General features: G+C 45.7%; 52 protein-coding genes, 3 rRNA genes and 1 pseudogene (1 of these 56 cut by a window edge). 20 read left to right on the top strand and 36 right to left on the bottom strand.

Features of this window, described 5'->3' with window-relative positions; all coding sequences use genetic code 11:
* From PP175_RS04930 to PP175_RS04920, 3 genes are all read right to left on the bottom strand, one after another.
* A 23S ribosomal RNA gene (locus tag PP175_RS04930) occupies nucleotides 1–916 on the bottom strand (it extends 2098 nt beyond the left edge of the window).
* Nucleotides 917–1294: 378 nt separating this feature from the next.
* Nucleotides 1295–1411, bottom strand: a 5S ribosomal RNA gene (gene rrf / locus PP175_RS04925).
* A 98-nt stretch (nucleotides 1412–1509) separates the two neighbouring features.
* A 16S ribosomal RNA gene (locus PP175_RS04920) occupies nucleotides 1510–3044 on the bottom strand.
* Together the 16S, 23S and 5S rRNA genes form the textbook arrangement of a ribosomal RNA operon.
* A 688-nt stretch (nucleotides 3045–3732) precedes the next feature.
* Between PP175_RS04920 and namA the strand changes: the two genes are divergently transcribed.
* Nucleotides 3733–4758, top strand: a complete 1026-nt coding sequence (namA, locus tag PP175_RS04915) for an NADPH dehydrogenase NamA (protein ID WP_272441714.1) — start codon at nucleotides 3733–3735, stop codon at nucleotides 4756–4758.
* A gap of 72 nt (nucleotides 4759–4830) precedes the next feature.
* Here namA and PP175_RS04910 read toward each other — a convergent pair whose 3' ends face one another.
* Complete coding sequence (locus PP175_RS04910) at nucleotides 4831–5130, bottom strand: hypothetical protein (RefSeq protein WP_272441713.1); 300 nt, start codon at nucleotides 5128–5130, stop codon at nucleotides 4831–4833.
* A 153-nt stretch (nucleotides 5131–5283) separates the two neighbouring features.
* Between PP175_RS04910 and PP175_RS04905 the strand changes: the two genes are divergently transcribed.
* The 5 genes from PP175_RS04905 to PP175_RS04885 all read left to right on the top strand — a co-directional run bounded on the left by PP175_RS04905 (nucleotide 5284) and on the right by PP175_RS04885 (nucleotide 8921).
* Nucleotides 5284–5472, top strand: a complete 189-nt coding sequence (locus PP175_RS04905; RefSeq protein ID WP_272441712.1) for a hypothetical protein — start codon at nucleotides 5284–5286, stop codon at nucleotides 5470–5472.
* A gap of 100 nt (nucleotides 5473–5572) precedes the next feature.
* The gene (gene pssA / locus PP175_RS04900) at nucleotides 5573–6064 is read left to right on the top strand and encodes a CDP-diacylglycerol--serine O-phosphatidyltransferase (RefSeq protein ID WP_272443190.1); all 492 of its coding nucleotides are present in this window, start codon (nucleotides 5573–5575) and stop codon (nucleotides 6062–6064) included.
* A gap of 232 nt (nucleotides 6065–6296) precedes the next feature.
* The gene (locus PP175_RS04895; RefSeq protein WP_272441711.1) at nucleotides 6297–7727 is read left to right on the top strand and encodes an amino acid permease; all 1431 of its coding nucleotides are present in this window, start codon (nucleotides 6297–6299) and stop codon (nucleotides 7725–7727) included.
* Between the two features lie 135 nt (nucleotides 7728–7862).
* Nucleotides 7863–8093, top strand: coding sequence for a DUF1128 domain-containing protein (locus PP175_RS04890; RefSeq protein WP_272441710.1), 231 nt, complete (start codon nucleotides 7863–7865; stop codon nucleotides 8091–8093).
* Nucleotides 8094–8174: 81 nt separating this feature from the next.
* The gene (locus tag PP175_RS04885) at nucleotides 8175–8921 is read left to right on the top strand and encodes a YdcF family protein (protein WP_272441709.1); all 747 of its coding nucleotides are present in this window, start codon (nucleotides 8175–8177) and stop codon (nucleotides 8919–8921) included.
* Between the two features lie 372 nt (nucleotides 8922–9293).
* Here PP175_RS04885 and PP175_RS04880 read toward each other — a convergent pair whose 3' ends face one another.
* From PP175_RS04880 to PP175_RS04870, 3 genes are all read right to left on the bottom strand, one after another.
* Nucleotides 9294–9707: an APC family permease gene (locus tag PP175_RS04880; RefSeq protein ID WP_442870421.1), complete on the bottom strand. Its 414-nt coding sequence runs from the start codon at nucleotides 9705–9707 to the stop codon at nucleotides 9294–9296.
* Nucleotides 9677–9817 carry a hypothetical protein gene (locus PP175_RS29830; RefSeq protein WP_272441707.1) on the bottom strand — a complete coding sequence of 47 codons (141 nt, stop codon included), beginning with the start codon at nucleotides 9815–9817 and terminating at the stop codon, nucleotides 9677–9679. The genes PP175_RS04880 and PP175_RS29830 overlap by 31 nt, the downstream gene beginning before the upstream one ends.
* 259 nt (nucleotides 9818–10076) lie before the next feature.
* On the bottom strand, nucleotides 10077–11525 hold the full coding sequence (locus tag PP175_RS04870) for a pyridoxal phosphate-dependent decarboxylase family protein (RefSeq protein WP_272441706.1): 1449 nt from the start codon (nucleotides 11523–11525) through the stop codon (nucleotides 10077–10079).
* Between the two features lie 181 nt (nucleotides 11526–11706).
* Between PP175_RS04870 and PP175_RS04865 the strand changes: the two genes are divergently transcribed.
* The gene (locus tag PP175_RS04865; protein ID WP_272441705.1) at nucleotides 11707–12261 is read left to right on the top strand and encodes a helix-turn-helix domain-containing protein; all 555 of its coding nucleotides are present in this window, start codon (nucleotides 11707–11709) and stop codon (nucleotides 12259–12261) included.
* A 120-nt stretch (nucleotides 12262–12381) separates the two neighbouring features.
* Here the strand turns inward: PP175_RS04865 and PP175_RS04860 are convergent, their stop codons facing one another.
* From PP175_RS04860 to rlmD, 7 genes are all read right to left on the bottom strand, one after another.
* Nucleotides 12382–13137: a hypothetical protein gene (locus tag PP175_RS04860; RefSeq protein WP_272441704.1), complete on the bottom strand. Its 756-nt coding sequence runs from the start codon at nucleotides 13135–13137 to the stop codon at nucleotides 12382–12384.
* 821 nt (nucleotides 13138–13958) lie between these two features.
* On the bottom strand, nucleotides 13959–14120 hold the full coding sequence (locus PP175_RS04855; RefSeq protein WP_272441703.1) for a hypothetical protein: 162 nt from the start codon (nucleotides 14118–14120) through the stop codon (nucleotides 13959–13961).
* Nucleotides 14121–14291: 171 nt separating this feature from the next.
* A complete protein-coding gene (locus PP175_RS04850; RefSeq protein WP_272441702.1) occupies nucleotides 14292–14813 on the bottom strand; it encodes a DUF1643 domain-containing protein in 522 nt (173 codons plus the stop codon).
* On the bottom strand, nucleotides 14810–15418 hold the full coding sequence (locus tag PP175_RS04845) for a DUF4411 family protein (RefSeq protein WP_272441701.1): 609 nt from the start codon (nucleotides 15416–15418) through the stop codon (nucleotides 14810–14812). The genes PP175_RS04850 and PP175_RS04845 overlap by 4 nt, the downstream gene beginning before the upstream one ends.
* Nucleotides 15415–15675 carry a hypothetical protein gene (locus PP175_RS04840; protein WP_272441700.1) on the bottom strand — a complete coding sequence of 87 codons (261 nt, stop codon included), beginning with the start codon at nucleotides 15673–15675 and terminating at the stop codon, nucleotides 15415–15417. Before PP175_RS04840 ends, PP175_RS04845 begins: the two co-directional genes overlap by 4 nt.
* A 114-nt stretch (nucleotides 15676–15789) precedes the next feature.
* Nucleotides 15790–16119 (bottom strand): ImmA/IrrE family metallo-endopeptidase, encoded by a 330-nt coding sequence (locus PP175_RS04835; protein WP_272441699.1) that lies wholly within the window; start codon nucleotides 16117–16119, stop codon nucleotides 15790–15792.
* A 772-nt stretch (nucleotides 16120–16891) separates the two neighbouring features.
* Nucleotides 16892–18283: a 23S rRNA (uracil(1939)-C(5))-methyltransferase RlmD gene (gene rlmD, locus PP175_RS04830; protein ID WP_272443189.1), complete on the bottom strand. Its 1392-nt coding sequence runs from the start codon at nucleotides 18281–18283 to the stop codon at nucleotides 16892–16894.
* A gap of 205 nt (nucleotides 18284–18488) precedes the next feature.
* Between rlmD and PP175_RS04825 the strand changes: the two genes are divergently transcribed.
* The 5 genes from PP175_RS04825 to PP175_RS04805 all read left to right on the top strand — a co-directional run bounded on the left by PP175_RS04825 (nucleotide 18489) and on the right by PP175_RS04805 (nucleotide 21502).
* On the top strand, nucleotides 18489–18674 hold the full coding sequence (locus tag PP175_RS04825; RefSeq protein WP_272441698.1) for a YlaF family protein: 186 nt from the start codon (nucleotides 18489–18491) through the stop codon (nucleotides 18672–18674).
* Nucleotides 18675–18783: 109 nt separating this feature from the next.
* Complete coding sequence (locus PP175_RS04820) at nucleotides 18784–18939, top strand: lmo0937 family membrane protein (protein ID WP_442870420.1); 156 nt, start codon at nucleotides 18784–18786, stop codon at nucleotides 18937–18939.
* A 270-nt stretch (nucleotides 18940–19209) separates the two neighbouring features.
* Nucleotides 19210–20169, top strand: coding sequence for a cation diffusion facilitator family transporter (locus PP175_RS04815; RefSeq protein WP_272441697.1), 960 nt, complete (start codon nucleotides 19210–19212; stop codon nucleotides 20167–20169).
* Nucleotides 20144–20539, top strand: a complete 396-nt coding sequence (locus PP175_RS04810) for an ArsR/SmtB family transcription factor (protein ID WP_272441696.1) — start codon at nucleotides 20144–20146, stop codon at nucleotides 20537–20539. Before PP175_RS04815 ends, PP175_RS04810 begins: the two co-directional genes overlap by 26 nt.
* A gap of 171 nt (nucleotides 20540–20710) precedes the next feature.
* Nucleotides 20711–21502, top strand: a complete 792-nt coding sequence (locus PP175_RS04805) for an alpha/beta fold hydrolase (protein WP_272441695.1) — start codon at nucleotides 20711–20713, stop codon at nucleotides 21500–21502.
* A 65-nt stretch (nucleotides 21503–21567) separates the two neighbouring features.
* On the opposite strand, the gene PP175_RS04800 is transcribed toward PP175_RS04805, so the two are convergent.
* The 3 genes from PP175_RS04800 to PP175_RS04790 all read right to left on the bottom strand — a co-directional run bounded on the left by PP175_RS04800 (nucleotide 21568) and on the right by PP175_RS04790 (nucleotide 27809).
* Entirely contained in the window at nucleotides 21568–24669 is a 3102-nt protein-coding gene (locus PP175_RS04800) for an efflux RND transporter permease subunit (RefSeq protein WP_272441694.1), read from the bottom strand.
* Nucleotides 24656–26008 (bottom strand): efflux RND transporter periplasmic adaptor subunit, encoded by a 1353-nt coding sequence (locus PP175_RS04795; protein WP_272441693.1) that lies wholly within the window; start codon nucleotides 26006–26008, stop codon nucleotides 24656–24658. Before PP175_RS04795 ends, PP175_RS04800 begins: the two co-directional genes overlap by 14 nt.
* A gap of 541 nt (nucleotides 26009–26549) precedes the next feature.
* Nucleotides 26550–27809: an MFS transporter gene (locus PP175_RS04790; protein WP_272441692.1), complete on the bottom strand. Its 1260-nt coding sequence runs from the start codon at nucleotides 27807–27809 to the stop codon at nucleotides 26550–26552.
* A gap of 352 nt (nucleotides 27810–28161) precedes the next feature.
* Here PP175_RS04790 and lhgO point away from each other — a divergent pair, with 352 nt between their 5' ends.
* The 3 genes from lhgO (at nucleotide 28162) to bacA (ending at nucleotide 31322) form a co-directional block, all read left to right on the top strand.
* Complete coding sequence (gene lhgO, locus PP175_RS04785; protein WP_272443187.1) at nucleotides 28162–29373, top strand: L-2-hydroxyglutarate oxidase; 1212 nt, start codon at nucleotides 28162–28164, stop codon at nucleotides 29371–29373.
* A 20-nt stretch (nucleotides 29374–29393) separates the two neighbouring features.
* Entirely contained in the window at nucleotides 29394–30092 is a 699-nt protein-coding gene (locus PP175_RS04780) for a FadR/GntR family transcriptional regulator (RefSeq protein ID WP_272441691.1), read from the top strand.
* Nucleotides 30093–30524: 432 nt separating this feature from the next.
* Nucleotides 30525–31322, top strand: coding sequence for an undecaprenyl-diphosphate phosphatase (bacA, locus tag PP175_RS04775; protein ID WP_272441690.1), 798 nt, complete (start codon nucleotides 30525–30527; stop codon nucleotides 31320–31322).
* A gap of 64 nt (nucleotides 31323–31386) precedes the next feature.
* On the opposite strand, the gene PP175_RS04770 is transcribed toward bacA, so the two are convergent.
* From PP175_RS04770 to PP175_RS04730, 9 genes and pseudogenes are all read right to left on the bottom strand, one after another.
* On the bottom strand, nucleotides 31387–31695 hold the full coding sequence (locus PP175_RS04770; protein ID WP_272441689.1) for a rhodanese-like domain-containing protein: 309 nt from the start codon (nucleotides 31693–31695) through the stop codon (nucleotides 31387–31389).
* A 35-nt stretch (nucleotides 31696–31730) separates the two neighbouring features.
* Nucleotides 31731–32186: a metal-dependent hydrolase gene (locus PP175_RS04765; protein ID WP_272441688.1), complete on the bottom strand. Its 456-nt coding sequence runs from the start codon at nucleotides 32184–32186 to the stop codon at nucleotides 31731–31733.
* 83 nt (nucleotides 32187–32269) lie between these two features.
* Complete coding sequence (locus PP175_RS04760; RefSeq protein WP_272441687.1) at nucleotides 32270–32590, bottom strand: thioredoxin family protein; 321 nt, start codon at nucleotides 32588–32590, stop codon at nucleotides 32270–32272.
* A gap of 221 nt (nucleotides 32591–32811) precedes the next feature.
* Nucleotides 32812–33189, bottom strand: coding sequence for a VOC family protein (locus PP175_RS04755; RefSeq protein WP_272441686.1), 378 nt, complete (start codon nucleotides 33187–33189; stop codon nucleotides 32812–32814).
* A 312-nt stretch (nucleotides 33190–33501) separates the two neighbouring features.
* A pseudogene (locus PP175_RS04750) lies at nucleotides 33502–34618 on the bottom strand (IS4 family transposase).
* A 285-nt stretch (nucleotides 34619–34903) separates the two neighbouring features.
* A complete protein-coding gene (locus PP175_RS04745) occupies nucleotides 34904–36415 on the bottom strand; it encodes a carboxypeptidase M32 (RefSeq protein WP_272441685.1) in 1512 nt (503 codons plus the stop codon).
* Nucleotides 36416–36694: 279 nt separating this feature from the next.
* Nucleotides 36695–37174, bottom strand: coding sequence for a hypothetical protein (locus PP175_RS04740; RefSeq protein WP_272441684.1), 480 nt, complete (start codon nucleotides 37172–37174; stop codon nucleotides 36695–36697).
* Between the two features lie 102 nt (nucleotides 37175–37276).
* Nucleotides 37277–38362 (bottom strand): toxic anion resistance protein, encoded by a 1086-nt coding sequence (locus tag PP175_RS04735; RefSeq protein WP_272441683.1) that lies wholly within the window; start codon nucleotides 38360–38362, stop codon nucleotides 37277–37279.
* A gap of 15 nt (nucleotides 38363–38377) precedes the next feature.
* Nucleotides 38378–39076, bottom strand: a complete 699-nt coding sequence (locus PP175_RS04730; RefSeq protein ID WP_272441682.1) for a UPF0016 family protein — start codon at nucleotides 39074–39076, stop codon at nucleotides 38378–38380.
* Between the two features lie 285 nt (nucleotides 39077–39361).
* Between PP175_RS04730 and fdhF the strand changes: the two genes are divergently transcribed.
* Genes fdhF through PP175_RS04715 form a run of 3 tightly spaced genes read left to right on the top strand, consistent with a single transcriptional unit; the run spans nucleotide 39362 to nucleotide 43009 of the window.
* Entirely contained in the window at nucleotides 39362–42343 is a 2982-nt protein-coding gene (gene fdhF, locus PP175_RS04725) for a formate dehydrogenase subunit alpha (RefSeq protein ID WP_272441681.1), read from the top strand.
* Nucleotides 42318–42863, top strand: a complete 546-nt coding sequence (locus PP175_RS04720; RefSeq protein WP_272441680.1) for a helical membrane plugin domain-containing protein — start codon at nucleotides 42318–42320, stop codon at nucleotides 42861–42863. Before fdhF ends, PP175_RS04720 begins: the two co-directional genes overlap by 26 nt.
* Nucleotides 42860–43009, top strand: coding sequence for a hypothetical protein (locus tag PP175_RS04715; RefSeq protein WP_272441679.1), 150 nt, complete (start codon nucleotides 42860–42862; stop codon nucleotides 43007–43009). The genes PP175_RS04720 and PP175_RS04715 overlap by 4 nt, the downstream gene beginning before the upstream one ends.
* A gap of 174 nt (nucleotides 43010–43183) precedes the next feature.
* Here the strand turns inward: PP175_RS04715 and PP175_RS04710 are convergent, their stop codons facing one another.
* Both PP175_RS04710 and PP175_RS04705 read right to left on the bottom strand, forming a co-directional pair.
* Nucleotides 43184–44122: an extracellular catalytic domain type 1 short-chain-length polyhydroxyalkanoate depolymerase gene (locus PP175_RS04710; RefSeq protein WP_272441678.1), complete on the bottom strand. Its 939-nt coding sequence runs from the start codon at nucleotides 44120–44122 to the stop codon at nucleotides 43184–43186.
* A gap of 486 nt (nucleotides 44123–44608) precedes the next feature.
* Nucleotides 44609–46999 carry a beta-propeller fold lactonase family protein gene (locus PP175_RS04705; RefSeq protein ID WP_272441677.1) on the bottom strand — a complete coding sequence of 797 codons (2391 nt, stop codon included), beginning with the start codon at nucleotides 46997–46999 and terminating at the stop codon, nucleotides 44609–44611.
* 557 nt (nucleotides 47000–47556) lie between these two features.
* Here PP175_RS04705 and PP175_RS04700 point away from each other — a divergent pair.
* The gene (locus PP175_RS04700; RefSeq protein ID WP_272441676.1) at nucleotides 47557–47805 is read left to right on the top strand and encodes a hypothetical protein; all 249 of its coding nucleotides are present in this window, start codon (nucleotides 47557–47559) and stop codon (nucleotides 47803–47805) included.
* Nucleotides 47806–47981: 176 nt separating this feature from the next.
* Complete coding sequence (locus PP175_RS04695; protein WP_272441675.1) at nucleotides 47982–48170, top strand: hypothetical protein; 189 nt, start codon at nucleotides 47982–47984, stop codon at nucleotides 48168–48170.
* Nucleotides 48171–48243: 73 nt separating this feature from the next.
* On the opposite strand, the gene PP175_RS04690 is transcribed toward PP175_RS04695, so the two are convergent.
* From PP175_RS04690 to PP175_RS04655, 8 genes are all read right to left on the bottom strand, one after another.
* A complete protein-coding gene (locus PP175_RS04690) occupies nucleotides 48244–49365 on the bottom strand; it encodes a mandelate racemase/muconate lactonizing enzyme family protein (protein ID WP_272443186.1) in 1122 nt (373 codons plus the stop codon).
* 178 nt (nucleotides 49366–49543) lie between these two features.
* A complete protein-coding gene (gene mctP / locus PP175_RS04685) occupies nucleotides 49544–51070 on the bottom strand; it encodes a monocarboxylate uptake permease MctP (protein ID WP_272441674.1) in 1527 nt (508 codons plus the stop codon).
* Between the two features lie 45 nt (nucleotides 51071–51115).
* Nucleotides 51116–51322, bottom strand: a complete 207-nt coding sequence (locus PP175_RS04680; protein ID WP_272441673.1) for a DUF3311 domain-containing protein — start codon at nucleotides 51320–51322, stop codon at nucleotides 51116–51118.
* A gap of 205 nt (nucleotides 51323–51527) precedes the next feature.
* Complete coding sequence (locus PP175_RS04675; protein WP_272441672.1) at nucleotides 51528–52862, bottom strand: amino acid permease; 1335 nt, start codon at nucleotides 52860–52862, stop codon at nucleotides 51528–51530.
* Nucleotides 52863–53035: 173 nt separating this feature from the next.
* The gene (locus PP175_RS04670) at nucleotides 53036–54946 is read right to left on the bottom strand and encodes a PTS fructose transporter subunit IIABC (protein WP_272441671.1); all 1911 of its coding nucleotides are present in this window, start codon (nucleotides 54944–54946) and stop codon (nucleotides 53036–53038) included.
* Entirely contained in the window at nucleotides 54946–55866 is a 921-nt protein-coding gene (pfkB, locus tag PP175_RS04665) for a 1-phosphofructokinase (protein WP_272441670.1), read from the bottom strand. Before pfkB ends, PP175_RS04670 begins: the two co-directional genes overlap by 1 nt.
* On the bottom strand, nucleotides 55863–56615 hold the full coding sequence (locus PP175_RS04660) for a DeoR/GlpR family DNA-binding transcription regulator (protein ID WP_272443185.1): 753 nt from the start codon (nucleotides 56613–56615) through the stop codon (nucleotides 55863–55865). Before PP175_RS04660 ends, pfkB begins: the two co-directional genes overlap by 4 nt.
* A gap of 422 nt (nucleotides 56616–57037) precedes the next feature.
* The gene (locus PP175_RS04655) at nucleotides 57038–57547 is read right to left on the bottom strand and encodes a PIG-L family deacetylase (RefSeq protein WP_272441669.1); all 510 of its coding nucleotides are present in this window, start codon (nucleotides 57545–57547) and stop codon (nucleotides 57038–57040) included.
* Nucleotides 57548–57671: the final 124 nt, after the last annotated feature.

Here is a 57671-nt window from a genome sequence, read left to right as displayed (position 1 = left end):
AGTGCTCTACCTCCAGTACAGTAAATCCGAGGCTAGCCCTAAAGCTATTTCGGGGAGAACCAGCTATCTCCGAGTTCGATTGGAATTTCTCCGCTACCCACACCTCATCCCCGCACTTTTCAACGTGCGTGGGTTCGGGCCTCCAGTGCGTGTTACCGCACCTTCACCCTGGACATGGGTAGATCACACGGTTTCGGGTCTACGGCTGCGTACTCACTCGCCCTGTTCAGACTCGCTTTCGCTGCGGCTCCGGCTTCTCACCTTAACCTCGCACGCAACCGTAACTCGCCGGTTCATTCTACAAAAGGCACGCCGTCACACAGTTAATGTGCTCCGACTAGTTGTAGGCACACGGTTTCAGGTTCTCTTTCACTCCCCTCCCGGGGTGCTTTTCACCTTTCCCTCACGGTACTGGTTCACTATCGGTCGCCAGGTAGTATTTAGCCTTGGGAGATGGTCCTCCCAGCTTCCCACGAGGTTTCACGTGTCTCGCGGTACTCAGGGTACGTCTCGGAGAGACGGCCATTTCGATTACAGGGTTGTTACCTTCTGTGACGGGCCTTTCCAGGCCGCTTCATCTATGACCGTCTTTTGTAACTCCATGTGAGACGCCCTACAACCCCGGAAGGCGAACCTTCCGGTTTGGGCTTCTCCGCGTTCGCTCGCCGCTACTTACGGAATCACTATTGTTTTCTGTTCCTCAGGGTACTTAGATGTTTCAGTTCCCCTGGTCTGCCTCTACCTGCCCTATGGATTCAGGCAGGAGTACGATCCCATTACGAATCGTGGGTTTCCCCATTCGGACATCTCCGGATTAACGCTTGCTTACAGCTCCCCGGAGCATTTCGCAGTTCGCCACGTCCTTCTTCGGCTCCTGGCGCCAAGGCATCCGCCGTGTGCCCTTCATAGCTTAACCTCTGGTTTCCAATCAAGCGTCCTGATCAACGTCGATCTTCTGCGTTGCGTTGTCCCTGCGCTGCTCACGTATCAAAATCATACGCTCCGCTGCTCGGTCCTGCCGCGCCTTGAATCTCTCGTTTCTCATGCCGCTTTCTTTCATGGAAATCCGGTTTCACCTAAAAGGTTATTACAATTGGATTTTCCTATTGCGCATTGTTTCTTCCATGATTCAGTTTTCAAAGTGCAAAATTGACGCCCACGGATGGGCTAACGTCTACGTTGCAACAGCGACGACCAGGACGGTCTAGCATCGTTAACGTAACAGGACGTTGCGCCTGTTAACGATGGCACGTTGCGCTTTTAGTAGACGATCCTTTTTTCGGCAAGGTTGCCGGCCTGGCAATGTCCTACTCTCCCAGGGCGTTGCCGCCCAAGTACCATCGGCGCTGAAGGACTTAACTTCTGTGTTCGAGATGGGAACAGGTGTGACCCCTTCGCCAATATTGCCAGACTGCAAGATACTTAGTGTATCTGATTTTGTATTCAATTCCAAGAAGAAGTTCCTGGAAAACTGAACAGTGAAAGTGCCAGTGTGCCGATTCTCCATAGAAAGGAGGTGATCCATCCGCACCTTCCGGTACGGATACCTTGTTACGACTTCACCCCAATCATCTGCCCCACCTTCGGCGGCTGGCTCCTTACGGTTACCTCACCGACTTCGGGTGTTGCAAACTCTCGTGGTGTGACGGGCGGTGTGTACAAGACCCGGGAACGTATTCACCGCGGCATGCTGATCCGCGATTACTAGCGATTCCGGCTTCATGCAGGCGAGTTGCAGCCTGCAATCCGAACTGAGAATGGTTTTTAGGGATTGGCATACTCTCGCGAGTTAGCAGCCCGTTGTACCATCCATTGTAGCACGTGTGTAGCCCAGGACATAAGGGGCATGATGATTTGACGTCATCCCCACCTTCCTCCGTCTTGTCGACGGCAGTCTCCCTAGAGTGCCCAACTGAATGCTGGCAACTAAGGACAAGGGTTGCGCTCGTTGCGGGACTTAACCCAACATCTCACGACACGAGCTGACGACAACCATGCACCACCTGTCACCGCTGTCCCGAAGGAAGCCTCTGTCTCCAGAGGGGTCAGCGGGATGTCAAGCCCTGGTAAGGTTCTTCGCGTTGCTTCGAATTAAACCACATGCTCCACCGCTTGTGCGGGTCCCCGTCAATTCCTTTGAGTTTCAGCCTTGCGGCCGTACTCCCCAGGCGGAGTGCTTATTGCGTTAGCTGCGGCACTGAGGATTGGAGTCCCCAACACCTAGCACTCATCGTTTACGGCGTGGACTACCAGGGTATCTAATCCTGTTTGCTCCCCACGCTTTCGCGCCTCAGCGTCAGTTACAGACCAGAGAGTCGCCTTCGCCACTGGTGTTCCTCCACATCTCTACGCATTTCACCGCTACACGTGGAATTCCACTCTCCTCTTCTGCACTCAAGCCTCCCAGTTTCAGGTGGCCCTCCACGGTTGAGCCGTGGGCTTTCACACCTGACTTAAGAAACCGCCTGCGCGCGCTTTACGCCCAATAATTCCGGACAACGCTTGCCCCCTACGTATTACCGCGGCTGCTGGCACGTAGTTAGCCGGGGCTTTCTCGTCAGGTACCGTCAGACCGAGAGGTCATCCCGGCGGTTCTTCCCTGACAACAGAGCTTTACGATCCGAAAACCTTCATCGCTCACGCGGCGTTGCTCCGTCAGACTTTCGTCCATTGCGGAAGATTCCCTACTGCTGCCTCCCGTAGGAGTCTGGGCCGTGTCTCAGTCCCAGTGTGGCCGATCACCCTCTCAGGTCGGCTACGCATCGTCGCCTTGGTAGGCCACTACCCCACCAACTAGCTAATGCGCCGCGGGCCCATCTGTAAGTGTCCGAAAACTTTCCATCCAGAACCATGCGGTTCTGAATCCTATCCGGTATTAGCTTCGGTTTCCCGAAGTTATCCCAGGCTTACAGGCAGGTTGCCCACGTGTTACTCACCCGTCCGCCGCTAACTTTGAAAAGCAAGCTTCTCAAAGTCCGCTCGACTTGCATGTATTAGGCACGCCGCCAGCGTTCGTCCTGAGCCAGGATCAAACTCTCCAAAAAGGGTTGATGCTGTTCGCTCATACGAGCTGGTCTTACTTAATAAAAATCCAGAATTGAATTCTGGGTCAATCGCACATTTGGCATTTCACTGTTCAGTTTTCAAGGAACTTTCTCAGTCAGCCACTCAATTAGTGGAAACTTATACATTATATCATGCAACATTTTTTAAAGCAAGACTTTTTTCTTGTAGTGAGTCGCTGTGTTGCGGCGACAAGTAATAATTTATCATAACAGCACCAGTTAAAACAATATATAAATATTGGTAATTAGTCTCCACATACCGCCCTTTCCCCTTATTCGCAAAATAAAGAAAAAGCGGCGACTGTATGTCCGCCAACTTCCGAAAACACATATTTAAGTTTAAATTAAGGAAGCCCGAGGTAAATTGACTTATCGAAAAAAGTCGATATATAATATATATTACGGAGCAGTTAGAAATAGTTAAAGCCCGATTCAATAGAAAAAAGGGCTGACCCAATCCACCGTTTCATAAGCATTTACGTATGCTCCAGAAAGCCGGTTTGGTGGGCGGTGACACCTGTTGGCCAAAGGACGTATTACAAAAGAAACGAGGATAATATCACACGCATTGCAGATTTTATTAAAGAGCTCTAACTCAATTTTTCGATACATATCGATTAATTGGTGTTCTCTACTTACATAAATATAAAAAAGGAGTGGGTATTCAGTGAGGACTTCAAAGTTATTTTCCCCCTATACCATTAAAGATGTCACGCTAAAAAACAGAATTGCCATGTCTCCAATGTGCATGTACTCTTGCTTTAAAAGAGACGGAAAAGTAACAAACTGGCACCTGACACACTATACAAGCCGTGCTGTAGGGCAGGTAGGCCTGATCATTCTCGAATCAAATGCCATAGCGGCAGATGGACGCATTTCGTATCAGGATTTGGGAATTTGGAGCAATGAGCATATTCCTGGCTTAAAGCAACTCGTTGGCCTCATCCATGAGCATGGTGCAAAGGCGGGCATTCAACTTAACCATGCAGGACGGAAGGCAGACTTAGAAGAAACGATTCTCGCTCCATCCGCTATTCCTTTTGATAACATGAAAACGCCAAAGGAAGCAACAAAAGAAGATATCCAACAGGTAGTTCAAGACTTTAAGCAGGCTGCACGCAGAGCAAAGGAAGCAGGATTCGATATTATTGAACTGCACGCAGCACACGGTTATTTGATTAATCAATTCCTTTCCCCACTTTCCAATCACAGGGAAGATGAGTACGGCGGAACACCGGAAAAACGCTATCGTCTGCTAGGAGAAGTCATCGATGCTGTAAAAGAGGAGTGGCAGGGGCCTCTGTTTGTCCGTATCTCCGCACATGATTGGCATGAAGGAGGATATACACCTGAAGATTATGTACCTTATGCGAAAAGAATGAAGGAACAGGGTGTAGATTTAATAGACTGCAGCTCAGGCGCGGTCGTTCCACCTGCTACAATCGACATTTATCCGGGATACCAAGTCCCATTTGCAGATAAAATACGCAACGAGGCACAAATCGCGACGGGCGCAGTGGGGCTTATCACAAGCGGAAATCAGGCGGAAGAAATACTCAGGAGCAACCGCGCGGATCTGGTATTTCTCGCCCGTGAACTGTTACGCAATCCATACTGGCCGCGAACTGCCGCAGCTGAATTAAAAGTACCTATTGAATCTCCAGCCCAGTATGAGCGAGCCTGGAACTATTAAGCAGCAGGCCTCCACACTATAAAAACGTTCTGCCTAGCAGAGTCCAGGCAGAACGCATTTGTGTGGATAACTTTATTTTGCCCTTTTGTCATACTGTTGGACGACTTCTGCCAGCGATTCATTGTCAAACGCGAGGAGCACCGACAGCAGCGTATCAGTTGGAATCTCACCTGCTTCTTCTTTCGGAACTGTAATGGCCATCATTTGTTCTAAAGAAGAGGGGATCTTTTGATGGGGATATGCCTGCTGGTACAAAGATGCTGCATCCAATTGATGATTGACGCACCATTGGGCAAATACCAGAATCATGGCAGCTGTATCACGCTCGTATGTCTGCTTAACTAATTTTGTAAATTCTTCTCTTTCGTCCATAATCATTACTCCTTAACTCCTGGCATCAAAAACTTCTCACATGATCATACACTATCTCTTATTGCATTTTGTTAAAAAACTTTAACTAAAAAACAATTGAAAAATTCTGTTTAATATGTTAAAGTTATATTTATATAACTAAAGGAGGGATGTATGATGATGTACGTATGCCTTTCCTGCTGTCAGTTGAAGCATGGCGACCATGAGCGTATCGACTTGAACATCTGTGAAGACTGTGCGCCTGATACAGACGAAGACCGTCTAACTTCCACGATGTCTACTGTACCCCTTTATGTTATAAAAGAGTATTCGACCCCAGACGGTGCTGAACCGGTTTGTTAACAGGCAACCGCCTTCCTTCGGCCAGAAGGAAGGCGGTATTTTTATTTTCTTCCTAATATGGTACAATCTCATAAAAAAGTCCTAATAACAAATGAGGTGCATAATGGGATCCCTTCTACGTTCGATTCCCAATGCGTTTACCCTGGGTAACCTGGTATGCGGCATTTTTTCTATAACGTTTGCAATGAACGGCTTTTACAAAATTGCGGCTGCTTTAATTATGCTCGCCGCTGTTTGTGATGTATTTGACGGCAAGCTGGCGAGGATGCTGAAAGTTGACAGCCCAATGGGTGTAGAACTCGATTCACTCGCCGATATTGTAAGTTTTGGTGTCGCCCCCGCGATACTGTCCCATTCCATGCTTCACCATTCGCCACTGCTTACCATCGCATTTATTGCATTTCCGATTGCGGGAGCATGGCGGCTTGGCCGGTTTAACGTTAGCCCAACAAAAGGATATTACACAGGCGTTCCCATTACGCTCGCAGGGTTGATCACCGCCGTTCTCGCCTTTTTCTCTTTCGCCAGCCCCTGGTTAATGATTATACTTGCGATTTTAATGGTGAGTCCGCTCCGAATTCCGAAACTATAAAAAAAAACGGTTCCTTTCAACAGAGAGGGCCGTTTTTTTGTTGCCTAAGTAGTTGTTTAATATTACAAAGTGATTTACAATCATTTGTAGATATCAACAAATGATTGTAATTATAATTATGATTATACTGTAGGTAAGCGATTATAGGCTAAATATTTTAATAATTGTGATCAAAGTTATTTTTTGTATCATGCAATTTATTTAATTACTAATGTAGGGAGTGAGGATTTATATGAAACGGAATGGGAATCTTGATACACAACTTCACCGCGGGCTGGAAGAGCGGCACATTACCCTGATGTCGCTCGGAGCTGCCATTGGGGTTGGCCTCTTTCTGGGATCCGCATCCGCTATCAAACTTGCAGGTCCCGCAATTCTCCTAGCTTACGCCATTGGAGGAGCCGCAATGTTTATCATCATGCGAGCACTCGGTGAAATGGCGATCGAAAATCCTGTGGCCGGTTCCTTTAGCCGCTATGCACGGCAACATTTAGGGCCTCTTGCCGGATACTTAACCGGATGGAATTATTGGTTCCTGTGGGTGGCCACCTGCATGGCTGAAATAACAGCTGTAGGCGTGTATATGGACTTCTGGATTCCTGGAATTCCACGCTGGATTTGGGCTCTAGCAGCACTGCTCATCATGACTATGGTCAACCTCATCGCCGTTAAAGCATACGGAGAACTTGAATTCTGGTTTGCCCTTATCAAAATCATCACGATAGTAGCTATGATCATCCTGGGCGCCTGCATGATTTTCTTTGGTCTCGGCAACGGCGGCGTAGCAACCGGCATCAGCAACCTCTGGCACCATGGCGGTTTTGCCCCTAATGGCATCAAGGGAATTTTGATGGCCATGCAGATGGTGATGTTTGCCTACCTCGGCATAGAAATGATCGGGGTAACCGCAGGTGAAGTTAAAAACCCAAAGAAAAACCTGGCCAAGGCTATCGACAGCGTATTCTGGCGCATCTTAATTTTTTATGTGGGAGCACTTTTTGTTATCCTATCTATTTATCCCTGGAATGAACTTGACCCTACAAAGGGAAGCCCTTTTGTAATGACCTTCGATAAAATCGGCATACCTTATGCAGCAGGCATTATCAACTTCGTTGTGTTAACAGCTGCATTATCTTCCTGCAACAGCGGGATTTTCAGTACAGGCCGGATGCTGTTTAACCTGGCAGAACAGGGTGAAGCCCCGGGTGGACTGGGCAAATTATCAAAATCGGGTGTTCCAGGGAAAGCCGTTCTTGTTTCAGCTGCAGCCCTGCTTGCAGGTGTGCTCCTTAACTACGTCGTCCCTGCAAAAGTATTTACATGGGTAACAAGCATTGGCACATTTGGCGCTATATGGACATGGGCGGTTATCCTTCTTTCCCAAATAAAATTTCGCAAAAAATTGGGAAAAGCGGCGGTGGACAAGCTCAATTACAAAATGCCATGGTTTCCGTTAAGTTCTTACCTCACGCTTGCTTTTCTTGTGGGCGTTGTGATCTTAATGGCTGTTTTTCCTGATACGCGCATTGCGCTAATTGTGGGACCGATCTGGTTTATCATTCTTATAGCCTTCTATTATGGCAAAGGGCTTCACAGAAGAAAGGACAGCCAGGCTGCTCCATCTTTGGCCGGAAACCTGGAGCCGGTTCACTTGCCGGAGTAGTTTGCAGATGGCGCTTAAGATTATCTCAAGACCCGGGGAGTTCCAATCCTTCGGGTCTTTTGTGTACTTTACACGTTTTTTTATCGAAGAACATGATAAAATAAAAGCATCCAATTACGAGAAAGGGTGGCACGCTTGGACTTATCAAACAAATCTCCGGAAAACATTGAATTTATGATCGAGGAAATAAAAAATAAGCTGCGCGTTGTCAACGCCGCAGCCATTAAACCTTCTCATTTTAACGATGAACAGTATGAGGACCTAAAGGACATTTATGATATGGTGATGAAGAAAAACACCTTCAGTATCAGCGAAATGGAAGCCATTGTTACGGAGCTGGGCAGCCTCCGAAAATCCGAGGAATAATCTATGCCCGCAGTCAGAGGGGGAACAGCACTCCCCCCTCCTCTGCTTAAACAAATACAATGAGCTGGGTGATGTACAAACATGCTGTACGTAATTAAATTTTTCTATACCTTGCTATTTCCGCCAGGGATCTTTATTATCCTGGCATTATTTTTGAGTATGTGGGTGTACCGGAAGGCCAAAAGAGAAGCTGTGCTATTAATGGCGCTTACCTTGTGCCTGTACGCTGTGTCCACCCCTTTGTGCGGTGAAGGGCTTATCCACTCTTTAGAAAGTGCATACTCTCCACCCGTAAAACCTGCGGGTGATGTATTAGTCATGCTTACTGGCGGTGCGACCTCTGATACTCCATCTCCGGCCGGAGTGGGCCATCCCTCCAGTACAACAGCAGGACGCATCCTTACAACAGCGCAATTGTACAGGTCACTCCATATCCCCATACTCGTATCAGGCGGTAAAGTATTACCTGATTCAGGCAATGAAGCACGAATTTCCAAACAGAATCTAATGTCCTTAGGTATACCGGACAATCAAATCATACTTGATGATACAAGCCTAAACACAACCGAGAACGCACAGCATACACAATCGATCATGAAAAAATATGGGTTCAAAAACCCGATCGTGATAACCTCAGCTTTCCATATGAAACGGGCCGTGAAGAACTTCCAAAAGCTAAACGTTCCGATAACGCCTTACCCCACAGACTACATAACAAGCAGGCATGCTGCGTTCAGCGCCGCTAAAACAGAACCTTCATCAGGCGGATTATACCTAACAGCCATGGCGTGCAAAGAATATCTCGGAATGCTCGCACTCAGTCTGTGAAACAAAATATGCAAAGGGCGCCTAATTGAGGGGCGCCTTTTTAGTGCTCCTTATGTTATTTAAATGGCCGCAGGGCGTTTCTCCACACCATATAGGTTATGAAAAGAACCGTAAGCATGATAGGAATAACAACAGATGTTCCCACGAAGGGATAGGCAATCAAACAAAGTATGCATGCAATACCGGCTGATATTTTTCCAACGATAGACCGGACGAGCCTTACACCAGCAGCGGTTCCCAGGATGTAGGTTGCATCCCAAGTGAGTTTGGAATATATACCAACTGACTCATATTGAGGTTAAACAAATATGCTATGAGAAGCCCAATCCCGGCAAATATCCCGACAAAAAGAACTGCCCGTTGCGGTGTGGATCAATCTTCATTTATGTGATCCAGCCACGAAGGCGCTACCTTTTCATGAGCTAACGAATATGCCAATCGGCTAATGCTCGCCACGAATGCATTTGTCGTTCCTAGACAGATGATAAGGGCTATGAACGCCGTTATGATAGCCCCGTTGATACCAACAGTGTTTGACATCACCTGTGCAAGAGAAGCATTGTTCATTGCTTGATCTGCCATTTGCTCTCCTGTGGAATAGGAGTGGGTGCCAACAACCGCAAGAGCGATACCGAAGTATAATACGCCAACAATGACAACTGCCCCGGAAGTCGCCCGTATGATATCATGTTCCGGCCGATGGAATTCAGGAGCAAGACATGCGATAGCTTCCCAGCCAAAGAATGACCAGAATATTAACATGGCGGCCCTACCGGTCGGGGCCAAGCCTGCAGCTGATAAATTCGTATGATTAAAATGCCAGAACCTATAACAGCCCCTACATACAATGCGATACCCTGCCAGACTGAAATGGTTTGCTTAAACGATCCGTCCATCCGCTCACCTGCTTTTATAATGGGTAATTTTTTGTACGCTTACTGCCCTCTTTTTGTCACCTTGATATGAAAGACCAAATGCTATAGACAGAATACAAGGTATTGAACTAAAATTACATACAATATTGAATATTTTTTCGTTTTATTGCAATCGATTCGAATAAGTTTTTATCATTACCCCACCAAAAAACCACAAGTACAACTGAAGCAGGAACTGCCTGGAAGGGGGCAACTATGAAAAGTTTTTTGGTAAATGCCTTTATTCTCCTGTGTTCTTACAGATCCATTGCTGAGCGATCCGTCCAATCTCTTTCATTACCTCTGTCATATCATCAATTGTCGTGGCGGGATTGATAAATACACTCCTCATCCATCGCGAACCATTCAGTGTGGTCAACGAAACAAATCCTACGCCGGAGTTCATCAATTGTTGCTGTATCCATTCATTTAGTTCATCAAGTCGATCGTCATCCACGTTCAACGGCCGATAACGGAAACAAAGCAGATTGAGATCCGGTTTATGGGCCAATTCAAATTGCCCGCTGTCGTACAAGAGAGCAGCCCAGTCACTCACTTTCCGTAAAGTGCCGTCAATTATCTCCGCAAGTCCCGTATCCCCAAGATACTTTCGAGTGATCCATAAACGCAAAGCATCGAACCTGCGAGAGCCCTGAAGGGTCATACTGCCCCTGCTTTCCGGTTGCACCTCTTTTTGCCTTGTCAAATAGGGTGCTCCTGAATAAAACAACTGTTTTAATACGTTGAGGTGCCGAGTTACAATCATTCCCATCCCTTTCGGCTGCATTAACCATTTGTGAGGATCGAACGTAATGCTGTCAGCCGCTTCAATTCCGTGTAACAAGGGCCGAGCTTTCTCACTGAATAAAGCCCCGCCACCATGAGCAGCGTCCACATGCAGCCATATGTTATATTTGCGGCAAATGTCCGCAATGTTCATCAGCGGATCTACACTGCCCGTGCTGGTCGTACCTGCCGTAGCCACTACCATAATAGGAATACGATCGATCGCAATCGCATCCCGAATGGCTTTTTCAAGTTGATTGACATCCATTCGAAACGATTGGTCTGCTGGAATTTTCAACACACTTTGTTCCCCAAGGCCTGTACTTGCTGCCGCTTTTGCTATGGAATAGTGGGCCTGGTCGGACGTAAATAGTACAGGCCGCTTTCGAAGAGCCCAGACACCTTCCTTGCAGTATCGCCCTTCCGTAGCCCGCTGTAACGCCAAAAGCAACCCGGTCAGATTTGCCATGGTGCCCCCACTCACGAGAGTCCCTTCGCCATCTTCATATCCGCAAACATTGCAAAACCATTCGATCACCTCATTTTCGATGTCGGTGGCAACCGGGGACAACTCCCAGCTCAGCATGTTTTGATTGAGAGCAGAGGTAACCCAATCGGCCAAAACAGCTATGTAAAGCGGTCCCGAATCCATATGCCCAAAGAAACGAGGATGAGCAACTTGCATCGATTGCTGCAGAACTCGACGAAGCTCACTGAGTGTCTGCTCCCACGATAATGGCGAGAACTTTTTTGGTCTATCAACAGGTGCGGTGTTTTCGAAAACGGGCCGATTTCTTAGCGTAGAAAAATGATCGACAACCAGTTCGGCTACATCATGAGCCATATTGCGGACTGCCTCAACATGCATTGCCGATGGACCAACCGTGTAAATTTTTTCCGTCATAACTGTCCTCCGCTTTGTGAAATGAATGAGCATCAGGAGCATCTCATTCCTTGATCGTCCCTTGAAACTAAATACTTTGTATACTATAGTGGATATGTTTCCATCATAATAACTAACAACGTAGAATTCAAGATATTTTTCCTCTATAGTGGAATCGCATACTTATACGCGAGGTGGCGTCATGAATTTCGGAAAAAATGTCAAGCAGGTGAGAAAGGAAAAAGAGCTTACCCTTGAAGAGCTTTCAGAGCGTAGTGGGGTCAGTCGTTCGATGTTATCCCAAATTGAACGTGAAGAAAAAAATCCGACCTTACAAGTAGCCTGCCAAATCGCAGAAGCTCTAAAGGTTACGCTATCCCAGTTACTGGGGCAACAAGAAAATCGAGAAGTTATCGTCATCAGAAAAGAACAACGCTTACTATTTCGAGACGAGCGTTCCGGTTTTGAACGATATCTCCTGTCACCGTCGTTACCGTCAAGAGGAGTCGAATTCGTTTTGAACGTAATCCCCCCGGGAAAAGAATCCGAAATCTTTCCCGCTCATCAGCCTGGTGTCAAAGAGTATATTGCTGTTGCTCAAGGAAAATTGCGAGTGGATTTAACAGATGACAGGACTTATGAATTGGACGAAGGTGATGCCATCTACTATGAAGCCGATATTGAACATCGTTTTATCAATGTAGGAAATGAGGAATGTCGATATTACTTAGTTATCGACTCTCATCATGCAGGGTAGCGGTTGAAAAAAAAACGGATAATGCAAACATCCCCACTGATGACAGAGGGGATGTTTGCATTAGGGCGATCCTGTAAGCGGATCGCCTCTTTTAATTGCCAGCAAGTAAAGAAACTGCATTTATTTCTGGATACCAATTGTCTTTATCATAGCCCAGTAACTCGGAACCATGGCCTCAGCCGATTCTGCATGGGCGACAGTCAAGGTGAAACGAAATAACGTGCCTGCGATTTCTTGAATAATGATGATCCGGGTTGTTTTATTATCCGAAGCAAAGAAGTACGCTTTAGCTGTTTGGAAAAACGGAGCCGATACGTTCTTCTCTTCATTTACTTGCCCCAACGCAGACAAGTTTTCCTTCGCATTTTCGATGAGCTTTGGAAGACTGGCATCCTTAGACAGCAATTCGATCCGCATCGTATGGCGCTCATCGTAGCTTGTCAAAATAATATCTTTTCCCGGCTCTTCAGCGCTGGCAGTAAATTTTGGCAGTGTATACAAATAGTATCCTTGTGGACTTATAAAAAGTGTTCCTTGTTTTGTTTCCTTCATTCCTTCCTGAATTAACGTAACATCCTTATGCTTAGGCAACGTTTGTGCTTTATTTATTGGGCTGGGCGCCGATACTGTGGAGTCCTTTTTATCCGGAGCTGTTTGCTTCGTTGTGGTATTCTTTCTGTCTTGTTTATTTTCGGGAGTTGTTTCTTGACTATTCTGTTTATTGTTATCGGACGTCTCTGGTTCAGTAGTTGTCTGTCTCGTTTCTGCTGCTGGTTTACTTTCTGTTACGGGTTCTTCCTTTGCTGAACATGCAGCTGACAATAAAAGCAGCATCATAGACACCAGTATTTTTAGTGGGATGTATACACTTTTCATTGAGTTCCCCCATTTTCCATTATTTTGTTTCCCATTCTTTAGACGATGGAGCAAGGAAAAAAGTTTTGTACTTTAAATAGAAAATCTGTGTTATTAAAATGAAAATGCATGAAAAACATAGAAAATCGTTGAATTTGCGAGAAAAGAATTTATGATTTTCGTTTTCATGGGTTTTCAATAGCAATGATATACGGTTTCACGATCGAAAATGAAATTTGTAAAAAAACCCTGAAATCGGGATAATAAAGGTAACCAAAACGTATAAGGGGGAAGCGGAAATGAAGAAAATTGTAGCGAGTTTTTTGAAAGCAATGGACTCCTTCGGCAAAATGATGATAGATGTTAAAGTATATTAATTGATCAGGATATAAGCCAATAATGAAAAACAGAAAAAGATTTTCATTATGACAGAAATTTTATTGCTGTTTCGCCAACATTCTGAAGCCGAAACATTTCAAAGGGTGATTTGATGACTCAGATCGATAAAATATGACCCTATTCTCTCCAGCATGAATGGAATAGGGTCTTTTTACGTTCCCGTTCGATGAATTTTTGTAAAGGTATATCTCTTCTACAATCCTGTCCAAGCTTGGGATTAAGGAGTTGATTACCATTAACAAAATTCAATTTTTAATGCTACCGATTGGTCTGCTTTGTATCGCCTTTGCCTCCATTGTTTTCGTTCATCCGCGCGAAAAGGCTTCCTTTACAGTGCTTACTAAAGATTCATTGCCCAGTCAAGTAACTGGGCCAGACACGATTATCATTCATTTACAGTGAATGATAAAGATCACACCGACGATGAACAGCTGGTGTAATCTTTATGTCTCGGTTCTTTCGGGAGCGGGATCAAACTCCAGGGTGGTCACTTCCGTATAATCACCGCGGGCTATTTCTTTTTTTGTGGCATCCTGATTTAGTTGCTCTTCTTCATTTCCAGGAGCAAAAGTGGGTTGATTGTCTTTGGCTGGTCGTTTTTGCATAGAAGTCATCTCCTTTCAATATAACGATTCCCTCGTTTTAGCTAACTCATCCGTTTGGCAAAAACAAAACGCCCTGCCCTTCTGAGAATGGAGAGTGAAATCTACCAGTTGAGCGTAAACTATACTATGGTATAGGATTAATAGCAACATATTCAGATGAACAGGTTATCATCAACTAAAAAGCAGATCCAACTGTTCCTCTGTTAACTTTTTCAACTCGTGATCCAATTTAAACCCCTTATTTGGTCCACCTTGGGGTTTTGGATGAGCAGGATACCAGATGTCCATTGAATTCTCTCTGCCCTTTTTCAAGGCAAATACCCGAAGCTTTAGCCTTGCTTTATACAATGCCTTTATCACTTCAGTAGACAAATTAGGAACCCCTTGGTTCTGTCCAACTTTTCCCCATCCCAGAATGATTACCTTCACAGTTTCAATCATCTCAAGAATGAAGTGACTATTTCGTCCATCGTCAATGGGAAAATCCGCCTCATCCTCACCAGCTTTTGATCCTTTTACTACCGGGCTCAAATTCACAACCGTTAGGGAACCATAGTTAAGCTCTGGCTTATCTTGTGATAGGTACTCTATTCCACGTTCCTTAATCCAAGCTAATAGTTCATTTCGAAAATCAACATCATTTATTCCATTGGGTAGCATAATAATCCCATTTAGAAAAGACTGCTTATTCATTTTATACCCCCAGAACATGACTTAGTCCGTAAATGCTCCTCCGCTTTAATACATTTATGATCTCTGAAAGAATATCTGTTTCTACGTAAAGATATCCTTGTGGAATGACAAACCGGATTATCTCCTGAAAATTGCTTGGAAAAACTAGTGGAACTTAATAAGCAGATCAAACCATTCGGACAAATCAAACTCTTCATGGATAAATTTTTCTTAATGTTCACATCGTACAATTCGTGGGTTACCAAAACACAATCATAAGTCTGGGCTGAAGCAATGAGCCAGCTATCAGCTACGCTGGCAAATTCTGCCTTAGCTGCATCGGAGTATTGTTGCTGAATCATAGCCCAGTTCATGATCTGACTATAAGAAGCAAATACCTCTGAATTGTCCGTTGAAACAAAATAAGAACTAAACTCGCTATTGACCCAAGTTGTAAGCGTATCAGCAAATGCGTTTTGCTCCCGCTGAATACGATCAAGGCTTATAACCTTTCCCACTTCTGCATTCTTTTTTAGCATCTCCCAAAAAGAGGGGACAATATCGTAGGCGTAGTATCGCTTGTATGCTTCAATAAAAATGTTAGCGTCCAACAAATAACGACTCATACTTCCCCTCCAAAACCAAGGCGTGTCGCAAATTCAGAAAAAGCATTACCCTTTAGCCCTGTGAGTCTGTAGGCTTCAGAATAGAGCAATTTGCCTTCCAATGTAGCCCGAATAGCAGCTTCTGCAAAACGGCGCCCTACACGAAATGCTTGTGTTGCGTAGAAATTCCCGCCGCTATCTCCTTGATCCGTTTGAAGTTCTCTGTTTAATCGGTCTTGGTAGAAATCAAAAAACTCCTGTCTGGTAATGAGCTCCAAGTCCAATGCTCTTCGAGCAGCGATTTCTTGTACCAAGGGTAGATCTTTGGGAACTTTGGCCAAGTATAAGAAATGACGAAGAGCGTTTCCAGAGGATTGCGCGGCACTTTAAGGTCAGCGAAATTGTTCCGCCGCGGCGAGATTACATACCCTCTCGATATTGTTTTCGGCGGGTTGAAGCTTTTGTAAGTCAAAGGCCGCACTATACCCATACCAAATATGGGCTAATTCATGGGCTAATGTGAACATTTGAGCGGCTTTCCCATCTGAACCATTAACAAATATAAAGGGCACAATATTATCGACTAAAACAAATCCACGAAACTCATTTACATCAAGTTTACGACGTGTGTTGTTTCCTACGACCCCGTTTACAATGACCATGATTCTTATATCTTCAATTTTTGAAGTAACATTCTCAAGGCAGCTTGCCAAGTCCGACAAGTCGCTGCCCATCCATTTTGCAAACCCAATGCTGCTCGAATTTCCTCGGCAACCAAGTGAGGATCATCCGACACCTTCCGTTTACCAACAAAGGGCAAAGGGTCATACCCCTGACTGACCAGATATTCCCTCATCCACTCCTGACGTCTTTCCATGGTCTGTACCGTTTCCAATAAATCTGGACTTGGCCTCAATCTATGTTGATCATCCACAGTTCTGTAATGTGGAATCGGTAACTCCTCCACCGGAGGTCGATCCAAAAAGAAATAAGCCAAATACGCCATTTTGAAATAAAAAGTGTACTTATATGGGTAGTATTACCTTTTTGCTGTTGCCTCAAGAGCAAGGGAATATACTTCCCCTACAATTTGTGTTCAGTAAATAAACATTTACTACTCCATCCACCTCAAACCACATTCTTTCGTTCACATACCATTAAAAAAGTCATTCACTAGTCGCTCATTTCCCTAATTTTTTCTCCGTTATTTCTCACTCAATTTTAAAATAAAGCACTGCTACAGCAAACAGGAATTGCGTTCAAAAAAGAAGCATTTTTTATTCCTTTGTGGGCTCGTAAACCCTTCCCGTATTTCTTTCCAACCCTTTATATGACAGGTTTGTTCACGCTTTACCCCCAGCTTTTTAAAAACGGAAAAAGGTGCAAGCCATCAGGATTTCTCCGTTTTTCTCACACCTTTATTCACACGCTTCCCACAACTTTATTTTGATTTTGGCAGGAGTTTGTTTTATATGTCAGGACTTCATTTTGGGGCTACAACTTCCTCACCAACAACGAAACACTTTCGACTTGGCTCGTATGGGGAAACATGTCCACAGGCTGAACCCATTCCAGATTAAAGTCTCTTAATAAATATGACACGTCCTTTGCGAGGGTGGATGGATTGCACGATACATATACGAACCGCTCGGGCCTGGCCTTAAGGACGGCATCCAGCAGCGATCGCTCACAGCCGGTCCTGGGCGGATCCACCACGACCACATCCGGTTTAGCACCCTGGTTCACCCATTCCGGAAGTAGTTCTTCGGCTCTTCCCGTGTAGAACCTCGCATTGGCAATTCCACTTTTCTCGGCATTGCGGCGGGCATCTTGAACCGCTTCCTCTATGACTTCAATTCCCCTGACTTCCTTTGCATCAGGAGCCAGCCACAGGGCAATCGTCCCGACACCGCAATAGGCGTCGACGAGCCGTTCTGTTCCTGACAAGGTTGCAGCTTCTTTAACCGCATTGTAAAGCTTGACCGTCTGCGAAGGATTAAGCTGAAAGAAGGCCCGCGGTGACAGGGAGAAGCTGACAGAGCCCAACGACTCAGCGATTCGTTCTTCACCCCAGAGCGTAATCGTTTTATCCCCAAAAATAAGGGGCGTCTTATTATGGTTGATATTCTGGCTGATGCTGGTTAAGCGCGGCAGCCTGGCGCGAAGTTCGGTGATGATTTCTTTTTTGCGTGGAAGCCTGTCGTCCGCTGTCACAAATGTTAGCTGCTGCTCACCTGTTTCAAACCCGACACGCACAATGATTGTCCGGATCACGCCAGTACGTTTTTTCTCATCGTAGATCGGGACATTTAGCTTCTGCAGCACATCCCGCACTTCAGCAAGCATCCGGTTGGTTTCGGGGTGTTGAATCGGGCAGCCCTCTAAGTCGATTAACCGGTGGCTGTCAGCCGCATACAGCCCTGTGATCACTTTTCCATCCTGCATCCCTGCCTGGAACTGGGCTTTATTACGATAGTTCCACGGGTTGTCCATGCCAAGTATTGGGCGCATCCGCAGCTCGGCTATATTGGTGTATTTCTCAAACGCGCCGCGAACGATTTCTTCCTTCGCCTGTAGCTGCCCCTCATAAGAAATATGCTGCAACTGACAGCCGCCGCATTCCTCATAAACCGGACAGGGAGGCTGCACACGCTGTGGCGACTTTGTCTTTATTTTTTTGATTTTACCCTCTGCAAACGAAGGCTCAACTTTTGTTATCTTAACTTCGATCACTTCCTCAGGAATAGCCCCTGGAACAAATACCACTTTCTTCTTGTAGTAACCGACGCCCTCACCGTTGATGCCCATTCTGCGAATCGTTAGGAGAATCTCCTGGCCTGGCTTAAGGTTGACACCCTCTGCCGCCTTTTTTTCTTGCCGGAAAATTGTGAGGGACGTCCATGCCCGCCCGTTGCAAATTTATCGTTAAAGCCTTTCTTTTCTGGCTTTTTATTCATCTATTTATCAATCCTTTGCCTGTATTAAACTCATTCTATTATAAACGATTTGGTCTTAAAACAAAGAGATGGCTTCTCCTCTCTTCTGTTTTACCGGACTCTCGTTGTATAATGAAGGACGAGGTGAAGAATGAATGACTCGCTATCAAAAACAATCGCTCTTTTTAGCTATACTGGCCACTGCCTGTCTTGCTGGCGTCGGCTTTTCCATCGCCGAACATAATGGCTGGCTCGCGCTGATTCTTCTGGTTGCATCCATTCTGATTGTTGGATTCGGCTTTATGCTGAAAGCCAAACAGCGGAAGAACGGTACGCTCTAATTCTTGTTGCCCCCGAATGGGGGTTTTGTTTATTTTTTGCCCAAGCAGGGTATTTTAACTTCATAACCTACATTAAGTAAAATACTTAATACAATAAGGAGCGAGTGATATGGGAATTCTACGCACTATTGCTTTCGTAGTCCTTGTGTTGTGGCTGCTGGGCTTAGTATTTAAAGTTGCAGGTGCCGCTATCCACATTCTGCTTGTTATCGCCGTTGTGATGTTTATTATCGACCTTATTACAGGCCGAAAAGGGCGGGTTTAGATACGCTTAACTAAGATAGAAGCTACACAGTTTTTCACATCTAAAAACGAAAGCCAACCATACGGGTTTAGCCGATGGTTGGCTTTTTTATTACTGATGATAAAGCAAGCAGGTCCTTGGCTCGTTGTTAAAAGTTAACGGCTCTGAACTTGACTTGGGCAAGAGGGCGCCCTACTATTAAAGTTTTCAAATGAATACTTGAATAACAAAAAACGGATAAGTACAATAAACATATATAAAGAAAGAACGTATTAGAGGGGAGAAGAACGAATGGGCAGCCACCACCATCACCACCATGATCACCACGGCCATTCCCATGCCGGACACAGCCACCACCACGGCCACAATGCCAATAAGAAATCACTGTTGTTGTCTTTTTTGTTGATTACCGCTTTTATGATTGTTGAATTTATCGGTGGTTTTTTCACCAACAGCCTTGCGCTTATCTCCGATGCAGGCCACATGCTGAGCGATTCCATTTCCCTCTTCTTAAGCTATATGGCTGTTTGGATTGCAGCCAAGCCAGCGACCCATACAAAAACGTACGGCTACAAACGGCTTGAAATTCTGGCAGCTCTCTTCAACGGTGTTGCACTCGGGATCATTTCCATCTTTATCTACTGGGAAGCTTTCCACAGGTTGTTTGCGCCTGCCGAAGTTTCAAGCGGCTCCATGATGCTGATTGCCACCCTTGGATTTGTGATCAATATTTTAGTAGCCTTTATCCTTATGCGGGGAGATACGAAGGCGAACCTTAATATGAGGAGCGCCCTGCTGCATGTATTCGGCGACCTGCTTGGATCGCTGGGCGCAATAGTAGCTGGTCTCTTAATCTGGTTGTTCGGCTGGAATATCGCAGACCCAATTGCAAGCGTAATCGTTGCTACCCTCGTTCTTATATCGGGCTGGAGGGTTACACGCGACTCGATAAATGTTCTAATGGAAGGTGTACCTGAGGGCACGAACATCGATGATATGCGAAATGCTCTGCTGTCGATTGAGGGTATTGAGGAGGTTCATGATCTCCATGTGTGGACGGTTACTTCCGGTTTCCCCTCTCTAAGCTGCCACGTAGTCGTCAAAGACCTGTATGATTTCGGCCAAATACTGCGCCAATCCAACTGCATGTTTAAGGAAAAATTCAATATCACCCATACAACGATTCAGATTGAAGACGGAAAAATTTGCGAGGAGGACGATATTTGTGACGAAAAAGGCCACCACCACTGATTCGTCTATTTACGAGGCAGATTCCTGCCATATCTCCCCCACTGTGCGTGATGAACTGCAGGAAAAGTTGCTTGGCCATCCAGCCGAGCAGCTGGCCGGGTGGTTTAAAGGACTGTCAGACAGCAACCGGGTGAAAATTTGCTATGTCTTAACCCAGCATAAAGAATTATGCGTTCATGATATTGCAGCTATTCTTAGTATATCCATTGCCAATGCTTCCCACCATCTCCGCCTGATGCGGCTTCTCGGCATTACCAAGACACGCAAGGACAAAACTACTGTATTCTACTCATTGGCCGACGAACATGTTCGCAGCATCCTCCTGCTCGGGATGGACCATATAGAAGAAGCAGGCCAGCATAACATTTAAGAGAAAACCATCGACAGAGAAGAATCAGCAGGCGAGATTGAACAGCTTTCAGAACGGGAAATACAAGTAGTAGAGCAGACAGTGGATACACTCATTTCTCAGAAACGTTCTAGGCGTACTGCGGCGCAGTAAGTCATCATCAACGATACTTTTAATAAGGCAGGGATCCAGATGACCAAAACAGTGAATCCAAATGGGATACAAATCGCTTATAAAGAACGGGGCAGTGGCAAACCAATCGTTCTCCTCCACGGTTTCTGTGGAAGTTCCGCTTACTGGGATGACCTCGTTCCTCTTCTGGAAAAGGATTTTCGGGTGATCACGCCCGATTTACGTGGCCACGGACATTCATCTGTCCCCGACCAGCCTTATACCATGGAAAATATGGCAGAAGACATCAGAGGGTTGTGTGAATCATTACAACTGCAAGCGCCTGTGCTTTTAGGGCATTCATTAGGCGGTTACGTAACACTTGCTTTTGCGGAAAGATACCCCGATTACTTAATTGGATTTGGCCTCATCCACTCTACCGGACTGCCAGATGATGAGACGGCCAAGTCAAATCGCAGCAAAGGCATAGAGCAAATCAAAGAGAAAAGTATTCAGCCTTTTATTGATAATTTGATTCCGAAGCTGTTCGCTCCCGGCCACCTGAATTCAATGAAAGCGCAAGTGGACAAGGCAAAACAGATCGGGCTCTCTACCGCCCCCGAGGGTGCTATTCATACACTGGAAGGCATGCGGGATCGCAAAGATCGAACAAGCGTGATTATGACTACGAACAAACCGGTTCTCCTGGTAGCAGGCAGTGAAGACCAGGTCATATCGCCGGATAAAGTATTTTCTGCAGATGAGCAGCTCGTCAAGGCAGAGCTTATTGAAGGCGCAGGCCACATGAGTATGTATGAGGCGCCGGACAAGCTGGCTGAAATTATTCGCAGCTTTGTAAACCCCGCTTTATGAAAAGTGATTTGCACTCTACTGAAAAAACCCGCATTCTCCAATAGGAGCGATGCGGGTTTACTGCTTTAAGAGACAGAAGGGACATGCAGGTCTGCATCCGTACTCTTCATGCCGGGTTTTCTGCGTATTTTCCGCCCTAAATCTTTGAAAATCATGTACACCACCGGTACAAGTATGAGTGTGACCATAGTGGAGAAGATGAGGCCAAACGCAACAACGGTTGCCATAGGCGCCTGGGCCTCCGCCCCTTGACCAAAACCGATGACAAGCGGCAGCATCGCAAGCACGGTGGTTGCGGTCGTCATAAGAATAGGCCTTAGGCGGACCGGGCCAGCTTGAATGATTGCCTCGTAGGGTGTAAGTCCTTTTTTAATGAGCTGGTTCGTATAATCGACCAGCACAATGGCATTGTTTACAACAATACCGATCAGCATGATCATGCCGATTAAGGCGTTCACACTTAAGGATCGATGCGTAACAATTAAGCCCAGCATGGCACCAATAAAGGTCGGTGGCAGCGAGAACATAATAATGAATGGACTGAAAAATGATTCGAATTGGCTCACCATAACGAAATAAACAAGCAGGGTGGCAAGCGGCAGAGCAAATCCGAGGCTGTTAAACGATTGATTCATATCTTTTGTCTGTCCGCTCAGCTCAATCGTGTAGCCGTCAGGCCTTGGAAGATCATCCAGCTTCTGCTTCACCTGGCTTTGAACCTGCCCCTGATTGGCATTGAATATATCACTGGATACCGTAATTTGCCGGGTCTGGTTCGTGCGATCAATCTGCGAAGGGCCGGTACCCATGGAAATATCGGCTACCTGGGACAGTGCGACCTGGCCGCCGGAAGAAGTAGCAAGATTCAAGGTTGATAGGTTTTCAATGTTCTGCGTATAATCATTTGGATATTTGACCAATACATCAATGGAACTATCTACTGCACGGAATTGGGTTGCAGCGGTTCCGCCATATGCATTGCGCACCATAGTTTCAATTTGGCTAACGGTTAGACCATATTGGGCTGCCCGAACCCGGTCAATTTTTAAGCTGTATTGGGGAATTAAATTATCCATCGAATTTTGCACATTCCTTGTACCATGGACAGACGTAATCGCCTTCTCGACACTATTGCTTAGATCCTGCAGGATTTTCTCGTCCTGTCCCGATATGACAACTTGAATTGGGCTTCCTCCCCTCCCAAAACTGGTTGTGGCGGCGCTCACATTGATTTTGGCGCCGGCGATCCATCGCGTCTTCTGTCGTACCTCTTCGACAATCTGATCGGTTGAACGCGATCGTTGATTAAGCGGTTTCTCCATGACATCAATGGATGCCCTGTTCGTAGCGGCATTAAAGCCCTGTCCTCCGCTCCCCACCTGCGTAAAAATCGTATCCGCTTCAGGAATTTTTTGAATAACAGCCTCAACCTTTTCTGTGATCTTATTGGTAGTATCAAGGCCTGTACCTGTATCGGTCTGGATGGATACCTTAAATTCCCCCTGATCGGTTGATGGCGCAAGCTCAAACCCTACTAAAGGCACGAGGGCTGCGCTGGCTGCAAAAAGCAGCAAGGTAAGTGTAATCACAATTTTCTTATGGTGTAGCGACCATCTCAGCAGCCTGCCATATCTCTGGCTTATGCGCTCGATTCCTCTCTGAAAGAGCGTTCTTCTCTCTTCTCCCATTCCGCTTTTCATCATTTTGGAAGCTAACATGGGCACAAGGGTAAGAGCCCCGAATAAAGCCGCAATGTGTGAAAAACTCACCGTTAAAGCCAGCGGTGAAAAAGATTGGGATGCAAGCCCCTGAGTAAATGCTATAGGTGCGAATACCGCGATTTGTGATAGCGCGGAAGCAAGCACAGCCGCTCCGACCTCAGCCGTTCCCATTTTAGCAGCCTCTTTCGCAGTGCGTCCATCCTTGCTATAGCGAAAAATACTTTCGATAACAACGATCGCAAAATCAACCAGCGATCCAAGGCCAAGGGCAAGGCCGCCGAGGGTAACGGTATTAATCGTCTGGTGGCCAAAATACATAAGCGAAAACGTACTAATAATGGAGATTGGAATGACAATCCCGATAATCAGCGTGGTTCGGATGCGCTGGAGAAATAAATACAGCACGATAATCGAGAGTACGCCTCCGAGCAGCGTATGTTCTACTACCGTCTGGATTGCAGCCTGAATAAACTTAGCCTGATCAGATACGACCACCATCTTTACGGTCTTTGGCAGCAGGCTCTGGAGTTGTTTAATGGTGGCCGTTACCCCTTTGGATACTTGTACCGTATTGGCATCGGGAGACTTAACAATATCGATGCTGACGCTGGGTATGTGATTGACCCGGGCGAGCTGGGTAACATCGGCAAATGTGTCGATCACCGATCCAACGTCCTTAATGGTAAGACTATCAGCACCGCCATTATTACCCGTGTGAACGGGTACATTTTCGATATCCTGCAGGGAGGCAAACTCGCCGCTCATTTCAAGATTAACCTGCTTGTCACCCTGTTTAATCACGCCGGCATCATTTGTGGCGTTATCCTGCTGCAGCGCCTGAACCACCTGGTTAATCGACAAGCCATAGCCCTGCATTTTCACAGGATCAAGCCTTACCTCGATTTGGCGCTTCTTCCCGCCTACTACGTTGGTAGAAGCTACACCGTCGACAGTGGACAAGCGCGGCTCTACCACATCCGAAGCGTAACGTTTTAATTCAACCGCATCGAGATTACCTGTTAGCGCTACTGTCATAATGGGCGCACTGTTCGGATCCATCTTCATCACGATTGGTGAATCCGCATCCTGCGGCAGCTGCCGCCGGGTCCGATCAATTTTATCGCGTATCGATAGAATGGCTTGATCTAGGTTTGTTCCATAGTTAAAACGGACAATAACCTGGGAAGAATTCTGCCGGGACCTTGAATCCACCTGCATAACATTTTGTACAGTAGCCATAGCCGATTCAATGGGCTTCGTCACCTGCCGCTCCACTTCTTCCGGTGAACCCTGCCATGTGGTGGAAACGACAGCGACCGGAATGGTAACATCCGGATTGAGGTCAACACGCAAAAGCGGAATCGAAATAAACCCTACCAACAGCAGGAGCATCATAATAACCGAAATGGTAGCCGGGCGTTCAACTGAAAAATCAGCTAGTTTCATTGTTGCCTCCCGCCTTTTTTCTGTGATGAGTCGCCGCTCCCTGCTGGTTGCCATTGCCTGTCCCTGTATTTACGGATTTTCCTTCGCTTAAAAATTCTTGCCCTTCTGTAACGAGAACATCCCCGGCTTTTAAGCCTGCTTTGACTTCAACCGTGTCCTTCTTAATGGTGCCGATCTGGACCAGGTGCTGATGGGCGACGTTTCCTTCCACTGTAAATACTTTAGGGCCGTCGGGTGTCTGCACGAGCGCATTAGCCGGAATGACAAGCCCGCGATGTTCATTAATTCCCCCGATCGATGCCTGTGCAATCATGCCTGGCTTAATTCGTCCGTCAGGGTTTGGTACATCCACTTCAATGGCATACGTTTTCGTTGTGCTATCTTCAACTGGATTCACGCGGCTTACGACCGCTTTGTAAACCGCCCCTTTTAAAACAGGCATACTGACATTAAGTGCCGTATGTACGGGAACTTTATCAATGTATGTTTCAGGAACATTCACCATAATTTTTATCGGGTCTAACTGGGCAATGGTTACGGCTGAATTCTGCGCCCCCACAACCCCGCCAATTTCCACATCCCGCGAGACGATAACACCGGAAACGGGTGCCGTGATCGTCATTTCATCGATGGAATGCCGCGTAGAAGCCATGGCCGCCTGGGACTGGGCAACCTGCGCCTGCGCGAGCTTTGTGGAGTTATTATCGAGCGTTGTGCTGTCGGCTAACGCAAGCTGGTACTGTTTTTCTGCCGCCTGATACTTTGTCTGTTCATTTTTATAAGCCAGCTCGGCACTGTTTACATCCTGTTCGGGAGCTGCACCATTTGCATACAGGCTCTGTTCCCGCTGCAACTTCATTTTCGCATCCTCAAGATTTGCTTGTTCCTGGTTGAGCGTTGATAGGGCTGTTGATTTCTCCTTTCCCCAGGCATTCGTAGCCTGGGTGTACGACCTCTGTGCGTCCGAAGCCACTTTATCAGCCTGTGCTTGTGCAACCTGTAAGGCAGCCTGCTGCTGTTGAAGCTGGATCTGCAGGTCTGACGTATCCAGCTGAATAAGTGTCTGTCCCGCCGTAACTGCCTGGCCAGGCTGTACGAATACGCCTGATACCTTTCCCGTTTGCTTTGAAACCACTTTGGTGAGAAGGGCAGGGGTACACTGGCCGTTTAGCGTAATCGTATCGGCTATATTCTGCTGCCGCACCGTTATGACTTTAACCGGAGTTGATTGGCTTGTCTTTTTGTTAAGCGCCATCGTTTGTTGTGAACACCCTGCCATAAGGCTTGAACTTAACGTTAAAATAGGAATGAATAGTAAAAAATAACGCAACCTTCGCATACAAAGCCCCCTCCCTTGTAGGAATATATATCTAGTAAATGATACTGTAACCACATGTCAGAATTATGTCAAAAGAAGAAAAACATCGTTGGCCATGCCGCTCTCTCCTTTCCCCTCATAGAGGTTTTTCGGCCGCTTTGTGGAACGACGTGCGGACCGGCATTAGGGAATCTTGGCTAACGGCAAGCGTAAGCGCAGGCGATGGCCTTAGTTTCCTTTATACCGTTTAGGTGCAACATCTGGGTCTCTCAATGACGGAGACAGTTGCCGGTCTTTTTCGCCCTCTGTTCCACACGCTCCATTAGAAAACTAGGTTGCGGCCAAGCTATAGCGTAGGCAGCAACCTTAGTTGCTCTTATGCCGAAAGGTAAAATTGAAACACCTTTCGGCCTGGGGGAAAGAAAGGTGCGCACATGCGCCTCACGATGTTTATTCTTTTCTTATGCGAACATAAAAAACCCGAATAATAGACTTTTTAAAAGTCCTGTTACTCGGGTTGTCGTTATACTTGCCGCTTTAAGTTTCGCCGGGTTTCATCCTTTTAATATCCCCTCTTCGCCAGGATAAGTCCGCTAATCCCGCCAATTAACGCAAAGGTTATGAGATACGGGAACCCAATTGAAAAAGAAATGCCAAGGATATACGTGCCGACTGCGGCGATGATGTTCTCAAGTCCGTTAAGCAGCCCGGCACCGGTGCCTACGCTTCGGCTCGGGAACATGCGCTGCAGCGAGCTCCAAATCGTGGGCAGCACGACCCCATTCATAGCGCTTGAAATCGAGATTAAAATCATTGCCAGAACAAGATTGTCCGTATGAGTCCCGAGGAACAGCCCGAGGCCGGCAATTAACGTGCCAATCCCGGCAAAGACGGAACGCTTCATAAATTTATCGCTGGCGAACGCGGTTAAAATGATGCAGATGGTCATCAAAATGTATGGCAGCGTATACCAAAATCCCGCCAGGTGTACGGACAGGTGGCGCACCTTCTGCAAATACGTAGGAAGCCAGAAAAGAATCCCATAAAATACGGTCGCCATACCCGACCAGTTAATGAGCAGCAGCCAGAAGTCCAACTTTCCAAGCACTTGTTTCACGGAAACCGAATCCGCCATTTCATTCGATCTGCCTGCCTGGATAAAAGCAAGTTCCTCGGGAGAAACATAGGAACTCTCCTCAGGCCGATCCTGTGCGATTTTTAATACAATCGGTACCATCACAACCAATCCAATCAGTGCCATCACAATAAACGGAGTTTTCCATGTGCCAGAAGCCAGGATCATCCATGTCACAAGGGGGCCTGTAATAATGGGCCCCATCGTCAACCCGAACTCCCAGAACATATTGGCACGCGCATGTTCATGTGAAGGAAACCATGCTTTCACCCATTTTGAATTGAGGGGCCAATGCATCCCCTCACCTAATCCCAGAAGGACGCGGGAAAATACAAGGGCAAGCGAACTCCATATTACGCCTGTAAACAAGGTCATCACCGACCACCATATAAGAGCGAAAAGTGCAATTTTGCGTGCCCCAAACCTGTCACTCAAGTAACCGCCGAAAATATTAGATAAACCATACATAAACAGAAAAAGACTATTGGCCAACGCGAGGCCACCTGCTGTAACAACGCCTTCTTTTACCATAAATGGCCCTGCTATGGAGATGTTCGTCCGGTCAATGTAAGAGACTAACAGCAAAAACCACAGGGCAACAGCGAACCACCACCGAAAATTCGTTTTAGCCGGGCCGACATTCGGCTGGTTACGCAATGAAACATCGTGCGGTGCTTTAATCGACATACTGGATAAGCACTCCTTTCTTGTTCTACGTGTTGCAACCGGTTTCAAAATTCTCTATACAAAAATGTAAACCATCCTCCCCTCCTTTTACTCCTCTCGAACGATTCATGCGAAATTAGTATGACAAGTTAGTTGTACTAATTCGCACTGACTAAACCTTGAAACATACAGCTGAGCCATAAAATTGGAAAATATTATTTCAATTCAAGCATACACAAAACCAATTCGATTGTCTATATCAAATATTCTAAAGTTTCAGTTGAAAATTTTATCTCATTCACTTTATACTTGTATTACAAATTTCTTTACCTTGTTGGTGTCCCCCTATACTATAGAAAAGGGTGAAAATATGATCTATGACTATATCATTATAGGCAGCGGAATTGTTGGCCTGTCCACCGGTTATGCTCTCAGCGAACGCTACCCGGAAGCCAGAATTCTTATTATCGAGAAGGAAAATTCGATCGCTTATCATCAGACCGGTCACAACAGCGGTGTGATCCATTCGGGTATTTACTATAAACCCGGAAGCCTAAAAGCTAAATTCTCAAAAGGCGGCGGCAACAGACTGCGAGCCTTCTGCGATCAATACGGGATTGCCTACGAAATGTGCGGAAAAGTAATCGTAGCAACGGAAGAGGAAGAACTGCCGCTGCTGCAAAATTTATATGAACGAGGCCTGCAAAACGGGCTGGGTGTAAGTTTAATCGGCTCCGAACAGTTGCGCGAAATTGAGCCGCATGCCAGCGGGCTTAAAGCTATTCATGTCAAGGAAGCAGGAATTGTTAACTATCGGCGTGTCGCTGAGCAATTTGCTGCTCTCATCCAAGAGAGGGGCGGCACCCTGCTCTTGAATACCAGGGCAGAAACCATTCGGGAAGATGCAGATGAAATGATTGTGGAATGTGATAACGGGACATTTCGCGGCCGTTTTCTTATCAACTGCGCTGGCCTGCACTGCGATCGGATTGCTGCTCTGCAGGGAATGCAAACCAATATGAAAATCGTTCCGTTCCGAGGTGAATACTACGAATTGATACCGGAAAAGCACGGATTAGTAAAAAACTTAATCTACCCGGTACCGAATCCGAACTTTCCGTTTCTGGGGGTTCACTTCACCCGGATGATCGATGGCCATGTGCATGCCGGGCCCAATGCGGTCCTGAGCCTGAAGCGGGAAGGGTACCGAAAGACAGATTTTAACTTACGGGATTTTGCCGAAGTTATGACATACCCTGCCTTCTGGAAAATAGCCGGGCAAAACATGAGTGAAGGCTGGAAGGAAATCGTACGATCTTTAAGCAAGAAAGTTTTTGTGCGGAATCTGCAGCGCCTGATCCCTGAGATGCGTGAAGACGATTTAATTCCGTCGCAAAATGGCGTACGCGCCCAGGCGCTCACAAAAGACGGAAAACTGGTGGACGATTTTCTCATTGTTTCCAATGAAAAATCCATTCATATTTTGAATGCACCGTCACCCGCAGCGACGGCTTCGATCTCCATAGGCCAGGCGATTAGCGAACAGATTCCCGGGCCTTTGCGATCTCCTATTTTTGCAACATGAAGGAATTCTAAGGAGGATATATGGAAAGAAAGGAGAAAATCTCGCAGAAGATTTCCCGAGAATTGTTGGCCCTGATCGAATCGGGCAAATATCCTCCCGGGTCAAAGCTTCCAACTGAGATGGAATTGGCCGCACAGTTCGGAGCAAGCCGGATGCCAATTCGCGAAGCGTTGAGTATGCTGCGGTCGATGGGTGTTATTTCATCCCAGCAGGGAGGCGGCAGCTATGTGGAAGAAGCTATTCCGTTCCCACTTGGGCAGCACTTCCGGATTCAGCAGGCAGATGCGGACAGCATTACCCATCTGTTTGAAATGCGAAAAATCCTTGAACCTGAGGCGGCCTATCTGGCAGCATTAAGGCGCACGCCGGAAGACCTTAAGCAAATACAGCAAGTGCTCAGGCAGTTGGAACATGACCTGGATACAGCAGACCAAACCGGCATGGAGGCCGACTACGCCTTTCACTGCTCGTTAATTAACGCCACACACAATCCCGTGATGATTCACATGCTTGAGAGTCTATCTTCGCTTTACCACAAGTCACTCTCGATTACGCTTAAGCAAAATATCGGATTGAAGCGCAAACGTCAGATAGTCTATCTGGAACACCAGGCTATCTTCGAGGCTATCGAAAATGAAGAGCCGGAACTGGCCAAAGTACAATGTTCGATTCATTTACGAAACGTGGAAAAGAAACTGGCTCTGCTTCTTAACCCGTAAAAATAATAAAAACTCGCAGGACAGGCGCCCGCGAGTTTTTATTATTGTATAGGAAAGTATATTTCGCTTTAACGCATTGAAGTGCATTGAGCAATTTTTTAAATAGGACCTCCGGTCCCGAAACACCAAGGAAAACATCGTGAGGCGCATGTCCGCACCTTTCTTCCCCCTTGTGGAGCGTGTGGAACAGAGGGCGAAAAAGACCGGCAACCTGTCTCCATCAATGAGATACCCAGATGTTGCACCTAAACGGTATAAAGGAATCTAGGGCCATCGCCTACGCTTACGCTTGTCACTGGCCGAGATTCCCTAATGCCGGTCGGTATTTCATCAGGTACCTCCCTATCTAAGAAAAAAGCGTAATAGACACGCCATCCCCATTATATAATATAGCGTGTTCAAAAACGAACTTGCCAAAACTTGGAGGTACTTATGGACTCATATCTCGTCGCCATCATTCAGGGCGTTGTTGAAGGGCTCACAGAATTTCTTCCCGTTTCTTCAACCGGCCACATGATTCTATCAGGAAGCCTGCTCCATTTTACCGGGGATAAGGCGGAGACATTTGAAATCGTCATTCAGCTTGGCGCCATCCTTGCTGTTGCCATTCTATACTGGCGGCGCGTCCTTGGGCTGCTTGGGATGAATGAAAGAAGGAGCGGGGCTCCGCAGTTAAACCTTGTCCATATCATTCTTGGCATGATGCCAGCGTCCATCATGGGGCTACTTGCACACAGCTACATTAAGAAGGCACTATTCTCACCTGAAACCGTTCTTTTAAGCCTGGTTGTAGGCGGACTTTTGATGATTTTTGCCGAAAAAAAACAGGCGCAAGTGAGAGCGGCGACGGTGGACCAGATTACCTATAAGCAGGCGTTCGGTATTGGGCTCTTTCAATGCCTTGCTCTGTGGCCCGGTTTCTCCCGGTCCGGCGCCACCATTGCCGGGGGGCTGCTGCTCGGAACCAACCATAAGGCAGCTGCCGACTTCACGTTCCTCATGGCGATTCCGATTATGATGGCGGCCAGTGCGCTTGACCTGTACAAGATGATTGGGACGCTGACAGCCGCCGATTTTAATTTCTTTGCAGTTGGCTTTGTCACCGCGTTTGCAGTTGCGATGGCTGCTGTTGTCACATTCCTAAAACTATTGGAGCGCATCAAACTCACACCATTCGCTATGTATCGTTTCATTTTAGCTGCAGCTTTTTGGGCATTCATCATCCGCTAATAACAGACGAAATAGCCCGCAAAACAGTCTGTTCAAAATAGACTGGTGCGGGCTTCTTCGATACTTAAAGGAAGCGGGCCACTTCCGAAATTCCACCCTCTACGTTGATAATCTTTTCAAATCCATTCGCGAGCAGGTACTGCTGGACATGCCAGCTTCGCACCCCGTGCGCGCACATAATGTACAGCGGACTGACTTTGTCCAGCCTATCTATGTAGTGGGGAATTTCATTCATCGGAATGTGCTTCGTGCCTTCCAGATGAACCATCTCCCATTCAAAGGGCTCCCGCACGTCTATAATGCATTCCTTATCCAATTTTCCATTCTTATATTGCTCAGCGAATTCATCAGGCGTTATTGATAAAATATCCATAGCTTTCTCCTATCTCAATATGAAACGATTATAGCCTAAATCCGGCTTAACAAATTACTCACGGCGTACCAAACGGAAAACGCGATAAGCATAAAAAAGATCCCCCGGTCCATGACGGTATATAGCGTTCTTGGTATGCGTATCCCGATCCACTTTCGGGAGGGCCACAACAAAAGCAGTCTTCCTGTTATCATATCTCCCAGCAGGTGGGAGGCCAGACCCGCTGCGGCAATAATGCCAAGTTGTGGATCCAGGCTGGCACAGACAGCATATACAATAAATGCGAACAACAAGGAATGGGTAAAAGTCCGGTGACGGAACTTTCGGCTTATTATATATGAAACAGGGTACAGCGTTCTCCCGAGAAGAGAACCAGGCTGGTCAATATCCGGCAGAAGGCCCACTATGGCTCCTGCCACAATCCCCTTCCAATCTGGCGATACCAGATAGCCGGCGACAGCACCGGCAAGCATATGTGTTTTTCCTAACAATGGTGTCGACTCCTTGCAGCTAAAATGTACATTCATTCCTATATTTTACTATGAATCAGCCGCAATGGAAACACATGTGCGCTTTATTTCTGGCCAGCCAGCGGTTTAAGAAGGGAATGAAGCTTTACAACCGATTCCATTGCGTATATTTTATCCCGTAGCCGACCTGTCTCAAACAGCATCAAACAGGGCACACTTTCCACTTTCCAGCTGCGGGCCAGCTCAGCAATATAATTCACATCGCTTTTGAATAAAGGGATATCAGGTGTGGTGGCGAGCACAATTTCCAGCATTTTTTCCGCTACTGCACAGGTTCCGCACATCGGCGTGTATAGGTAGAGCGCCCAATTTCCCTCGGGGTTATTAACTTTGGCTTCCACTTGAAAGCGGTCTAACTCTTTCATCTTCAACACCTCCTGCTCTCATCGAGCCTTATGGTCCCCACTACAAGAAAAAATACCTTCCTGTTCCAATGGACCATTAAAAAAGCCTCCTCTATTTAAAATAGAAGAAGCTTGGGTAAATTTCCACTAAATATAGGCTGGCCTTACAGATGGATCCCGATAGTTGTCTAGATTTTATTTAGAAACAATAGGAATTAAATGAATTTTTCTTCATTTTGTAATTACTTTTTTTCCATGACCGCAAAGTAATTTCCTTCATTATCAGCAAAGTTAAATACTCTTCCAGAAGGCATATTTACAAGTTCTCCGACTGTGATATTTTTGTCCGAAAAGTCTTTATATAATCTATCGAGATTTTCCGAAAAAAACAATAACGAAGGTGTATGGAGATTTAATTCAGGCTGCATTTTAGCAATAAGTTCCTTACTGTGGAGTACAATACTCGTTGCTGCTTCGTTCGTTGGAGCAATTTCAATCCATCTCATTTGCCCGTTATTTTCTTCAGCAACTAAGCTAAACCCTACTTTTTCTGTCCAAAATTTCAATGACTCATCTTGGTTATTCACATATAACATAATTTGACCGACCTTATTAATCATTTGCTTTTCTCCATTTCTATTAATTTTGGATATTTTCATTTATTGTTTAACATTCCATTTTTTTCCTTAAAATTGGCAATGTCTCAAAATCTTCTTGCTTAATTGCAAGGTCACACTTTTTTATAAGCTTTTTTAGTTCGTGTTCCATAATAATTCCCTCCCCATCACTAGTGTTGCATAAATAAATACAGAATTATCAGATTTACATCTTCCTTAGTTATAAGCCAAAAAGGTAAACACTATAGTAAAGGTCGCTCTGTCCATTTGGTATTTTTATACAGTTAAACCTTTGCAACAACGACTGCTTCATTCCTACGGAATGGTTTGATTAGAAAATCGACGAATCCAAACGGTAGATGTTTTCCATAAAGCAGCTTTGAGCCATCGACTAATCTGAAGGACATTCTTTTTGCTGTTTGTCTCAAGTTGAACCAATACATGCAAACAATATACAATGAGTGCTGAAAAAATTTGATTTTGTATGGCTTTTTTACTCATCCCATAAAATTGCTTGATCATTACGTGCTGCTTTAGCCATTTGAAAAACAATTCAATGGCCCATCTAGATCGGTAGATTTCACTGATTTCCTCAGCACTTATATCGAAACGATTCGTGATCAGGCGAAGCTGGTTTCCTTTGGTATCCACGACTTCCAAAAGTCGAAAGACGTTTTCTGTCCGATTCTGCGTCGTACCGATACACACCATTCGGTCTGATAAAACGGTACTTTCCTTCGGAAGAGAGAAGGAATAGATCTCACGGATGAAGGCATTCTTCTTGAGACGCGAGACAAAAAAGTATCCATCATCGGTCATCCGGTCAAAGCGTTCGTAATCTACATAGCCACGGTCAAACACGTACATGGCTTCTTTATCATCGACCAGCACTTCCAGCTGGCCTCGATCATGCTCCCTGGCTGTTGTAATGATCGCTTTATCCGGGTAGGCCGTCTTTTCATCCATGAAAACTAACCGAAGGTGAAGTTTCACGCCTGCCTTTGTTTTCCGGAACTTCGCCCATTTATAGTGAGTGAGGTTCAAGGGTAAGGTGCTGGAATCAATGACCTTTAATGGCATGGGCTTTACGCTTTTTTGATGGAGCACTTGGATTTTTTGCACGAGATCTAAGAACACACGGGAAAGTATGGCGGGTTCTACGCTATTATTTTTTCGGGATAACTGCGAAACACTAATCGAATCAAAACCTACGGTTTTTTGAAGGTCAGTATCGAGTAAAGCATCGCTTAAAGCGTGTAGGCTTTCCGTCTCTTGTAAGTGTGAAAAAAAGAAGAAGCTTGATATAAGATTCAGTCGTCAGTTTTTTTGTATAATAATCTTGCTTGTGGATTTCAATCTGTTCATCTAGATCTTGAAAATTTATGGGTGAAATCCATTTACCAAATGAAGAATTTCGTGTATTCTTGTCCATGGTGTTGATCCTTTATATTGGATTTGGACAGGAACCACCTGTACTTTCCATTGTAAAGGATTTTTTTATTGTCAAAAACAATAAATTTAAATATAAGGATGATTCTTAATACTAAAAAATAATTAATGCAACACTAGTGCCTCCCCATATAGAAATTAGATAAATTTTACATTATAAATATCTGTTAAACTACCCTTTAAGTTATGAGTTTTATTGCATTAACCTGCCAGTTTAGTTCAATAACAAGGACCTTATCACAAATAGTGGATAAGGCCCTCCTTTTGTTTACAGCTGATAAATATCGCTGTATTTTTCGTTAAAGTATTTAACCAAATATTTAGCCTGCAATTCTTCTCCAGTGGCTTTCACGATTAATTCGCTTGGTGTGTAGAGCATACCGTATTGATGGATATTTTGTTTCAACCATCCTCGAATGTTCGAAATCTCACCTCTTGATAGCTTTTCATTAAACCCAGGCATTTGCTCTTTAATGGTGTAATAAAGTTGAGCTGCAAAAAGGTTACCCAAAGAATAAGTTGGGAAATAGCCGAAATCTCCCCCCGCCCAGTGAATATCTTGTAACGCAGATTCTGCATCTGTTGTCGGTACAACTCCCAGGTATTCTTTCATCTTTTCGTTCCAAACTCTTGGAAGATCTTTTCCCTCAAGTGTTCCTGCCATTAATTCTTTTTCGATTTCGTATCGAATCATAATATGCAAGTTATAAGTCAGTTCATCGGCTTCGGTTCGAATGAGGGAAGGTTTTACGACATTAATTGCTCGATAAAATTCATCAAGGGAGACATCCTCCAGCTGTTGAGGAAAAACGTTTTGCAATTTAGGATACATAAAAGTCCAAAACGGACGACTACGACCTACAAAATTCTCAAGAAAGCGGGATTGCGATTCGTGAATTCCCATTGAAGCCCCACCACGAATGTTTAGCCCTTCAAAAGCCGGATTTACGCCTTGTTCATACAAGGCATGCCCTGTTTCATGAATAACGCTAAAGATTGTGGAGCGTGGGTCATCCTCATATCGGGTAGTAATACGGACATCTCTACCGTTAATCGCCGTTTCAAACGGGTGTGCACTTTCATCCAGCCGACCTGCCTCTGTGTCAAAGCAAAGTAACGGGAGTAAAGAGAGACAAAATTCTTTTTGTTTCCCATAATCAAATGCACGAGCGAAAATATCGTTCCTTGGTTTATTAGGTGCGTTATTGATTTTTTCGAGGAGTGCAATCGTTTCTTTTCGAACCTCAGAGAAAATGGTATCTAATATTTCAACGGTGTATCCAGGTTCAAATGCATCGAGCAACGCATCATACGGATGGTCTTTGTATCCGTACAGTTGGGTGAACTTCCTGTTCATCTCGATAATCTTTTGGAGCGTTGGTTCAAAAAGGGAATAATCATTTTTCCGTTTGGCTTCTGCCCAAATGTTTTGAGCGTTTGTTGTCAAAATAACGAATGCGTTGTACATTTCCGGTGGAATTTTTTTGAACCGGTCAAATGAGCGTTTTCGTACACGAACACAAGCTTTTGTGACTTCGTCGAGCCCCTCATACGTTTTAGGTTCGCTTAAAACCCGTAAGGCTTCTTCCATTTCATTTGATGTGATAAGAGCAAAAATTTCAGAAGAAAGGCTTCCGATGGCATCTGCCATCGTTTCGGAACCTTTTTTCGGAGCTTTTGTTGCTTGGTCCCAGTGGACCAGACTTAAAATATCGGAGAAGTGATTGATTTTTTGTTCCTGCTGTTTAAAAGTTGTAAGTGCTTTTTCAAGGGTTGTCATTTTTTCCTCCTTAATAAGCTGCTAGTTAACTTCCTATATGGTGTTTATTTGTGTCGATAGAAATGCTCCTCTTGTCAAATACTGTGTATAGCCTTATTCTACACCTACCGCTTTATTCCATCCTTCAATTTATTCCGTCCTTTTTACCTTTTTTGCCTATTATCCGTAAACCAAATGTGGAAATATGTGGTTAATGAAAGACCCACATCAAAAAGAGTGCTGTGAACCCCACCAGCAAACAAAAGAAGAACCACAGCTATGTGCAGCTGTGGCTCGGTGTTAAATCAATTCCCATTCCAATGCATGCTGGTAAAGTCGCTGAAGATTCTTTTTCGCAGCCTGAATGATTTGTTGGTCATTTTCTTTAAGCCCGTCGTGTAAAACAAGCAGATAGTAGTCCACCTCTGCTTTAATCGCCTCGGGATCCGGTTCTGCCGGGTTAACGGTAAGCACTCGTTTTAATACTTCTTCCGCCGCCAAGAGACCGTCTGTTCCATCCACAAAGACAATCCGGTACGTGTTTTCTTTGCTAAATATGCCTGCTGAAGGACGGTTTATAAGAACGAGGTAGCTCATATTGTAAATTTCAAGATAGGGAGCGCCCAGATCATAGGCCTCACCATCTGTAAAATAGAGGTCATCGTTTCTCACAGTATAAGTATCATCGGCAATACAAAGGGCCATGGATATGCGGTTATCAAATATCCGGTTTAACCGGCGGTAGATGGCTGCAATTTGCAGTCCGCTATTGTGTATCATGCTGTTCCCTCTCTTCTCTACTCTTTTCGCGTTTATCGCACCCATTTTTCTCTATGGCCAGTATACGCTTCGCTGTAACTCTTTAGAACTTTATATGTGCATTTAATCAAAAAGATTTTCTTTAAGTTGTTTTGTTTCCTTAATCGGGGCCGATCCAACGGCCAGTTTCGGACGCATTTCTGTATTTAATTTCTCCATAATTTCGATATAGCTTTTGCCTGACGTAATCATTCTGCGGCTTGAGTCTTCCGAGGCTTGGATAGCGGCATACAGATCATCGCATGCTTTCTGTATCTTATCGATGCCAATGGACGGCTTTTCAAGCAAATTATTAGTACGGATGGTATTTTCTTTGAGTGAGGCGGCATTGGAGAGCATAATTTCCTCGATGCCCTCATTCACCTTGTGAACCGCAGTAATCACTTTTTCCTGATGGCTTAATGCGAGTTGAATAGATGCCGTAACCGTAACCACGTTCTGCATCATTGTGATGGCGTTGAAGACCGCCTCATCCAGCTTCTCGTTGTTATCAATAATAATATCGATTGAGGCAATAGACTGCTGAAGTAGGTTAACCATCTGAGTCATATTTTTCACCCGGGTTACGACTTTCACCATCGCCTTCTCAATTAGGCCCTTGTTGTTGGTGTACGCTTCTTTCTGCTCTTCTTCTTCAAGCATTTCAAGCAGTTTCTTGCCGAAATACGTACGCTTCTCCAAATCATAAATGCGATCCATCGCGATTTTTTTAATTTGGCGAAGCTCAACAATGTCTTCTTGCAGTTGATCGCGCCCATTGAGCAAGGAATGGTTGATCTCGGTTATCTGCTTTTCGACGGTTTGGTATTTGCGCATATAATTCTGCACCCTGTTCTTGCCAAACAGGCGGGAAACAAATCCCATCCCGCTTTTATTAGGGTTGAGCTCGTCCACGCATCCGCGCAGGCGCAGCAATGTATTGGAAATTTCTTTATTCTTATCGTTCATCAGCTCATTTACAGGGCGCTTTAAAATCTCAAGGGATTTCCCAGCTTCGCGCTGCGTGTTTTCTCCAAGCGCCCCCAGCTGAACCACAATTTTCTCAACTTCCTGCTCATTCGAATCGGAAAGGCGCTGGACAACCGCCTGCGCTTCCGCTTGAATTTTTTTAATATCCTCTTCTTTAATGAGCGCAGCTTGCGTGGTCATACGATCCTCTCCTTATCATTTATCAACCGGATTATAGCGATGAGAAATAAGGGTAGCTTTGCGATCGAGCTCCAGCAGATCGTGCTGCTCAATCGTACCAAAAATCTCATTCAATTTATCGTCGATGCTGCGCAGGCTGTCTAAAATAAGCCTCCTGCTTTTGATTTTATTCTCTTCGGACAGACGAAGAAATGGTTGAATGATACTGCCTAAGTCAGAGGTAGCCAGACGTTTGACAAGGTGGTTCAATTCTATGCTGTTTGTATCCTCGACATACGGAATCAGCGTTTGAATACGCGAGATAATCGCGAGGGTACGGCTGGCGATTTCATTGTCCAGCTTCTGTGCCCCATTCTCCGTCATTACCCTTTCACGAATTTTGGCAAGAGCGAGCATAACCTGCTGAGCGTACTCGGACACAGGTTTCACTTCCCGCTGCATTCCTATATATGACCCTGAGGCAGGTGCAGGCACAAACAGCACCTCATCCCCCTGGATAAACTCCTGAACGGTTTTGGCGCGCTGGCGGGCGCGGTGAATTTTTTTATACCCCCAGGCGAATCCTGTAAAAGCGAAAGCTGGCGGTATCGCCATTGAAACAAAGTGCGGGAACACAGGAGATGTAAAAAGCGCAAGCATGTATCCAGATAAGGCGCCTGCGAATGTTTTAACCCCGATCTCCGACTTTAAAGCAGTCGATAATAAATGTCTCATAAAGCTTGTCCTCCCCTGCCGTTATACCAATGGTCGACAACCATACATGAATGGAAGATGTATATCGTGATGATAGAACAAAGTGTTATATCCTTCATGGTTTATATTTTACCATACGCCCAACTCTTCGGAAAGAAAATGCGGAGCCATGTTCTCCCCTATATTGTTTAAAAAAACCTTAATTTGTTTGTAATCTTCCAGGTGGGGTAGGGAAAACTGTAGTTATATTGTCTTCACCCATTAGCAGTCAGGTTAAACATAATATATAAGAGAGGTGGTTCCTAAATGAGCGATGAATTCATACCTTTCCGCTTGAACGATAAGGAAGTTCAAGGAAAGCCCGGGCAGACGATCCTTAATGCCGCCGAAGCCCAGGATACTTTTATCCCAAACATTTGCTATCATTCTCAGCTAGGCCCCATTCAGACATGCGATACCTGCCTTGTAGAAGTGAACGGTGAACTGGTGCGGGCCTGTGCAGCACCGCTCGAAACCGGGATGAACATATCAACCACTTCACAGATTGTTAAAGAGGCCCAGATGGAAGCCATGTCCCGCATATTAAAGAATCACGAGCTGTACTGTACAGTTTGTGATAACAATAACGGGAACTGCAAAGTCCACAACACAACTGAGATGCTTCAAATGGAGCATCAGAAGTACGAATTTGAACCCAAACCGTACGAGTCAGACTTCTCCCACCCTTTCTACCGCTATGAGCCTGACCAGTGTATTCTATGCGGCCGCTGTGTGGAAGCCTGCCAGGATCTGCAGGTAAACGAGACGCTATCGATCGACTGGAGCCGGGAGCGCCCCCGCGTTATCTGGGATCAGGACGTGCCGATCGATGAATCATCCTGCGTCTCCTGCGGCCACTGTGTTACCGTATGCCCCTGCAACGCATTGATGGAAAAATCCATGCTTGGGGAAGCCGGGTATTTGACTGGAATCGCCTCACAAGTGTTAGAGCCGATGATTGATTTAACAAAAGAAGTCGAACCGGGCTACCGCGAAATTTTTATGGTCTCTGAGATCGAAGCTGCAATGCGCCAGACGAGGATACAACGGACAAAGACCGTATGTACATACTGCGGGGTTGGCTGCAGTTTCGAAGTTTGGACAAAGGATCGCCAAATTCTAAAGATCGAACCGATGGAGGATGCGCCTGTTAACGGGATTTCAACCTGCATAAAAGGAAAGTTCGGTTGGGATTTCGTAAACAGCACCGAGCGGCTGACGAAACCGCTTATCCGCAAAGGCGATACATTTGTTGAATCAACATGGGACGAGGCGCTCGATTTAATCGCCAGCAAATTGTCTGGTATTAAAGAACAGCACGGCCCTCATTCGATCGGCTATATCGCTTCTTCTAAATGCAGCAACGAAGAAAACTACTTGTTCCAGAAATTCGCCCGGGGTGTAATGGGCAGCAACAATATCGATAACTGTTCCCGTTACTGCCAGTCTCCGGCTACTGCCGGCCTTATGCGTACGGTTGGGCTGGGCGGCGACGCCGGAACCATCCACGACATTGAAGCCTCAGACTTAGTGATCGTTATAGGCGCAAATCCGGCGGAATCGCATCCGGTACTTGCAACCCGAATTAAGCGGTCCCATAAACTAAAAGGCCATAAACTCGTGGTAGCCGACCTTCGCAAGAATGAACTGGCAGAGCGTGCAGACATGTACATCCATCCGAAACCAAGTACAGACCTAATCTGGCTGTCCGCCGTGACGAAGTACATCGTAGACCAAGGGTGGGCAGATATGGACTTTATTAACAACAGGGCCAATGGATTCGATGACTACGTTAAATCACTGGATGAGTATACACTCGAGTTCGCCGAGCAAATAACAGGCATAACAAAAGAACTGCTGATTGAGCTGGCTAACATGATTCATGAAGCAAAGTCTGTGTGTATCCTCTGGGCCATGGGCATTACCCAACATACCGGAGCGACCGACGCTAGCACCGCAATTTGTAACCTGCTGCTTGCTACCGGCAACTTTGGTCGCCCTGGTACAGGCGGTTATCCGCTTCGCGGCCACAACAATGTACAGGGCGCGTGCGATTTTGGAACGATGCCCGCTTGGTTCCCGGGCTATGAACCCGTTGCAGACGAAAAGGTTCGGGCACGCTATGAAAAAGCGTGGGGTGTAAACTTGCCGGAAGAACCTGGATACGATAACCACCAGATGGTGGAAGGCATTTACAAAGGCGACTTAAAAGCTCTTTATCTATTTGGCGAAGAAATGTCGCTTGTAGACGCCAACTCTAATTTCGTAGACGGCGCGTTTGAGAAGCTTGAATTCTTTGTTGTACAGGACATCTTCTTCTCAAAAACGGCACAGTATGCCGATGTGGTACTTCCGGCTTCACCAAGCCTTGAAAAAGATGGAACATTCACGAACACAGAACGCCGAATTCAACGTTTCCATAAAGTATTTGAGCCGCTGGGCCAGTCTAAGCCGGACTGGATGATTATCCAGGAAGTAGCAAACCGGCTCGGTGCAGGCTGGAACTATACACATCCAGGTGAAATTATGGCTGAAGCAGCAAGCCTTGCGCCGCTGTTTGCCGGTGTCAGCTATGAAAGACTGGAAGGATGGAACAGCCAGCTGTGGCCTGTAGCGCCGGATGGCACAGACACGCCCCTTCTTTATGAAGATAAATTTGCTTTTCCAGACGGCAAAGCCCGCTTCTTCCCTGTTAAGTGGACATCACCATTTAAAGCCGGCCCCACATTTGATCTGCATCTAAACAACGGGCGCCTACTCGAGCACTTCCATGAAGGCAATATGACGTACAGATCAGAGGGGATTACCCATAAGGTACCAAGTGTGTGGCTTGAAGTGTCACCTGAGCTAGCCAGGGAACGTGGTATTAAAAACGGTGCACTCGTCCGGCTCACTTCACCCTATGGTGTAGTTGAAGTCAGGGTACAGGTAACCGACAGAGTGACAGGACACGAACTTTACCTGCCAATGAATACGCGAAAGGACAACGAAGCGGTTAACAGGCTGACAAGCAGCTACCATGACATCATTACACACACGCCTAGCTATAAAGAAATGGATGTCCAGATGGAAATCCTTGAACCGGAAGGAGAGCCGCCATTACCCCGTGTGAATCATCGATTTGCCCAGCGTGAGCCGCAGATTGGCGTTCGTGTTGAGAATAAATGGGAGCGCTCGGACTTTGAACCGGTAGGCGAAACCATTAGAAAAGAGAGGGATCGCAATGGCGAGGCCGATAAGCCAAATTGAGCGAAAAATACCCACCGCAGCGGAAAAAGGGGCTGAATCGCTCCAGCAGGTATTACAGAGCATCAGTGAAAGCAGCGATGCTATTGTCCAGTTCCTCGACATTTTGAAGGAAGCAAAAAATTCAGGTGCCCTTGATATTCTGCAGGGCATTCTTAAAAACCGCCAAAGCGTGGGGAAAGTTGGATTAGAATTTGTACAAGTCGCAGGCATTCCGGTTATGGCGAAGAACGGTATTCTTGCCGCGCAGTTTCTTTCAAAGGTCGACCCGCTCCTTGTCGAACGTTTATTCAAAAGCATTCACCACGGAATGGAACAGTCTACTGAATCTAAGGGAAAGAGAACCAGCATGTGGCAACTGGCCACATCGCTGCGTGATCCGGAAATCAACGCGCTCATTACGGGAGCCCTTGAATTTATGCGGGGAATGAGCAAAGAATTTACCAAGAAAAACGAAGAAATCAAAAACGAAATGAACGACACACCGTCGCATGACAGATACTTAAAGGAGGCACCTGAATGATTCGCATCTGTGAAATCTGCGGCAATGCGGAAGAACTGGATGAAGGTCTAGAAATTCCAAAGGAGCTTTCCGCAGATAAAGTTCTCCATATTTGCAGCAACTGCCAGGAAGATCGGCAGAACACAATCCAAAATTATTTATCGTAGAAGAACTCCGCCTGGAGCTTTGTTTTGCAGGAATTGCAGAAGGGCCTGCGGCAGGTACTGGTATGAACCTCCGCAGGCCCTTGTATTTAAACCACTCAGAAATCCTATGCTGTTAGAAGAAACGCCTTTTCGGCAAAAATGTTGATGAACTCGCATTGTAAAATCTGTTTTTAATCATACATTTTGTTGTTTAACAAAGAATTTCCATATAATTTCAGATGCATCCGGACCTAATGGATCAGTAAACGAACCTTGTGCATTTCCTCCACACCATGCATGTCCCATTCCGTCGATCATCCATAATTCCATCAATGGACGACAATTTTTATCGTTATATATGTGTTGAGTAAAACTTCTTTCATTTATAATATCCGCCTTCACACCTGAGGGTACAACGCTAGCTTTGCCTATACCACCCTCAACGAGGAAATTCGTTTGTATCCACTGGATAATGACTTGCTGCCCATTAATAGGATGTACAGTGGTATCACAGACTCCCTGAAAAACAATAACAGGCATTCTTTTCTGAAAACCCGCCATTTCATCAAAGGCACTATTACCACAATCAAATGGATCAGATACCCCTTGCAGCATGATATACTTTGCAGCTTCCGCAGTTGGATCAACCGGGATAAATACGTCAGCTGCGTTATAGGCTAGTCCCGAGCAAATGCCTAATCCGCTAAATACATCGGGATAGGTAACTCCCAAAATACAAGCCATTGCGGCACCAGCTGAAAGCCCCACTGCGTACACCTTATTTAAATCAATATTAAAATTACTTTTGACCTCATCAATTATTTTATCAATTAACATAGGATGCCCCTGTCTTCGATGCTGATTGTAATCTAAAAACCAATTCCAACATCCATCAGGATTAGAATCGGCCGGATTAAAAGGATCAAAAAGGTGATTCATGGCAGGATAAAGTACAAGAAAATTTTCCCTTTCAGCTACTTCATTCATCTTCGTACCCCTGGCAAAATCATCTGGATTCTGTTTACATCCATGAAGCATAACCATTAACGATGTGCTTTTTTCTTTGTGATATCTACTTGGTACATAAAGTTTGTAGGTAAAATCCTCATATCTATAATCGATGAAACTTGCCATATTTTTACCTCCATACATAGTTTATTTGAGTACAGGTACTCATATTGCTGTGAGGGGTCTTGATGGATTATTATTGAACACGGGTATACGTTTTACTCTTTTAAACGCAAAAAGATGGTGGGATTTTCCTACTCGATATTCGAACAACATTAGAAGTGGATTTTGGGGAAGCTCAGATAAGGAATCCTGAAATTTTTGTTGGAGGTTAGGGGAAACACCAGGTTGATTCATCTAACTACGGAAGTAGCTCACTTTTGTACAAAGAATCGCTTAATATATAAGGGAACTTTGTATATGTAATATATGTAAGTATACATAGAAAATTTTTTCTGCCCCTTAACATATTTAATAAAGAGACGGATCAAACAGAAGCCAAACCTCCTTCTGATACTCAGAGGGGGGTTTGGCCTTTTACGGTTATTTACAATTGCAGTACCCTTCGTATACCGCGTCAATTCCGTATTTGGTGTTTCAAGTAACCTTCCTTTACTTTTTAGATTCCGGGTATGGTTGATTTCCTTTTGTTGCCTTCCAAACAGCCAGATTGAGCTTTTTAGGGTCTGCCGCATCTGGTTTAGAGAAATCCATTTGCTTAGAAACCTGTGCCATCGGCGCTTTTTGCCCATTGATTGCAGTTAATGGATAGGTCGGTTGTTCAGCCGTATAAGGTGTAACGTTTGGTCGATTCGTGAACGCATTTAGCATCGGAATTGCAGAAGCATCGAACTGGGTCATTGACTTCATTCCCAAAATCATTTCAATGGAGCGATACATCGACATTTGATCATAGAGTGTGCTGTCCACTTTTCCTGTCTGAGTATAAGGACTAATAACGAGGGCTTCCTCACGGTGTGCATCAACATGATCCGCACCATCTTGGGCATCATCTTCCGCTACAACGATCGCTGTATCCTTCCAATTATTAGAATGACTTACCGTATCCACCAATTTTCCGAGTGCATAGTCATTTTGTGCCACATATGCTTGAGGTGTAGGATGTCCTGGTGATGTACCTTCAGTATGATCGTTTGGCAGGTAGACCATTTCGAGTTGTGGTAGGTTGCCATTTTGTTCAAATTGATTGTATTCCTTCGCCCATTCGTCTACACGCTGTACATCTGAAATTTTAAAACTCCAACCTGGATATTGAGGGTCGATGTTGTTCCCCATACTTGGATCATTCGGTGTAGATACCCCTGTCTTTTCATTGAAATTCACGGCCTCGCCGTAATCCCGGAACGATACACCAGATCGCATAGCATTGTTCCATAAATAACCTTGTCTTACTTTTGTTGCTGCATCGTCACTACCATTTTTACGTCCGGAGTAGTGTGCTGGCCAACTTTTTTCCGAATAGTCATTGGATTCAGCTTGCGTCATCCATGGATGTCCTTGCTCACTGACTTCTCCATCTGAATAGAAGTTATCGAGAGTGACAAATTGATTTGCGAGTTTGTGTAGGTTGGGCGTAACCGTTTTACCAAACTGTGTTAAACTTGGGTCACCATTGCCTTTTCCTAAGTCTCCAAACACTTGGTCGTACGTACGATTTTCTTTAATGACGTAAATGATATGCTTAATGGGGGATTTTTGATTAGTACCGCGAGGAATTGGCGAATCTTTTTCACTGGTTAGTTGACTTAACCAACCGCCACCTTTTACGTCATAGACTTTATTGTTTTCTTCAACCTGTTTAGTATATTTTACCAGTTGATTATTATCAGGTACATTAACGAAAGACATTGTTCCTTGCATCATATTTCCAATGTATTGATGCTGGCTGTTTGGTCCTGCTCCTAATCCTTTTGCGTTAAGTACCATTAGTTTTTTACCATTCTCAGTCAGATGAACTCCGGTTGGATACCATGCAGTCGGAATAAGGCCCTTCACACTTGCTTGTCCTTTATCGTGACCAAGATCTACCACGGCAATATCATTATTACCTGCATTTGCTACGTATAGTGTCTTCCCATCCGGGCTAACGGTTAATGCATTCGGTACGCTTCCCGTCGGTGCATTATGGTATGGAGCTAGGGAGATGGTTTGAACGACTTGCTGCTTAGGATCGATAATAGAAACTTCATCGCTGTCTGAGTTTGCTACATAGATGTTACCGCTGATCGGATTTTCAGCTAAAGCATTCGGGTGCAATCCTACAGGGATTGTCTTTTTAACGGTTAAATCCTTTGCATTCAAGACTGTAATGCTGCTCTCTCCCCAGTTACTTACATATAACGTACTTCCATCACGACTGAGAAGAGCCATGTATGGATCCTTGCCGACCGAAGTGGTTGCGGTGACAGTCCCTGTAGACAGATCAATGCTGGAGACGGAGTTATCCAAATTGTTCGCGGTATATAAGAACTTCCCATCAGGTGAGATAGAGATTCCTGCCGGATAGATTTTGGTGTTCTTTTGATTCTTCATAAGGATAGGGGATTGTTCGGAAAGGGAACCTTGATCGAATTTGAAAACACGAATTTTGTCATTACCAGCACCAGATGCATACAATTTCTTTCCATCAGGGCTGAAGATTACACCGAGGAAGAGAGTTTCAGGAGATTGGTAAGGGATTGTTTGAATGACCTTTTGCTGGGCAATATCCACTACCTGTAAGGATTGAGTACCTTGTCCATCGTTTGAAACTACGAGATAATTATGATCGGGACTGATTGCTCCACCCATCGGAAAATCACCCAAACTCAGTTGTTTTCCTGCTGGTGTTAGGGTCCAACCGTGAGGGGTTACGCCTGTCCCATTCACCTGAGGTCCAGCCCCTAAAAAAGAGGCCGCGTAAACAGAACCAGAACCAATAAGTACAGTTGCTAATGCAATGCCGGTAACTAACTTTTTGCGATTTTCCCCATTACCTTTCATACATCTCATCTCCTTAAGTAGTTATTAGTTCTTCCATAGACAACTCTAGCAGGGAAATGTGAATGTATGGTAAATTAAGTATTTCCATTTGTGATTTTTCGGTAATTTTCTTCCTTTATTTATGAGAGTGTATCATCACCTACACTTTAACTAGTGGCTCATGGTTGTGACAGAGATGGAGTGAGTGATGGCCTCTTTTGTATTTATCGCGATACAATGTTACTGCAAATTAATCTCGCTCTTACTCATTGCCTGTAGTTTGTATGCTACGGGCTTTTCTATTTGGCAAACGTAGTTTTGTAAATTGCCTGACCGTTGTCTGAATAAGGAGCAGTTTAAGTTAAAGAAAGAACATGGTGGAAAATGGTTAATATTGTATAATAATAACAATAGGAATAGTTAGGACAATATGGCTGTTTCGGAAGACGTTTTATTTGTTGTGTTAACAAAAAATTTTATTATATTTTTAACATATGCACAATATAACAATAATAATTAATTGATAAACTATCTTAAGTAATAATATAAACGACCGAAGTTAAAAAGGATTGAGATTAATGATTAGGTATATTGAAGGGATTTTGTGTAAGGCTTCTAACAATTCTCCTATGCTCTGTGTAGATAATACTATGCGGATTTCAATAATGAATGGAGAAGCGGTGCAATTAAACTATAATGGTGAATGGATTAGTGGTATACACATAGGTGGAAATATTATCAATTACGGAGGGAAGGATAAACTACGAATTGGTGATAAAATTAGAATTAGAAATAAAGACGCAGCTTATCCAATGACTTTCAAATAGACGTCCAATATCACCAAGCATTATGCTTAAAAATCTCACTTGATCAACACAGGATTTCCCAGAATTACAACAACCCATTTTAAATTGATTTTAACCAGCTCTGTATTTCCGTGGAAGAAATTGTTACACCCATTTGAAGTTAAGGGATTACGTTAAAATTGGTGCAGAAGGGATAGATGAACATGATTCGTGGGCGTGTATTTGGCTTCAATAAACATTCGGTTGTGCCTCAGAAAGATAAGCATGATAACAGGTCGGGTGAAGTCATTACTTATACCATTTCTGAGAATGAATTAGCGAAATATCGGCAGCTTCCACCGGTAAACTATAAAAAACCGATGTCCCTAGCTTGCCGGAAAAAATAACTTGGTCAAAATAATTTCCTCCTAAACCAGCTTGAATCTGCTTTCCTTCTGGTGTCATAATACCTGCCGTGCCTTAATCGCAGCCCTGTAATCCATCCCACCGGTATCGCTTAAGTATCTCCCCGTCAGGTTCCACCCCGATCCCCGGCCCATCTGGCAGTGTAACCATCCCGTTGTGAAGCGTGATAGGAAAAAGTTCGGTAAAGGGATTCTCCATCACATCCCACTCCACGGGCTCAATGGCTTCCCCCTTCATTTTGCTCCATGGAGGCAGGCACGCCATAGCGCATAGCGTAAACAGCCTCGACAGTGCACCATCAAATGTATGAGGCGATACCCGTACGCCAAACGTACGCGAAAGCATCAGCGAGTGGCGAAATGTATCCACACCTGACTCATGCATGATGTCCGGCTGAATGATATCTATGGCCTGATCCTGAAGCAGCGCAGCGAACAGCTCGGCCCCCTGCTGGTTCTCGCCTCCTGCTATTGGAACGCACATCTTTGTGCGCAGCAGCTTGTATTCCTTAACGAAGTTCGGCGGAAGCGGTTCCTCAAACCACATCATTTGCGGAACTTTCGCGAATTCCTGCTCCCAACGCAAAGCAGTAGCCAGATCGTAGCTCTGGTTGGCATCAACCGCTATCTTCATTTTATCGCCGAAAGTCTTGTTAACAGCAGCCAGATGCCGGCGATCCTCTTCAAAGGTCCTGCCGCCTATCTTAACTTTTATCATCGCAAAGCCGCGATCAAGCGCCTTCCCGATTAAATCAAGTGAACCATCCATCCAATGCTCGTCTTCTATGTAACTTTGAAATGATGCATAAACGGGAAGCCGCTCATGCTGTTGACCTCCCCACAAATTGCACAAAGACAGACCCGCAGCTTTAGCAACAATGTCGGTCAGCGCCATACTGACGCCTGCCGCCGCGCGTTTATTCCATCTGGACGCCTCTTTTACGACAGTCAGCCGATCCGTGGCTTTCTTCCCTAGCAAATAAGGAGTAATGCGGTACTGGAAAACCTGCTCCAGCGCCGGAAGCCAATCTATGCATTCTCCCCACCCCTGCACGCCTGATTTAGTCGTAATCCGAATTAAAAAGCAGGTTCGATATCGTTTGTAACCATTGGCGTCCCCATAAGCCTTTGTTAATTTGTGCAGTAAGGGAAAGGTATCGATTCTTTCAATTTGCAGTGGTGCCACCTCTTCCTGCCAGCGATGCTGAGCCAAACTTGCTTCATGTGGTTATACTTTCCTGACGAAGTAAAATTATGCGTTAAAATCAGCGAAGCCCAAGCACTTACATATATATGAATGCCTGCCATCCTAAAAAAACACCATGGGTCGAAGAGTCACCCACGGTGTCGTGCGCTTACAGAGAAGCGGACTTAAAATTGTAATCCTGCGGACTTGTTTTATCCCGTCCCTTCTCCACGCCAAAAGCACGAAGTACAAGGGTGAACACAATTGCAACCACGAAATTAATGATGAGCGCGTAAATCGCAGCATACGCTGAGATAACCGAGCTGCCTATGTGCAGCGGATATACAGAGTTGAAACCTTGTGCCACAGCCATATAAGTGCCAGACAGCATTCCAATTAACCAGCCGATCAGCAGTGCGGACCGGTGGAACCAACTGGTGTATAAGCCGACAATGACCGCTGGCAGCGTCTGCAGAATCCAAATTCCGCCGAGCAGCTGCAGATTAATCGCGTACTGGGTGGGCAGAAAAATAATAAAGAACAGCGCGCCCACTTTAACGATCAGCGATACGTATTTTGCCATATTAGATTCCTGCTTTGGCGTACAGGCCGGGTTGATGTATTCGCGATAAATATTTCGTGTAAATAAATTTGCAGCGGCTATCGACATAATGGCTGCCGGTACAAGCGCTCCGATTGCGATTGCGGCGAAAGCAAACCCGGAAAACCAGTCGGGAAACATTTTCAGAAAGAGCAGTGGCACGGCGCTGTTCGGTGTCTTTGTATTTATGCCCGCCGCTATGGCCATGAAGCCTAAGAGAGCAATAATGCCAAGAATAAAGGAATACGCCGGCAGCAGCGCCGCGTTTCGCTTAATAACGTCCCGGCTGCTTGAACTAAGCACACCTGTTAGTGAATGCGGGTAGAGAAATAGAGCTAAAGCGGATCCCAATGCAAGCGTCGCATACGGCATGTAAGCGGCTGGGCAGAGATTCACGCCTCCAGGTGGCTTATGTGTGGGCAGTACAGCTGCAGCCGCGCTAAAAATATGGCCAAAGCCTCCCAGTTTAACCGGAATGATGATAACAGCCGCAATCACTGTGATATAGATCATCAAATCTTTTACAATCGCGATGACAGCCGGGGCACGCAGACCGCTTGTATACGTGTATAGAGCTAGGATGGCAAACGCGATGATCAGCGGAATCTCTCCCTTAAAACCGCTCCCTGTGATCCCCATCGCCTCCAGAACAGCCTGCATACCCACGAGCTGTAAAGCAATATAGGGCATGGTTGCCAGGATGCCTGTAAAGGTCACAGCAAGGGCAAGTGCACGGCTATCATAGCGGTCCCGGATAAAATCCGCAATCGTAATGTATCCATGTTTTTTAGCAACAGACCACAGCCTTGGCATCACAACAAATACAAGCGGGTAAATTATGATCGTATATGGCACCGAATAAAATCCAAGGGCCCCTTTGCCGTACATGAGAGCAGGAACGGCGATAAACGTGTAGGCTGTATAAAGGTCCCCGCCTAACAGGAACCAGGTGATAAGAGTTCCAAACCGCCTCCCCCCGAGTCCCCATTCGTCAAGATGATTTAAGTCCGCCCGTCGCCAACGGGCTGCATAGAAGCCCAGGATGGTTACAAGCGCAAAGAAAAAGATAAAAACGATAAGTGCCGGCCAGTTCATATAAGAACCCCTTTCCAAAACAAGTTAAAAAGCTGCCCGCCGCTATTAATTCCGAGTAGCAAAATAGACAATTCCAGTTAAAACCGCGCTGATGGCAACCCATAAAAACTGGTACGTGTAGAAGAACGGGATTCCAAAAAACGCTGGGTTATTCGATGCGTAAAAAGGCGGCCAGAGCGTGGCTATAAACGGGATGATCAATAGGAGATACCATTTGTTCCAGGCTGCTTTGGGCTCGTGGTTTTCGTCCATGTAGTTCCCTCCTTTCTGGACAAGGTTACTTGCATGTTAATATTAATAATAGCTATTAATCAGAATTTTTGCATAAGTAATCGTTTCCGTCAATATCCAGTTCATTAGCTTAAGCAATTTGATACTAACCTTCCCTCGGCAAGTGACACCAAAGCAAAAAAAGCTGCCTCCGCATTTAACGGAAACAGCTTATATAATGTATGATTTATTCTTTCTGGGCCAACCCGTATGTCGCTGCGATAAGCACCATCGTAAGCAGGCTTACCAGCGTTCCATAGAGAGGCGATGTGACTACAACGCCAACAAAGATGACAGCCAGGGATAGGAGTGCAAACAAGCTGCCTGCTGGAAAGCGGATGGGTTGGGTTAAGCTCTCCAACTGTGCAAAACGGCTTCGCATGTGTGCCGCAGCAAGCAGCATCCATACAATAAGAACAGAATATCCGGGTATGACCATCAAGTAGTCAAACGTTTTTCCTTGGGCAAAAAAGGCAACAATAACGCCGATGTAAAGAAAGGATGTACTAACTAAAAGCGCCCGCACCGGAACACGCCGCCTCGAAAGCGAGGCAAAAAAGCGGGGTGCCTGTCCATCCAGCGCCTGATTGTACAGCATCCGGGATGCCGCGTACATACCCGTGTTTGTCGCAGACAGAACGGCAGTCAGCATCACGAAATTCATAATATCACCCGCGTACGGGATGCCCATCGCCTCAAAAACCGTCACAAACGGGCTTTGCACAGTTGATAAGCCATTCCATGGGACAAGGCTTACAATAACGAGGATAGGCAGTACATAAAATACCAGAATACGGTAGATTACGGTACGGGCTGCGCGTGGAATAACCCGCTCGGGATTTTCCGTCTCCCCTAGCGTCATCCCTACCATTTCGCTTCCCCCGAATGAGAACATAACAACCAGCATAGCCGATGCCAGTCCTCTTATGCCATGTGGCAAAAATCCGCCGCTGTCTGTTAAATGATGGAGGCCGACGGCAGGGTGGTTGGAATACCCCGTGAACAACAGCGTGCCACCCAGCAGAATAAAAAGAATAAGAACGGCTATTTTAATGCCGGCCAACCAGAACTCTGTTTCGCCGTATATATTAACCTGATAGAGATTAATCGCTGTGATCACAATCGATACAACCAAAGATAAAACCCATAGCGGCACATGATGGAACCAGTACTGCAGAAACACCGCAGCCGCAGCCGTCTCCGCTGCCATAACAAGCACCCAATCAAGCAGATACATCCAGCCCGCGAAGTATCCCGCAAAGCGGCCCAGTATCGGCTCAATTAACTCACGGAAGGTTTTCGCCCCTGGCCTGCGTACCGCCATCTCTGCCAGCCCCTGCATAACAAATAACAGAATAATGCCGCCAAACAAATAATCCAGCACCACCCCGGGGCCAGCCATGTCTATGGATGTGCTGCTGCCTTTAAACATGCCCGCTCCAATAGCGCCGCCAAGTGCAATCATCATAATATGGCGGGCTTTTAGGCTGCGGGCCAACTCTTCTTTTCTGTTCGTGCTCATTGAAACTCTCCTCTATCCTCTACTAAACTAAAGCCATTCTAAGCTCTGGGCTAACTCCTTAAAGGTAACACAAAAGACTTTATGAATAAAGTAACAGACTATTCCTTGAAAACCACCACCTGGATGAAAAAGGCCCCCTCAGAGATGAGGGAGCCAATTTGTTGAGTTTTATACTATTCAACAACTTTCTTCTTTAAAAAGTTGACAGTCAAAGCGGTTACAAGCGTACCCACAACAATAGAAATGATGTAGCCAGGAATATTGCCAACAACCGGGATGACAAAAATCCCACCGTGCGGAGCTGGCAGCGTACACTTAAAAAACATCGAGAGACCGCCGGCCACTGCTGAGCCGAGCATTGTAGCCGGAATGACCCTGCTAGGATCAGCGGCAGCAAACGGAATCGCGCCTTCTGTGATAAAAGTGGCGCCTAGTACATAAGCCGTTTTACCCGCTTCCCTTTCCTGCCGGGTAAATTTACTTTTAAACAGCGTGGTGGCAAGAGCAAGCCCAAGCGGTGGTGTCATGCCCGCCGCCATTATAGCCGCGTGTGGAAGGTAGTTATGATTGGCAATCATCGCGATACCGAACGTAAACGCCGCTTTATTAACCGGTCCACCCATATCGAACGCCATCATGGCCCCGAGAATGATTCCCAGAAGAACGGCATTTCCTGTACCCATATTGCGCAGCCATTCAGCCAGTGCATTGTTGATAAACGTTACCGGCGGCGAAATCACGTATACCATGCCAAGGCCCGTAATCAGAATGCCCAGCAGCGGATAGAGCAGCATCGGCTTAATTCCTTCCAGTGACTGCGGCATTCGGGCAAACAGTTTTTTAAGCCCGACTACGACATACCCTGCAAAGAACCCGGCAATAAGACCGCCAAGGAAGCCAGCGCCGGAAGTAGAGGCTAACATCCCGCCTACCAAACCAGGGGCCAGGCCAGGCCTGTCTGCGATGCTCATCGCAATGTAGCCTGACAGCACAGCTACCATAAGTGCAAAAGCCGTGCCTCCGCCAATATCCATTAAATGTTTAGCGAACGGGAAGAAGCTCGGGTCTTTCGGATCGGCCGACTTAATCCCAAACATAAAGCTAATCGCGATGATGATACCGCCTCCAACAACCAGCGGGAGCATGTTAGAAACGCCGTTCATTAAATGCTTGTAGAAAGCAGGCTGTTTCTTTTTCAGTTCAGCTTTGGCTTCGGCAATATTGCCCGTATAGGATGCAGCGCCGGATTGTCCTCCATATACAGGGCCTCTGCGTTCAGCTGCGCGGGTGAGCAAGTCTTTTGGGTTGCGAATGCCTTCCGCAACAGGCGCTTCGATGACCACTTTGCCAGCAAAGCGATCCATCTCCACCTGTTTGTCTGCCGCCACAACAATGGCAGTTGCTTCAGCGATTTCCTGCGATGTGAGCTGATTTTTTACGCCGCCTGAGCCGTTTGTTTCGACCTTAATGTCGTAACCAAGCGCTTCAGCGGTCTTCTTAAGTGAATCCGCTGCCATGTACGTATGCGCAATGCCTGTCGGACAGGCCGTAACAGCCAGGATTTTAATCAGGTTTTGCTTGGAGTGTTCAACCGTTTCGGATGTTTCTGAATTTTTAGCTCCTGCTTCCGCATTTTCCCGCTCATCAATCAGGGACAAAATCTCAGCCTCAGTGGTTGCCTGCATGATTTGCTGGCGCAGTGTCTCATCCATTAACAGCATCGAAAGGCGGGCCAGCGCATCCAGATGGGTGTTATTTGATCCTTCAGGCACGGCAATCATGAAAAAAAGGTGCGCAGCCTCTCCGTCTAGCGACTGATAGTCGACACCAGATGTTGAACGGCCAAATGCGATACGCGGCTCTTTGACCGCTGTGGTTTTTGCGTGAGGAATCGCAATTCCTTCGCCAATGCCAGTCGTACTCTGCGCTTCCCGGGCAAGAATCGCCATTTTCATCTGTTCTCTGTCGATTAAATACCCGCCCCTGTCAAGCGAATCTATTAATTCCTCAAGGACTCCCTCTTTTGAAGAAGCTGCCAGATTCATCGTTATTGTATCGGATTGTAAAAGTTCCGTAATTTTCATTAGGTATTCTCCCCCTTTTTTAAAATAATGTGAGGCAGGAAGGCTTCTATGCTTTCCGGTGTGCAGAATCCTTCAGAGAGTGCAGTCGCACTTCCGGCAGCTACCGCAAAGCGAAAGGCTGATTCTACATCTTCTTGCCGGACGTATTGGTATAAAAATCCAGCCACCATAGAGTCCCCCGCACCAATTGTATTAATCGGTTTTGACCGCGGAATGCGGGCGATAAAGGCTTCATGATGATTGACCAAAACCGCGCCCTCTCCACCAAGGGAAACGATTACATTTTCCGGTCCCAGCGGCAGTAATTTCCTCGCATAAGTGATCGCTTCTTCAGCGGTTTCAATGGGTACTCCGAACAAATCACTCACTTCCTGCTGGTTTGGCTTAATTAGAAAGGGCCTCTCTTCAAGTGCTTTCTCAAGCGCTGCACCGCTTGCATCCAGAAAGATGCGCACCCCTTTAACCTGGAGCCGCTTCATGATTGTTCCGTAAATCCCCTGGTCCAAACTGCCAGGTACGCCGCCTGATAGCACCAGCGTATCCTTATTTGTTAAACGGGACAGCCGCAGCAGGAGCGCATCCAGCTTTTCCCGGGGAATACGCGGGGAAACGCCGGTTAGCTCCGTTTCCTTCTCTGCGTGGAGTTTGATGTTAATCCGGGAATCTTCTCCAATGCGTAAAAACTCGGTATGAATGCCGGCTTCAAGCAGTTCACCTTCAATAAATCTCCCGGTAAAACCACCTGTAAAGCCAAGTGCCAGGCTTTCCATGCCAAGCTTTTTTAGCACCAGGGAAACGTTTATTCCTTTACCGCCTGCCGTTTTTCGTTCCTTCTGTACACGGTTTAACCCGCCTTCTGTAAAGGCTGGAAGCGTGATATGATAGTCAATCGATGGGTTTAATGTAAGTGTGTAAATCATGCTATCACCGTTATCATCTTAGTTTTTTTGCTGTATGCCTGTTTAACTTCATCTGCGCCATTATCGGTAATAATCGTACAATCCTGTAAATCCGCCACTTTAGCGAATGTTACCTGTGACAGTTTGCTGCTGTCGCACAGAACATATTTTTCATCGGAAAGCGAAACTGCCAGTTGTTTTATATAAGCCTCACCCGGATCCGGCGTGGTAAATCCCATATGCTCATGCACTCCGTTCATCCCAAGAAAACACTTGTCAAAGCGGTACTGCTGAATAGAAATAACCGCGCCTCTCCCGACAAGCGATAAAGTAGGCGCTTTCAAATCGCCGCCAAGCAAAATGGTCCGTACCTGAACACTCAGCAATTCGGTTGCCGTATTTAATCCGTTCGTAACAGCAATAATATCTTTTCCTGCCAAAAAGGGAATCATGTGAAGCGTAGTGGTTCCGGCATCGATAAAGATACAATCTTTCGTCTTGACCAATGATGCGGCATGACGGCCAATTGCCCTTTTTTCCGCATCATACACCGCTGTTTTCTCCGTAACTGTCGGTTCTTCTATTTTATTATGGAAGTGCGTACAACCCCCGTGAACCCGTTTGAGAAGCTTCTTTTCTTCTAATTCACTTAAATCCCGGCGGATCGTAGACTCAGAAGCACCTGTTGTATCGATAATCTCTTGAATATGAAGGACCGATTTATCTTGTAGCATGGAGAGGATAAGCTGATGACGTTCTGGACCTAACAGAACCATTCCCTCCTTTCCTGTGTATCTATAGTCTTATCTTAAAACAAAAAACAACCAAAATCAATCATTAATAATCAAATACATTCATAAACTATCAACAGAGTAAGAAAAACATCGCGGGACATGCGGCTCACGATGTTTTTCTTAGGTGTTTCGAGACCGGAGGTCCCATTTAAAAAATCGCTCAAGGCACCAACACTTTGAAGCACATAAACTCCATATCAAAAAAGAGAAAGGGACCTATCGGTCCCAGCAAAAAATAACTTAAAGCAATATACTTATACGACAAAAAACGATGCCCTTCCTTTAACCGGCCGGGCATCGTTCAAAGATTTGACTATGCAATTTCGCTAAGAATGGCACGCTACATATTGGCTAATGCCATTGAACAGTAAGGGTAATACTCGCTGCAAATGCGTTCGTTATCGAATGCGCACCGCTCTTGATCGAACCAAAAACCTGCTTAACTGCTCAAAAGCATGCAACTGGCTTTTATAGACTTCAGACACCTCAAGTATTTTCTTCAAAATGGATAGAGGGAGAATTTCATCCAGGGATTGGTCAAACATATAAAGGTTGTCCTTTACGATTTTCTCCATAATTTCTGCCAGAGCTTGATGCTCTGGATGACCGTATTCCCCCCGCAAATTATGGGTAACGATCCGCTCATATTTCCGTTCATTAACGGCTCTTTCTAGATCTCTCTGTATTTCAGGCCGGTTGATATGGTGGGTCCAGCCGTCTTCGTAATTCCACATTTCATATTCCGCGCCTACCATCTCCATCGCCCGGGAAAACTCCTTAGATCGAACCGGATTATCCCGATTGGTAACACAAATAACTTTCCAGCCATCTTCCATCAGGAGCTCATTTCCGCCAAAGATCATTTCATCATCCGGGTGTGCAACTATCATTAATTTATTTACAGTCATGTTTGCGATGCCTCCTAATAGAATTTTTTACACAAACGGCAACCGGAACCGACAAGTAAGCTTCATAAATCTTTACCCATATAGAACAGATCGCTATCAGTTAAATAGTGGTACCATAGCGGCT

The organism is Aneurinibacillus sp. Ricciae_BoGa-3 (assembly GCF_028421645.1).
In the GTDB taxonomy this organism is placed as follows: Bacteria; Bacillota; Bacilli; order Aneurinibacillales; family Aneurinibacillaceae; genus Aneurinibacillus_B.
Note: the sequence above shows the minus strand (reverse complement) of the source record. Positions and strands in the feature narration are given on the sequence as shown.

Excerpts from the sequence above, each read along its gene's own strand:
- PP175_RS04910 (WP_272441713.1), bottom strand. The coding sequence starts at position 5,130 with ATGGACGAAAGAGAAGAATTTACAAAATTAGTTAAGCAGACATACGAG.
- PP175_RS04905 (WP_272441712.1), top strand. The coding sequence starts at position 5,284 with ATGATGATGTACGTATGCCTTTCCTGCTGTCAGTTGAAGCATGGCGAC.
- PP175_RS04895 (WP_272441711.1), top strand. The coding sequence starts at position 6,297 with ATGAAACGGAATGGGAATCTTGATACACAACTTCACCGCGGGCTGGAA.
- PP175_RS04885 (WP_272441709.1), top strand. The coding sequence starts at position 8,175 with ATGCTGTACGTAATTAAATTTTTCTATACCTTGCTATTTCCGCCAGGG.
- PP175_RS29830 (WP_272441707.1), bottom strand. The coding sequence starts at position 9,817 with ATGGACGGATCGTTTAAGCAAACCATTTCAGTCTGGCAGGGTATCGCA.
- PP175_RS04870 (WP_272441706.1), bottom strand. The coding sequence starts at position 11,525 with ATGACGGAAAAAATTTACACGGTTGGTCCATCGGCAATGCATGTTGAG.
- PP175_RS04865 (WP_272441705.1), top strand. The coding sequence starts at position 11,707 with ATGAATTTCGGAAAAAATGTCAAGCAGGTGAGAAAGGAAAAAGAGCTT.
- PP175_RS04860 (WP_272441704.1), bottom strand. The coding sequence starts at position 13,137 with ATGAAAAGTGTATACATCCCACTAAAAATACTGGTGTCTATGATGCTG.
- PP175_RS04855 (WP_272441703.1), bottom strand. The coding sequence starts at position 14,120 with ATGCAAAAACGACCAGCCAAAGACAATCAACCCACTTTTGCTCCTGGA.
- PP175_RS04850 (WP_272441702.1), bottom strand. The coding sequence starts at position 14,813 with ATGAATAAGCAGTCTTTTCTAAATGGGATTATTATGCTACCCAATGGA.
- PP175_RS04845 (WP_272441701.1), bottom strand. The coding sequence starts at position 15,418 with ATGAGTCGTTATTTGTTGGACGCTAACATTTTTATTGAAGCATACAAG.
- PP175_RS04825 (WP_272441698.1), top strand. The coding sequence starts at position 18,489 with ATGACTCGCTATCAAAAACAATCGCTCTTTTTAGCTATACTGGCCACT.
- PP175_RS04820 (WP_442870420.1), top strand. The coding sequence starts at position 18,784 with ATGGGAATTCTACGCACTATTGCTTTCGTAGTCCTTGTGTTGTGGCTG.
- PP175_RS04815 (WP_272441697.1), top strand. The coding sequence starts at position 19,210 with ATGGGCAGCCACCACCATCACCACCATGATCACCACGGCCATTCCCAT.
- PP175_RS04805 (WP_272441695.1), top strand. The coding sequence starts at position 20,711 with ATGACCAAAACAGTGAATCCAAATGGGATACAAATCGCTTATAAAGAA.
- PP175_RS04800 (WP_272441694.1), bottom strand. The coding sequence starts at position 24,669 with ATGAAACTAGCTGATTTTTCAGTTGAACGCCCGGCTACCATTTCGGTT.
- PP175_RS04795 (WP_272441693.1), bottom strand. The coding sequence starts at position 26,008 with ATGCGAAGGTTGCGTTATTTTTTACTATTCATTCCTATTTTAACGTTA.
- PP175_RS04790 (WP_272441692.1), bottom strand. The coding sequence starts at position 27,809 with ATGTCGATTAAAGCACCGCACGATGTTTCATTGCGTAACCAGCCGAAT.
- PP175_RS04780 (WP_272441691.1), top strand. The coding sequence starts at position 29,394 with ATGGAAAGAAAGGAGAAAATCTCGCAGAAGATTTCCCGAGAATTGTTG.
- bacA (WP_272441690.1), top strand. The coding sequence starts at position 30,525 with ATGGACTCATATCTCGTCGCCATCATTCAGGGCGTTGTTGAAGGGCTC.
- PP175_RS04770 (WP_272441689.1), bottom strand. The coding sequence starts at position 31,695 with ATGGATATTTTATCAATAACGCCTGATGAATTCGCTGAGCAATATAAG.
- PP175_RS04760 (WP_272441687.1), bottom strand. The coding sequence starts at position 32,590 with ATGAAAGAGTTAGACCGCTTTCAAGTGGAAGCCAAAGTTAATAACCCC.
- PP175_RS04755 (WP_272441686.1), bottom strand. The coding sequence starts at position 33,189 with ATGATTAATAAGGTCGGTCAAATTATGTTATATGTGAATAACCAAGAT.
- PP175_RS04745 (WP_272441685.1), bottom strand. The coding sequence starts at position 36,415 with ATGACAACCCTTGAAAAAGCACTTACAACTTTTAAACAGCAGGAACAA.
- PP175_RS04740 (WP_272441684.1), bottom strand. The coding sequence starts at position 37,174 with ATGATACACAATAGCGGACTGCAAATTGCAGCCATCTACCGCCGGTTA.
- PP175_RS04735 (WP_272441683.1), bottom strand. The coding sequence starts at position 38,362 with ATGACCACGCAAGCTGCGCTCATTAAAGAAGAGGATATTAAAAAAATT.
- PP175_RS04730 (WP_272441682.1), bottom strand. The coding sequence starts at position 39,076 with ATGAGACATTTATTATCGACTGCTTTAAAGTCGGAGATCGGGGTTAAA.
- fdhF (WP_272441681.1), top strand. The coding sequence starts at position 39,362 with ATGAGCGATGAATTCATACCTTTCCGCTTGAACGATAAGGAAGTTCAA.
- PP175_RS04720 (WP_272441680.1), top strand. The coding sequence starts at position 42,318 with ATGGCGAGGCCGATAAGCCAAATTGAGCGAAAAATACCCACCGCAGCG.
- PP175_RS04715 (WP_272441679.1), top strand. The coding sequence starts at position 42,860 with ATGATTCGCATCTGTGAAATCTGCGGCAATGCGGAAGAACTGGATGAA.
- PP175_RS04710 (WP_272441678.1), bottom strand. The coding sequence starts at position 44,122 with ATGGCAAGTTTCATCGATTATAGATATGAGGATTTTACCTACAAACTT.
- PP175_RS04705 (WP_272441677.1), bottom strand. The coding sequence starts at position 46,999 with ATGAAAGGTAATGGGGAAAATCGCAAAAAGTTAGTTACCGGCATTGCA.
- PP175_RS04700 (WP_272441676.1), top strand. The coding sequence starts at position 47,557 with ATGATTAGGTATATTGAAGGGATTTTGTGTAAGGCTTCTAACAATTCT.
- PP175_RS04695 (WP_272441675.1), top strand. The coding sequence starts at position 47,982 with ATGAACATGATTCGTGGGCGTGTATTTGGCTTCAATAAACATTCGGTT.
- mctP (WP_272441674.1), bottom strand. The coding sequence starts at position 51,070 with ATGAACTGGCCGGCACTTATCGTTTTTATCTTTTTCTTTGCGCTTGTA.
- PP175_RS04680 (WP_272441673.1), bottom strand. The coding sequence starts at position 51,322 with ATGGACGAAAACCACGAGCCCAAAGCAGCCTGGAACAAATGGTATCTC.
- PP175_RS04675 (WP_272441672.1), bottom strand. The coding sequence starts at position 52,862 with ATGAGCACGAACAGAAAAGAAGAGTTGGCCCGCAGCCTAAAAGCCCGC.
- PP175_RS04670 (WP_272441671.1), bottom strand. The coding sequence starts at position 54,946 with ATGAAAATTACGGAACTTTTACAATCCGATACAATAACGATGAATCTG.
- pfkB (WP_272441670.1), bottom strand. The coding sequence starts at position 55,866 with ATGATTTACACACTTACATTAAACCCATCGATTGACTATCATATCACG.
- PP175_RS04655 (WP_272441669.1), bottom strand. The coding sequence starts at position 57,547 with ATGACTGTAAATAAATTAATGATAGTTGCACACCCGGATGATGAAATG.